General features: G+C 38.4%; 42 protein-coding genes, 1 tRNA gene and 3 pseudogenes (1 of these 46 running past the window's edge). 8 read left to right on the forward strand and 38 right to left on the reverse strand.

Features of this window, described 5'->3' with window-relative positions:
- Nucleotides 1–672: DUF4102 domain-containing protein (locus tag PVV64_RS02035; protein ID WP_273759447.1), on the reverse strand; the 672-nt coding region annotated here is incomplete at its 3' end.
- 161 nt (nt 673–833) lie between these two features.
- Nucleotides 834–916 (reverse strand) — tRNA-Leu (locus PVV64_RS02040).
- Between the two features lie 167 nt (nt 917–1,083).
- Here PVV64_RS02040 and trmFO point away from each other — a divergent pair.
- Entirely contained in the window at nt 1,084–2,496 is a 1,413-nt protein-coding gene (gene trmFO / locus PVV64_RS02045; protein ID WP_273759448.1) for a methylenetetrahydrofolate--tRNA-(uracil(54)-C(5))-methyltransferase (FADH(2)-oxidizing) TrmFO, read from the forward strand.
- A 914-nt stretch (nt 2,497–3,410) separates the two neighbouring features.
- Here trmFO and PVV64_RS02050 read toward each other — a convergent pair.
- The 8 genes from PVV64_RS02050 to PVV64_RS02085 form a co-directional block, all read right to left on the reverse strand.
- Nucleotides 3,411–3,689, reverse strand: a complete 279-nt coding sequence (locus PVV64_RS02050) for an HU family DNA-binding protein (protein WP_273759449.1) — start codon at nt 3,687–3,689, stop codon at nt 3,411–3,413.
- A 230-nt stretch (nt 3,690–3,919) separates the two neighbouring features.
- Nucleotides 3,920–6,343, reverse strand: a complete 2,424-nt coding sequence (gene lon / locus PVV64_RS02055; protein ID WP_273759451.1) for an endopeptidase La — start codon at nt 6,341–6,343, stop codon at nt 3,920–3,922.
- A 179-nt stretch (nt 6,344–6,522) separates the two neighbouring features.
- The gene (clpX, locus tag PVV64_RS02060; protein WP_273759452.1) at nt 6,523–7,797 is read right to left on the reverse strand and encodes an ATP-dependent Clp protease ATP-binding subunit ClpX; all 1,275 of its coding nucleotides are present in this window, start codon (nt 7,795–7,797) and stop codon (nt 6,523–6,525) included.
- A 182-nt stretch (nt 7,798–7,979) separates the two neighbouring features.
- On the reverse strand, nt 7,980–8,612 hold the full coding sequence (gene clpP, locus PVV64_RS02065) for an ATP-dependent Clp endopeptidase proteolytic subunit ClpP (protein WP_273759453.1): 633 nt from the start codon (nt 8,610–8,612) through the stop codon (nt 7,980–7,982).
- A gap of 144 nt (nt 8,613–8,756) precedes the next feature.
- Nucleotides 8,757–9,566 carry a hypothetical protein gene (locus tag PVV64_RS02070; protein ID WP_273759454.1) on the reverse strand — a complete coding sequence of 270 codons (810 nt, stop codon included), beginning with the start codon at nt 9,564–9,566 and terminating at the stop codon, nt 8,757–8,759.
- Nucleotides 9,567–9,576: 10 nt separating this feature from the next.
- Nucleotides 9,577–10,953: a Trk system potassium transporter TrkA gene (trkA, locus tag PVV64_RS02075; RefSeq protein ID WP_273759455.1), complete on the reverse strand. Its 1,377-nt coding sequence runs from the start codon at nt 10,951–10,953 to the stop codon at nt 9,577–9,579.
- 4 nt (nt 10,954–10,957) lie between these two features.
- Complete coding sequence (locus PVV64_RS02080; protein ID WP_273759456.1) at nt 10,958–12,316, reverse strand: sigma-54 dependent transcriptional regulator; 1,359 nt, start codon at nt 12,314–12,316, stop codon at nt 10,958–10,960.
- 1 nt (nt 12,317) lies between these two features.
- Nucleotides 12,318–14,582, reverse strand: a complete 2,265-nt coding sequence (locus PVV64_RS02085; protein WP_273759458.1) for a PAS domain-containing sensor histidine kinase — start codon at nt 14,580–14,582, stop codon at nt 12,318–12,320.
- 179 nt (nt 14,583–14,761) lie between these two features.
- Between PVV64_RS02085 and rirA the strand changes: the two genes are divergently transcribed.
- From rirA to PVV64_RS02100, 3 genes are read left to right on the forward strand one after another with little or no spacing between them, the layout of a single operon-like run.
- The gene (gene rirA, locus PVV64_RS02090; RefSeq protein ID WP_273759459.1) at nt 14,762–15,208 is read left to right on the forward strand and encodes an iron-responsive transcriptional regulator RirA; all 447 of its coding nucleotides are present in this window, start codon (nt 14,762–14,764) and stop codon (nt 15,206–15,208) included.
- A gap of 16 nt (nt 15,209–15,224) precedes the next feature.
- Entirely contained in the window at nt 15,225–16,424 is a 1,200-nt protein-coding gene (locus PVV64_RS02095) for a bifunctional 2-C-methyl-D-erythritol 4-phosphate cytidylyltransferase/2-C-methyl-D-erythritol 2,4-cyclodiphosphate synthase (RefSeq protein WP_273759460.1), read from the forward strand.
- Entirely contained in the window at nt 16,421–16,909 is a 489-nt protein-coding gene (locus PVV64_RS02100) for a CinA family protein (RefSeq protein ID WP_273759461.1), read from the forward strand. The genes PVV64_RS02095 and PVV64_RS02100 overlap by 4 nt, the downstream gene beginning before the upstream one ends.
- Before the next feature lie 92 nt (nt 16,910–17,001).
- Here PVV64_RS02100 and PVV64_RS02105 read toward each other — a convergent pair whose 3' ends face one another.
- From PVV64_RS02105 to tpiA, 14 genes and pseudogenes are all read right to left on the reverse strand, one after another.
- Complete coding sequence (locus tag PVV64_RS02105) at nt 17,002–17,463, reverse strand: type II toxin-antitoxin system RatA family toxin (RefSeq protein WP_273759462.1); 462 nt, start codon at nt 17,461–17,463, stop codon at nt 17,002–17,004.
- Nucleotides 17,464–17,465: 2 nt separating this feature from the next.
- Nucleotides 17,466–18,428, reverse strand: coding sequence for a lipoyl synthase (lipA, locus tag PVV64_RS02110; RefSeq protein ID WP_273759463.1), 963 nt, complete (start codon nt 18,426–18,428; stop codon nt 17,466–17,468).
- Nucleotides 18,429–18,501: 73 nt separating this feature from the next.
- The gene (gene lpdA, locus PVV64_RS02115) at nt 18,502–19,962 is read right to left on the reverse strand and encodes a dihydrolipoyl dehydrogenase (protein ID WP_273759464.1); all 1,461 of its coding nucleotides are present in this window, start codon (nt 19,960–19,962) and stop codon (nt 18,502–18,504) included.
- 203 nt (nt 19,963–20,165) lie between these two features.
- Complete coding sequence (locus tag PVV64_RS02120; RefSeq protein ID WP_273759465.1) at nt 20,166–21,491, reverse strand: pyruvate dehydrogenase complex dihydrolipoamide acetyltransferase; 1,326 nt, start codon at nt 21,489–21,491, stop codon at nt 20,166–20,168.
- Nucleotides 21,492–21,505: 14 nt separating this feature from the next.
- A complete protein-coding gene (locus PVV64_RS02125; RefSeq protein WP_273759466.1) occupies nt 21,506–22,873 on the reverse strand; it encodes a pyruvate dehydrogenase complex E1 component subunit beta in 1,368 nt (455 codons plus the stop codon).
- Between the two features lie 16 nt (nt 22,874–22,889).
- Nucleotides 22,890–23,930, reverse strand: a complete 1,041-nt coding sequence (gene pdhA / locus PVV64_RS02130; protein ID WP_273759467.1) for a pyruvate dehydrogenase (acetyl-transferring) E1 component subunit alpha — start codon at nt 23,928–23,930, stop codon at nt 22,890–22,892.
- A 147-nt stretch (nt 23,931–24,077) separates the two neighbouring features.
- Nucleotides 24,078–24,389, reverse strand: a complete 312-nt coding sequence (locus PVV64_RS02135) for a septum formation initiator family protein (RefSeq protein WP_273759468.1) — start codon at nt 24,387–24,389, stop codon at nt 24,078–24,080.
- A gap of 161 nt (nt 24,390–24,550) precedes the next feature.
- Nucleotides 24,551–24,946, reverse strand: a pseudogene (locus tag PVV64_RS02140) (TM2 domain-containing protein).
- 388 nt (nt 24,947–25,334) lie between these two features.
- Nucleotides 25,335–25,742, reverse strand: a complete 408-nt coding sequence (locus PVV64_RS02145) for a TM2 domain-containing protein (protein WP_273759469.1) — start codon at nt 25,740–25,742, stop codon at nt 25,335–25,337.
- 95 nt (nt 25,743–25,837) lie between these two features.
- Nucleotides 25,838–27,106, reverse strand: coding sequence for a phosphopyruvate hydratase (gene eno / locus PVV64_RS02150; RefSeq protein WP_273759470.1), 1,269 nt, complete (start codon nt 27,104–27,106; stop codon nt 25,838–25,840).
- Between the two features lie 77 nt (nt 27,107–27,183).
- Nucleotides 27,184–28,029, reverse strand: coding sequence for a 3-deoxy-8-phosphooctulonate synthase (gene kdsA / locus PVV64_RS02155; protein ID WP_273759472.1), 846 nt, complete (start codon nt 28,027–28,029; stop codon nt 27,184–27,186).
- Between the two features lie 36 nt (nt 28,030–28,065).
- Nucleotides 28,066–29,694, reverse strand: a complete 1,629-nt coding sequence (locus PVV64_RS02160; protein WP_273759473.1) for a CTP synthase — start codon at nt 29,692–29,694, stop codon at nt 28,066–28,068.
- A 129-nt stretch (nt 29,695–29,823) separates the two neighbouring features.
- Nucleotides 29,824–30,279 (reverse strand): preprotein translocase subunit SecG, encoded by a 456-nt coding sequence (gene secG, locus PVV64_RS02165; RefSeq protein WP_273759474.1) that lies wholly within the window; start codon nt 30,277–30,279, stop codon nt 29,824–29,826.
- Between the two features lie 81 nt (nt 30,280–30,360).
- The gene (tpiA, locus tag PVV64_RS02170; RefSeq protein ID WP_273759475.1) at nt 30,361–31,125 is read right to left on the reverse strand and encodes a triose-phosphate isomerase; all 765 of its coding nucleotides are present in this window, start codon (nt 31,123–31,125) and stop codon (nt 30,361–30,363) included.
- A 153-nt stretch (nt 31,126–31,278) separates the two neighbouring features.
- Here tpiA and PVV64_RS02175 point away from each other — a divergent pair, with 153 nt between their 5' ends.
- The gene (locus PVV64_RS02175) at nt 31,279–33,168 is read left to right on the forward strand and encodes a peptidyl-prolyl cis-trans isomerase (protein ID WP_273759476.1); all 1,890 of its coding nucleotides are present in this window, start codon (nt 31,279–31,281) and stop codon (nt 33,166–33,168) included.
- Nucleotides 33,169–33,902: 734 nt separating this feature from the next.
- Here PVV64_RS02175 and PVV64_RS02180 read toward each other — a convergent pair.
- The 10 genes and pseudogenes from PVV64_RS02180 to tatA all read right to left on the reverse strand — a co-directional run bounded on the left by PVV64_RS02180 (nt 33,903) and on the right by tatA (nt 43,193).
- A complete protein-coding gene (locus PVV64_RS02180) occupies nt 33,903–34,763 on the reverse strand; it encodes a phytoene/squalene synthase family protein (RefSeq protein WP_273759477.1) in 861 nt (286 codons plus the stop codon).
- 1,099 nt (nt 34,764–35,862) lie between these two features.
- Nucleotides 35,863–35,982: pseudogene (locus PVV64_RS02185) on the reverse strand (SMI1/KNR4 family protein); the annotation flags it as partial.
- A 465-nt stretch (nt 35,983–36,447) separates the two neighbouring features.
- Nucleotides 36,448–36,834: an Mth938-like domain-containing protein gene (locus PVV64_RS02190; protein ID WP_273759478.1), complete on the reverse strand. Its 387-nt coding sequence runs from the start codon at nt 36,832–36,834 to the stop codon at nt 36,448–36,450.
- Nucleotides 36,835–37,333: 499 nt separating this feature from the next.
- A complete protein-coding gene (gene yajC, locus PVV64_RS02195) occupies nt 37,334–37,780 on the reverse strand; it encodes a preprotein translocase subunit YajC (RefSeq protein WP_273759479.1) in 447 nt (148 codons plus the stop codon).
- A gap of 387 nt (nt 37,781–38,167) precedes the next feature.
- Nucleotides 38,168–39,340, reverse strand: coding sequence for a M23 family metallopeptidase (locus PVV64_RS02200; protein WP_273759480.1), 1,173 nt, complete (start codon nt 39,338–39,340; stop codon nt 38,168–38,170).
- 171 nt (nt 39,341–39,511) lie between these two features.
- Nucleotides 39,512–40,171 carry a protein-L-isoaspartate(D-aspartate) O-methyltransferase gene (locus PVV64_RS02205; protein ID WP_273759669.1) on the reverse strand — a complete coding sequence of 220 codons (660 nt, stop codon included), beginning with the start codon at nt 40,169–40,171 and terminating at the stop codon, nt 39,512–39,514.
- Between the two features lie 134 nt (nt 40,172–40,305).
- Entirely contained in the window at nt 40,306–41,583 is a 1,278-nt protein-coding gene (serS, locus tag PVV64_RS02210; protein WP_273759481.1) for a serine--tRNA ligase, read from the reverse strand.
- A 60-nt stretch (nt 41,584–41,643) separates the two neighbouring features.
- Nucleotides 41,644–42,426 (reverse strand): twin-arginine translocase subunit TatC, encoded by a 783-nt coding sequence (gene tatC / locus PVV64_RS02215; RefSeq protein WP_273759482.1) that lies wholly within the window; start codon nt 42,424–42,426, stop codon nt 41,644–41,646.
- Nucleotides 42,423–42,863 carry a Sec-independent protein translocase protein TatB gene (tatB, locus tag PVV64_RS02220; RefSeq protein WP_273759483.1) on the reverse strand — a complete coding sequence of 147 codons (441 nt, stop codon included), beginning with the start codon at nt 42,861–42,863 and terminating at the stop codon, nt 42,423–42,425. The genes tatC and tatB overlap by 4 nt, the downstream gene beginning before the upstream one ends.
- 18 nt (nt 42,864–42,881) lie before the next feature.
- A complete protein-coding gene (gene tatA, locus PVV64_RS02225) occupies nt 42,882–43,193 on the reverse strand; it encodes a twin-arginine translocase TatA/TatE family subunit (protein WP_273759484.1) in 312 nt (103 codons plus the stop codon).
- An 859-nt stretch (nt 43,194–44,052) separates the two neighbouring features.
- On the opposite strand from tatA, the gene PVV64_RS02230 reads away from it, so the two are divergent.
- The 3 genes from PVV64_RS02230 (at nt 44,053) to pgsA (ending at nt 47,933) form a co-directional block, all read left to right on the forward strand.
- Nucleotides 44,053–44,916: a 23S rRNA (adenine(2030)-N(6))-methyltransferase RlmJ gene (locus tag PVV64_RS02230; protein WP_273759486.1), complete on the forward strand. Its 864-nt coding sequence runs from the start codon at nt 44,053–44,055 to the stop codon at nt 44,914–44,916.
- A 376-nt stretch (nt 44,917–45,292) separates the two neighbouring features.
- Nucleotides 45,293–47,278, forward strand: coding sequence for an excinuclease ABC subunit UvrC (gene uvrC, locus PVV64_RS02235; RefSeq protein ID WP_273759488.1), 1,986 nt, complete (start codon nt 45,293–45,295; stop codon nt 47,276–47,278).
- A 73-nt stretch (nt 47,279–47,351) separates the two neighbouring features.
- Nucleotides 47,352–47,933: a CDP-diacylglycerol--glycerol-3-phosphate 3-phosphatidyltransferase gene (gene pgsA, locus PVV64_RS02240; RefSeq protein ID WP_273759490.1), complete on the forward strand. Its 582-nt coding sequence runs from the start codon at nt 47,352–47,354 to the stop codon at nt 47,931–47,933.
- Between the two features lie 96 nt (nt 47,934–48,029).
- Here pgsA and ndk read toward each other — a convergent pair whose 3' ends face one another.
- From ndk to bafA (PVV64_RS10490), 4 genes and pseudogenes are all read right to left on the reverse strand, one after another.
- A complete protein-coding gene (gene ndk / locus PVV64_RS02245; protein WP_273759493.1) occupies nt 48,030–48,452 on the reverse strand; it encodes a nucleoside-diphosphate kinase in 423 nt (140 codons plus the stop codon).
- 382 nt (nt 48,453–48,834) lie between these two features.
- On the reverse strand, nt 48,835–51,411 hold the full coding sequence (gene bafA / locus PVV64_RS02250) for a BafA family autotransporter (RefSeq protein WP_273759671.1): 2,577 nt from the start codon (nt 51,409–51,411) through the stop codon (nt 48,835–48,837).
- Nucleotides 51,412–51,807: 396 nt separating this feature from the next.
- A complete protein-coding gene (gene bafA / locus PVV64_RS02255; protein ID WP_273759494.1) occupies nt 51,808–54,372 on the reverse strand; it encodes a BafA family autotransporter in 2,565 nt (854 codons plus the stop codon).
- Nucleotides 54,373–54,692: 320 nt separating this feature from the next.
- A pseudogene (gene bafA / locus PVV64_RS10490) lies at nt 54,693–57,671 on the reverse strand (BafA family autotransporter); it runs 691 nt beyond the window's last position.

Here is a 57,671-nt window from a genome sequence, read left to right on the forward strand (position 1 = left end):
AGATTGATAAAAATGAGGAACTTCTTTCCAGGGCATAGCCGGAATATTTTGAACATTTTGAATAAATTTTCCCAATAAAGCTTTTGCTTTTGGTACCAATTGCATATCTACATCTATACCGCGTGCCGCTGCATGTTTTATAGCAATATTTAAACGCGATAAAGCCTTGCTCGCTGTTTCGTTTTTTGTTTTCCAAATAGGTGATAAACACTCTTTTATATCAATCTGCGTCAATTCAGTAATTGCTATATCTCCAAGCTTTGGAAAAACATGCAATGTAAGAGGTGTTAACCACCTTGCGGCTGTTCCTTCATTTTTCAATTCGCTTTTTTTGGCTTCAAAAGCGCTTAAAACAATTTCTCGTAAAGAAATACTATCAACAGCCTGTCGTAACTTTTCATTTTTCCTTTTACGAATCGGGTCAATCCCTTGGTTTAAAAGATCACGGCAAGAGGTAGCCTTAAGTCTTGCTTCTTTCAAAGATACAACACTACAAGAGCCTAACCCCATTTCACGACGTTTTTTATTGAAATCGAATCGAAAAACCCAACGTCCTTGATTCTGTGCTGTTTTAATAAGCCATAATCCAGCTCCATCTGCATATTTACCTTTAGGCAAATTTTTTACAGATAAAGCAGATAATCTATCACGTGTTCTTGTTTTCCTAGTCACTTTTCAAACCACCTTTTGAACCACCTTTTGAATTGCGCTTTCGGTGGATTCATCAGATATCAAAATCGTATGTAAAAAACAATTAAGGAAATAAAAACAATGACTTATAAATAAAATGAGATAAACAACGATATCAAGTGGTATTGTAGAGAATCTGTAAATGGTGCGGATGGAGGGACTCGAACCCCCACGGTCTCCCGCCAGAACCTAAATCTGGTGCGTCTACCAATTTCGCCACATCCGCTCAAACTTACAAGCCAGTAACCTTATATAAGCGGCGTTTCTATACCATTAATTTAAGAAAAAAAGCAAATAAATATATTTAAAAATCTCAATACGCATCATTCTTAATAAATTGCAAAAATAAAATCTACCCTTTTCAGACAGAATGACTTTCGCTAAAAGCAGGTTATGTTAAAGACATTCAATACTCCAATCCATGTTATCGGCGGTGGTCTTGCAGGCAGTGAAGCAAGTTGGCAAATTGCTCAATCAGGAATCCCCATTATTTTGCATGAAATGCGGCCGCAAAAAAAATCTGCTGCCCATAAAACCGATCAGCTTGCCGAACTGGTCTGCTCAAACTCATTTCGTTCTGATGATTCCTCAACTAATGCCGTCGGTCTTCTTCATAGCGAAATGCGATTAGCAAAATCGCTGATTATGAAGGCTGCTGATGCCAATAAAGTACCAGCAGGAAGTGCTCTTGCCGTTGACCGTGATGGATTTTCAAAAACCGTCACAACAGCACTCGAAAATCATCCTCTTATAACAATAAACCGTGAGGAAATTAAAAACTTTCCTGAGGATTGGCAGCATATTATTATTGCAACTGGCCCCCTTACCTCACCAGCATTGGCGCGTGCAATACAAACCATAACCGGAGTAGAAGCGCTTTCTTTTTTTGACGCCATCGCACCCATTATCTATACTGATAGTATCGATTTAGACATTTGTTGGTATCAGTCTCGCTATGATAAAATCGGACCTGAAGGAACAGGGAGGGACTACCTTAATTGCCCCCTTAATAAAGAGCAATATGAAGTATTCGTTAAAGAATTAAATAATGCCGAAAAAACAGAATTCCGCGACTTTGAAAAAACACCCTATTTTGATGGATGTTTGCCCATCGAAGTTATGGCTGAACGTGGATTTGAAACTCTTAGACATGGCCCCATGAAGCCTATGGGATTAACCAATGCCCACAACCCCACAGTTAAACCTTATGCTGTCGTCCAATTACGCCAAGATAACAAGCTTGGAACCCTTTATAATATGGTCGGCTTTCAAACAAAACTGAAATATGGTGAACAAATTCGCATTTTTAGAATGATCCCCGGTCTTGAAAAAGCAGAGTTTGCACGACTTGGTGGACTTCACCGTAATACTTATCTTAATTCACCTACCATTCTTGATCAAACCCTTCGCTTAAAACAAAAACCACAGCTGCGTTTTGCAGGGCAAATCACCGGATGTGAAGGTTATGTAGAATCATCTGCTATAGGGCTTCTTGCTGGGCGTTTTGCCGCTGCTGAATATCACCATAACAGCCCTTGTCTGCCGCCATTAACCACAGCATTGGGAGCTCTTTTGAATCATATTACCGGTGGGCACATTGTAGCAGAAGAAATAGAAAGGCAATCCTTTCAACCTATGAATATCAATTTTGGACTTTTCCCCCCTATCAACTCTCTTAAGCACTTAGGAAAACGTTTGATAGGCAAAGAAAAAAAATTAGCGAAGAAACAAGCACTCACTGCTAGAGCCTTAAATGATTGTACTCAATGGTTAGCAGAAAAAAATAATTCCTTGTTATGGAAATAGACCCTTATGCTTCCAGCCTGTTCACAAGAATCTTTCATCCCTCGGATTCTCGTAGGCAAATTATCCTAAACTGCTTTTTATGATACCCCTCTAATGCAGCGCATAAGCAACATGCTCTCTTTATTTAAACTATGTAAGAGTTTTTAAAGATGTTTTTATATAAATGAAACCCTTTCCTACCGTAAAAAACACAAATCTTTCAACCTGTTGAAGTTGCTAATAACATAAAATACGCTATAGTCACAAACCATACGAACATATATCAGATACTACGCAATAATGGCGTTTTAATCACTTTTGCTATACGGACACACTGTAACATGCTTGCATAACAAACCGAAAACAATCCTTACAGTGCACACGAATCTCCACAGCAAAACATTTTCCAAATATTTTATTGAAAGCATGTAAAGAAAGATATTTTACGCACATCATACTTTATGCCAAACCTAAAAAAGCTTTCAAAAAGCAACCTATTGATTTATAGGAATAATTCGTTGTTCTAGATCTGAATGAGAAAGCTAGATATCGTAAGACTCTCTCATTTGAGTTCTGCTTATATTCAATCAATCAAAACTCTTCACTTGCACATCACAAGCGAGGTGAGCGTGTCAATAAAAGTTTTTCAAAGATAAGGAATAAAATGCCTTTTATAAACACTCTCAAAAAGGCTCTCTGAGTGCAACAAATACAATGATGGTGCCCATAAACATAAAGACACTCCTCCGCAAGGGAACTTCACATTATACCATTTACAAACGTCGTAAATAAACGCAGATAGCTTAAAAGATATCTCTTTAAACACGCTCCTTACAACGGGCACATGCTGTAATTCTTATGTAAAAAGAAAGCACAGAAAATTCTAAAGAAAACCTGCTTATAAATAAATCAGGCTCTCTTTAGTGTCATTCGAATTATTTTTTATTAACAGCTTCTTTTAGGCTTTTTCCTGCAGAAAACTTAGGCACAGAACGCGCTGGAATATTAATTTCAGCACCAGTGGAAGGATTACGCCCCTTTGTAGCTGCACGATGAGAAACTTCAAAAGAACCAAAGCCCGGAATACGAACATCTCCCCCTGAAGCCAAAGCTTCGGTTACAGAAGTGATAAAAGCATCGATAACAGAACCTGCTTGTGCTTTTGAAACTCCTGCTTTTTCAGCAACTGAGCTAACCAATTCACTTTTATTCATAAAATATTTCCTTTCCCTATATTACCGGATAACACAACTTAACCGTGTCATTGATCAGTTTATTGAAAAGTACAGCAAACAGAAGCCTTATTTTTATCCAAAATATTGTTTTTTTAGCAATAATCACAGTTATTCACGGAATTTTTTACTTTTTTTCAAAATAAAGAGACAAATACCCCCAAAATTCCTTCTTCTGCTTTGAAAATACCGTTGCAAATGAGGTAAATGAATCAGTGTGCAATCTGTATTCCTTCACTCTCGCTCTCTGATCTAACGGGAACAGGTACCGTGGAAGGTTCTGTCCATTCAATAGGTTCAGGAAAACGAACTAAAGCATATTTCAGAACTTCGCTCACATGATTTACTGGAATAATCTCCATATTGTTTTTGACATCATCAGGAATATCAATCAAATCTTTGGCATTTTCTTCAGGAATAAGTACTTTTTTTATACCTCCTCGAAGAGCTGCGAGTAATTTTTCTTTCAATCCGCCAATCGGTAAAACACGCCCACGCAAAGTAATTTCACCAGTCATTGCAATATCTTTATGGACCGCTATCCCTGTGAGGACTGAAACAATTGCCGTCACCATTGCAATCCCTGCTGATGGACCATCCTTTGGTGTAGCACCCTCTGGAACATGAACATGGATATCGCGTTTATCAAAAAGTGGAGGTTCTATACCAAAATCAACTGCACGAAAACGCACATAAGATGCTGCTGCCGAAATTGATTCTTTCATAATATCGCGCAAATTCCCTGTTACAGTCATCTTGCCTTTACCAGACATCATCACCCCTTCAATGGTTAATAGCTCTCCACCAACCTCTGTCCAAGCAAGCCCAGTAACTATACCAATCTGATTTTCACCTTCAATCTGATTATAGTGATAACGCTTAACACCCAAGAAATCATCAATATTATCTTCTGTAATCTTTACAGACTTTTGATGCGTTTTAAGAATTTTTGTAACGGATTTACGTGCTACCTTCATTAATTCACGCTCAAGATTACGAACCCCTGCTTCACGTGTATAAAACTGAATAATCGACTTTATTGCACCATCTGATACACTAAACTCTTTTTTAGATAAACAGTGATCTTTTAATGCTTTTGGTAAAAGATGCTGCTTGACAATTTCCATTTTTTCACATTCCGTATAACCTGCAATACGGATAATTTCCATGCGATCCATCAACGGCCCTGGAATATTAAGTGTATTGGCCGTTGTTATAAACATCACGTCAGAAAGATCATATTCAACTTCCAAATAGTGATCAATAAATGTACCATTTTGTTCAGGATCAAGCACTTCTAACAAAGCGGACGAAGGATCTCCACGAAAATCCTGTCCCATTTTATCAATTTCATCAAGCAAGAAGAGTGGATTAGATTTTTTCGCTTTTTTCATAGACTGAATAATTTTTCCAGGCATAGAGCCAATATATGTCCGGCGATGTCCACGAATTTCTGCTTCATCCCGCACTCCTCCTAATGAAATACGAACATATTCACGCCCTGTTGCTTTTGCAATAGAACGTGCTAATGACGTTTTCCCTACACCAGGAGGACCTAGTAAGCAAATGATGGGACCTTTTATTTTTGATGCTCGACTTTGCACTGCTAAATATTCAACAATGCGTTCTTTCACTTTTTCAAGACCAAAATGTTCATTATTCATGACCTTTTCAGCAAAGTCTAAATTATTCTTAATCTTCGACTTTTTTCCCCAAGGCATTGCTAATAACCAATCAAGATAATTCCGTACAACTGTTGCCTCCGCAGACATCGGAGACATATTGCGTAATTTTCTGAGTTCAGCCCCAGCTTTTTCGTGCGCTTCCTTAGAAAGTTTAGTCTTTTTGATGCGTTCTTCTAATTCAGAGAGTTCATCTCGACTATCATCACCTGCTCCTAACTCTTTCTGAATAGCTTTCATCTGCTCATTGAGATAATACTCCCGTTGGTTTTTTTCCATTTGCCGTTTCACATGCGAACGAATACGCTTTTCAACCTGCAAAACAGAAATTTCCCCTTCCATAAAAGAAAGAACACGTTCAAGGCGATCGCGTACAGGTAATAATTCTAATATTTTTTGCTTTTCTGAAAGTTTAATCATCAAATGAGAGGCAATCGTATCGGCAAGCTTAGAAGGATTATCAATCTGGCCAATTGCATTGACAACTTCAGGAGAAATTTTTTTATTCAGTTTTACATAATTTTCAAAATAAGAAATCACTGATCTTGAAAGAGCTTCTATCTCAACATTATTCTCTCTTGGCTCCTCTGTAACAGTTGCAAAGGCCTGATGATAATCTTCACTCAAAGCAAACTGACTAATTTTTGCACGTGCTGTGCCTTCAACTAAAACTTTTACCGTTCCATCAGGAAGCTTTAAAAGTTGAAGAATATTAGCAAAGGTACCAATATCATAAATATCTTCTGATTTTGGATCGTCATCAGAAGCATTTTTTTGTGTAACCAACAGTATCGGTTTATCAACCGCCATTGTTTCTTCAAGAGCACGAATTGATTTTTCTCGGCCCACAAAAAGCGGAACAATCATATGTGGGAAGACAACAATATCGCGAAGAGGCAAAACAGCGTAAAACCCTTCTGTTATTTCATCTGTCTTTTCATCAATATATTGCATAATTCTCCTTTCTGGAGCCTATGATCTATCCACTACACAAGCCCATCCTTTGCAAAACTTTAGCTTTCCACAATACATGAAATGGTAACTGGGAACATATAAATCAAGCATTATCGCTATAATATCTAGAAACATCATCCTCAAATTGTGTTGATGACCACTTCTCATATCACACAATGTCATGCCGATACATTTTCTTTATCTTCTGCACACTCTGAATAAATATAAAGAGGACGTGCTTTCCCATCAACTACATCACTCGAAATAAGCACTTTTTGAACACCCTCAAGAGCTGGCAACTCAAACATTGTCTCAAGAAGTATCTTCTCCATGATAGAACGTAAACCACGTGCACCGGTTTTACGCTCAATTGCCTTCTTAGCAATCATCCGTAACGCATCTTCATGAAAAGCTAATTCAACATTTTCCATCTCAAAAAGACGTTGATATTGCTTCACCAACGCATTTTTGGGCTGTGATAAAATTTGAACAAGAGCATTTACATCTAAATCCTCTAAGGTAGCAACTATAGGAAGACGACCAATAAATTCTGGTATTAAACCAAACTTTATAAGATCTTCAGGCTCTAAATCACGAAAAATTTCACCAACACAGCGCTCGTCAGGCGCTTTAACAGTAGCAGAAAATCCAATCGAAGTTTTTTCACCGCGTCCTGAAATAATTCGTTCTAGACCAGCAAAAGCCCCTCCACAAATGAATAAAATATTTGTTGTATCCACTTGAAGAAATTCTTGTTGCGGATGCTTACGCCCTCCTTGAGGAGGAACTGAAGCAATCGTTCCTTCCATAATTTTTAACAACGCCTGTTGAACACCTTCCCCAGAAACATCTCTTGTAATAGAAGGATTCTCAGCTTTACGAGAAATTTTGTCAACTTCATCGATATAAACAATGCCACGCTGCGCACGCTCAACATTATAGTCTGCAGCTTGAAGAAGCTTGAGAATAATATTTTCAACATCTTCACCTACATAGCCTGCTTCAGTCAAAGTGGTTGCATCTGCCATGGTAAAAGGCACATCGATAATACGCGCCAAGGTTTGTGCGAGATAAGTCTTACCACACCCTGTTGGACCAACGAGGAGAATATTCGATTTTGCTAACTCAATATCATTGCTCTTAGACTGATGCGCAAGTCGCTTATAATGATTATGAACAGCAACAGAAAGAACCCGTTTTGCATGTTGCTGACCAATAACGTAGTCATCAAGAACCGTTATAATTTCCTGTGGAGTAGGGACACCATCACGTGCCTTAATCCCAGAAGATTTATTTTCTTCACGAATGATATCCATACAAAGCTCTACACATTCATCACAAATGAATACTGTAGGCCCTGCGATGAGCTTACGCACCTCATGCTGACTTTTGCCGCAGAACGAGCAATAGAGAGTGTTCTTTGATTCGTTCCCACTATTGCCAATCTTGCTCATTTCTCTTTCCTTTCACCACGATATATGAATACTTCGTTTTTTCAAAGGAAGTTTTTCATAAAGAAAACTATAAGATATTTAAAAACCTGCGTGTCACAATCTCTTTAGATGTTTTTTCTTCTTTTTCGCGATACTTTTACAAAGCTCTCTTTTTAAAGTAGTTCTTTTTTCTATAAAAACTCTTAATCTGTTTCATCTTTTTCGGTTTCAGCACGATATTGTATAACATCGTCCACTAAGCCAAATTGTTTGGCTTCTTCTGCAGTCATAAAATGATCACGATCAAGAGTTCTCTCAATAACCTCATAATCTTGTCCTGTATGTTGAACATAAATTTCATTTAGACGCCGTTTCATCTTTATAATATCTTGCGCATGTCGTTCAATATCTGAAGCCTGACCTTGAAAACCACCAGAGGGTTGATGCACCATAATCCGTGCATTGGGTAAGGCAAAACGGTGACCTTTTGCTCCTGCAGTTAAAAGTAATGACCCCATAGAGGCGGCCTGCCCCATGCAAAGCGTGGAAACAGGAGGACGAATAAACTGCATCGTATCATAAATTGCCATTCCAGATGTCACAACACCACCAGGCGAATTGATATAAAGACTAATTTCCTTCTTAGGATTTTCCGCTTCCAAAAAAAGTAATTGTGCACAAACAAGCATCGCCATACCATCTTCAACGGGACCATTAATAAAAATAATCCGCTCTTTTAAAAGACGGGAAAAAATATCATAGGCCCGCTCACCACGATTAGTTTGTTCAATAACCATAGGCACAAGGCTTAATACTGTTTTCATTGGATCACTCATATTTTCACTTTCCGTTCATATAACAAGCGCTCTTTACGCATTCAATATTTTTTCCATAGGCTAACATTACTCTGTTAGGCAAGCCATAATCAATGCTCTTTAAGAAAGATTAAAACCCCAGTGGTTAAAATAGCAATAATAACTCTACCTAAAGAAATCATTTGCAGCAGGAATACGAGACACTGCCCAATGATAAAAACTCCCTTCTTGAGGTTTTTGAATAGTCCTCATCTTTCTGTGAATATGAAACCCTATCAAACGTGGATCTGTAAGAGGTTCAACACCAAAAGCTGAATCAAAGATATATTCAGCTTTTCGTCCTGTCCAATAATAAAAAGTTTCCTTTTCCTTTGCTTCATGAAAAAAACCATATCGTTTGGCTAATCGTGAAATCCCATCATTCCCAAATATTGTAACTCCAAGATTTCCTGGCAAAATCGGCATTTTTTTCCTCTTCAACCAAAATGGTTTCCAAACACGACGTTTAAACCCAAGCCAATGAGGAACCATTTCTGTGCCTGCCCAATAATCTTCAAACACTTTTATAATAGGGTTATAGGGAGGAAAATAAAGTGCAGAAACACCTACCCTCACAGCATTTTCTCTGGCAAGCCAAACTTTATCTGCATCTGGATGAAATTGTTTCACGAGGTAAACGTCCGTATCTAACCAAACACCTTGCTGATATTTCATCAACATAACACGAAAAAAATCCGAAAACTGAACAATTGTACACCCTGGTTTGTCATCAGAAAAATTGGGATCAAGGCGGTAAATTGCTGAGCGTGGTAGAATTGATTCTGCTGCACATAATTCAACACCAGCAGGGAGATTATCTATTTTTTTATCATAACTGAAAAGCTTAACGCGTTGCCCAGTTTTAACCATTGAAGACAAACAAAGTCTATCAACCAATCTCAATTGTCCCCTATACCAAAAAGTGCAAATATCCATAGGCAATCAATTAAAAATATTCTAAACTGACACGAAAGAGCTGTTCCACATCGCGAACACACTCAACAAGAGCAAATATCACTATCCGATCGCCAGATAAAATACGTGTATCCGCCGAAAGCTGTATAATTGTCTTATTGCGATAAATTGCGCCAATTCTTAAACCACTTGATAAACCTAGCTCCGACAATGACTTCCCAACTAATGAGGAAGTTTGCATCACTTCAGCCTCAATAATTTCTGCCTGCCCATTAAAAACTGAATGTACCGCACGAATACGACCACGACGCATTTGTTGCAAAATTCTCGATATGGTAACACTATGTGGATTCAGATAAGCATCCACACCAACTGCACGACTAAACTCTTGGTAAGCAACATTATTGATTAATACCATATTGGCTTTGCATCCCAATCTTTTAGCAATAATAGCACTCAAAAGATTGACCTGATCCTGATTGGTCAATGTAATCATTAAATCGGCTTGATCAATTCTAGCATCTTGAAGAATCACCGGATCCAATACGTTACCATATAAAACCGTTGTTTTTTCAAGTTGATCCGCAATTGTGAGCGCTCTTTCTCTATCTGATTCTATAATTTTCAATCTTAATTTATGGAGGCGCTTTTCAATCGCCTGAGCGACATAAAGACCAATATGCCCACCTCCTGCAATAATCATGCGATGCGCATCTTGTTCCTTATGACCAAAAAGACCAACAGCACGGCGCATTTGATCACGAGCAACAACAAGATAGGTTATATCGCCAACGTGCAATTGCGTCTCTGAATGCGCAATGAATAATTCTGAACCACGCTTAATAGCAGTCACTGTCGTGCGAAGATCTGGAAAAAGCTCTGTTAATTGACGCAACGGTGTATTAATAACTGGACAATCTTCCATACATTCCAAAGCTAACGCAACAATATCATCATTACAAAAATAAAGAACATCTATTGCACCAGGGAGAGCAATACGGCGCAGAACCATTTCTCCAACTTCAACTTCTGGCGAAATAACCACATCAATGGGAATATTCTCTCTAGAAAAAAGTGTTTTATAGCGTGGTTCTAAATAAGATTGCGCACGAATACGCGCTATTTTTGTTGGGACATTAAATAAAGAATGTGCCACTTGGCAACTCACCATATTGACTTCATCAAATAAAGTTACGGCAATCAACATGTCTGCTTTATCTGCACCGGCAGCTAAAAGGACTTCAGGCCGAGAACCATGACCAACAAAACCTCTTACATCCAACGTATCACGAATCTTTTCAATCAATCTTGTTTCAATATCAATAACAGTGACATCGTGGTTTTCGGCAGCAAGACGCTCTGCTATTCCATAACCAACCTGTCCTGCTCCACAAATAATAACACGCATAACCTTACGAAACTCCAAGCGCTTTAAGTTTGCGGTGCAAAGCTGAACGTTCCATACCTATGAATTCAGCTGTACGCGATATATTTCCACCCAACCGCCCAATTTGTGCCACTAAATACCTCTTTTCAAACAATTCTCGTGCTTCACGCAACGGTAAATCCATGATGTTCTCATCTGTATCCATTTGAATACGTGGCAAAGAATCGCTGACTTCACTAGGAAGAAAATCCGCTGTTATTGGACCATCACCATCACGCACAAGAATGAGAAGACGCTCAATATTATTGCGTAATTGCCGTACATTCCCTGGCCAAGCATGCGCTTGTAAAATAGCTATCACATCATCACTAATCTCACGCGGCTTAATACCAACCTGCTGCGATATTGTTTTAACAAAATGGTGTACAAGCTCTGGAATGTCTTCACGACGCGCTGACAGCGGTGGAACGGTAATAGGAACAACCGAAAGACGATGGAATAGATCCTCTCTAAAACGCCCATCAGAAATGAGATTTTCAAGATTTTGCGCCGTAGAAGAAATGATACGAACATCCACTTTCACACGTTTTGTACCACCAACTCTCTCAAATGTCTGTCCTGTTAAAACCCGAAGAATCTTTCCCTGAGTTTCACGGGGCATATCGGCAATTTCATCAAGATAGAGTATTCCACCATGCGCTTCTTCTAAGGCACCAATTTTACGCTCTCCCCCTTCCATTTCACTGCCAAACAATTCTATTTCCATTCTTTCAGGAGTAATTGTTGCTGCATTTATGGTAACAAATGGCCCATTCGAACGCGTTGAAAGTGCGTGTATAGAACGTGCAACCATCTCTTTTCCTGCACCTGAGGGACCCGTAATCATGATACGACTATTGGTTGGGGCTACTTTTTCTATGATTTGGCGCAAATTTTTTATAACAGTCGATTTTCCAAGAAGTTCCAAGGTCTCATTCGAGCGTTTTCGTAATTCTAAAAGCTCACGTTTTAAACTTGAATTTTCAAGAGTTCGTTCCGCAACCAAAACAAGTCGATCTGCTTTAAAAGGTTTTTCAATGAAATCATACGCTCCCCGTTTTATAGCAGAAACAGCCGTCTCAATATTCCCATGACCTGAAATCATAACCACTGGAAGCGCAGGGTAGCGCGTTTTAATTTCATCAAGCAGTGCTAAACCATCAAGACGACTCCCTTGCAACCAAATATCTAAAAAAATAAGTTTTGGAATACGCTCACTAATTTGTGCTAAGGCTTCATCAGAGTTACAAGCAACACGTGTTTCATAACCTTCATCATCTAAAATACCAGCAACAAGCTCACGAATATCTGCTTCATCATCCACAATTAAGATATCTGATACCATTCTATTCCCCTATTTTATTACTTGTAGCTTGTGCAAGACTACTATGCTTAGCTCTATATGAGGGAAACATCAAACGGATCATTGCACCACGCCCCTCATAAAAACCTTTCGGCGCATCATGCAACTCCATAGAACCACCATGATCTTCAATAACTTTGCGCACAATAGCTAACCCAAGTCCTGTTCCTTTTTCCCGCGTTGTGATATAAGGCTCTAGTAACTTTTGCCTTTGTTCTTTAGGAAGCCCTTTACCGTTATCAATAACATCCACAATAACACATCCCTTCTTACAATAAGAACGGACAAGAATATGACCGTGGATAGTTTCCTCTCGCATAACCGAATCTATAGATTCGCTCGCGTTTTTGATAACATTACAAAAAGCCTGCACAATGAGACGATTATCAAACGCACCTACAAGTGGTGTACTTCCTAAATCTTGCTCAAAATGAATATCATGTCGCGTAACTTCTATCAAGAAACATGCTTCACGCAGCAATTCGCGTATATCTAAAGCATTCATCTGCGGTTTGGGCATACGGGCAAAAGAAGAAAATTCATCAACCATACGCCCAATATCTCCAACTTGGCGAATAATTGTATCAATACATCGCTCAAAGACCTCTTTATCTTGTGTAATCACTTTATTGTAACGTTTACGAATACGTTCCGCCGATAATTGAATGGGGGTAAGTGGATTTTTGATTTCGTGTGCAATACGACGTGCAATATCTGCCCATGCCGATGTCCGTTGTGCTGCAACAAGATCTGTAATATCATCAATGGTGAGAACCCAAGATTGCCCCTGTCCGTCATCTTCTTCCATGGTAATTTGCACATTATAAACGCGTTCTTGTCCTGCCACACTTAAAGTGACTTGTTCGCGATGATTTTTACGTTCTAGCGAACGTGCAAGTTGAAAAACCTGCCAAATTTCGGAACTTAATGATAAGAGACTGTGGCCAATAACTTGTTCAGAACGAATGTCGAACATTGTTTCCATAGACCGATTAATAATGGTAATATCGCCATTATCGTCAATACCAGCTACCCCTGCTGTTACACCAGACAAAACAGCTTCAGAAAAACGCCGTCTCTCATCAATTTGATCGCGAACTGCAATCAACTCATTGCGCCGACTTTTCAATTCACTCACCATGTAATTAAACGTTTTTGATAACTGCCCAATATCCCCATCCCTTGCACGTACTGGTACAAAAACTTCCATATTCCCAGAAGCCACATCATCAGCAGCACCAATAAGAAGGCGTATAGGACGTACCAGACGATCTGCGACAGCAATACCCGCCCAAATAGCTGATAAGAATAAACTAAAAAAAAGACACAGATAAAGCATACCAAATGCAATTTGTGTGAGCAGGCGATTTTCATTTAAATCACGATAACGATCTGTATTGACTTCCGTCAAACGTAAAGCAGATAAAACTTCTTTATCAACATCACGCACCAAATATAAAAATGTGTTTGGAATATTGGTAAATTTTAAAATAATCCCAAAGTAATCATGAACTCCTGGTTGAAAAGAAAAAGGTCTCGCACTCGTTGCACGCTCAATAAGATGAGAGGGGGGAATTGGGAGTTTATTCTCATCACCAAGATTGCTCGATATAAAAACAGTGCCGCTTGAACTTAATAAAAATGCACCACGTAGATTGCGTCCTATTGCATGACGCGTCAATTGCATTCTATATTCAGCTGGATTACGCTCTAAAAGCTTCTTATTATCAAGAGCAAAAGCCATAGCATAGGATAAATTTTTTAAATTTTGTAGCATTTCATCCGCATATGCATTGGCTAAATCGATGGAAGAACCAACAATTTGCCGCGTTGTCGTATCAAACCATCGATCAAGCCCTAGATTTAGCGCAGGTCCCGATACAAGAGCCACAGCAACAGCTGGCATGGTTGCAACAAGTGCAAATAACGAAATAAGACGCACATGAAGACGAGAACCTGCACGCCTCGAGCGCCACGCACGAATGATAGGGATCATCTCATAAAAAACAATGATCACAAGTCCTAAAACCCAGACACTATTAATTCCTATAAGAATGAGCGTTACAGATCTACTGGGAACAACAGGCGTTAATCCAATAAGAATGATAAATGAAACAGACGCTGTGAGCAAAGCCAAGACAATAATTGTGATCCCTAAAAAGACATACACCTTACTTAAGCGATACAACTCATCGTTATAAGTATTGTGATCTACCTCTTGGAGTTTCGTTACAGATGTTGTATTCATAGTTAGCTTATATACCCTTATCCCATTGTCCTCATATAACCTCTTGTAACAAAAATTGACAAGTCCAGTAGCGCATTTAAAATGGAGACCTCATTTATCAAAAAAAGAAAAGATTTCTCCTTTTTGCAAAATATCTTAAAATAAAATGCGTCAGGTGATAATTTACATAAGGAAATGAAATGCGGTTAACCAAACAGACAAATTATGCGCTGCGAATGCTCATGTATTGTGCAGATAATCAAGGATCTCTCAGTCGTATTCCAGAAATTGCGAAAGCCTATGCTGTTTCCGAGCTTTTTTTATTTAAGATCCTTCAACCACTTGTTGAAGCAGGTTTTGTACAAACAGTGCGTGGACGCAATGGTGGTGTTAAATTGGCTAAACCCGCAGCAGAAATTTCAGTGGCTGATGTTGTGAAAGTAACAGAAGATAATTTTTCTATGGCAGAATGTTTCGATACGACAGAATCTCATTGTCCATTGATCGATTTTTGTGGTTTAAATACTGCCCTTCAAAAAGCATTAAGCGCTTTTTTTGATGTCTTGTCAGTTATATCTCTTGCGGATCTAAAACGCCCAACTTTGCAAAAACAATTGAAAACCGATGTCCATAAAACCATAAACTAAAATCATAAAAAGGAGTTTGAATATTTCTATCGCAGCAGTCATATTAGCCGCTGGACGCGGTAAAAGAGCAGGATCTCCACAAAAAATTCCAAAACAATACTGGATTCTCGGACAAGAGCCAGTTATTTGTCATACTGTACGTTGTTTTTTGCAACATCCAGCTATTACAACACTTGTCCTCGTTATTCATCCTGAAGATCACCAAATCTGTGCACAAGCTATTGCTGATTTTAAAGAACAGCTCATCGTCGTTGAAGGAGGTGCTACACGTCAAATATCTACCTTACATGGGCTTCATGTACTTAAAAAGTTTAAACCCCAATATGTGCATATTCATGATGGTGCACGCCCCTTTATCGAAAAACAACTCCTCGATAAAATCCATACCAATCTCACCCATCAAGAAGGGGTTCTTCCCGTTCTTGCTGTCTCTGATACCCTCAAACGTGTAAATAACGCACATCATGTTGTAGAAACAATTCCACGCAGCCACATTTATAGTGCACAAACGCCCCAATGTTTTCCCTTCAAAGACATCTTAACGGCCCATGAAAAAGCAAGACAAGCTGGAAAAAAAGAATTCACTGATGATTCTGCAATCGCCGAATGGTTTGGGATTCCTATACGTATCGTTCCTGGTGATCCTCACAACATAAAAATTACATGGCACGAAGATTTTGATACTGCACATTTCTATCTCGAGAAAAGAATGCAATTCTTTCCTGATATCCGTACTGGCAATGGCTATGATGTTCACGCATTCGAAGAAGGTACTTCTCTTGTATTATGTGGTGTAAAAATTCCTTTTCATAAAAAATTAAATGGCCACTCCGATGCTGATGTCGCTCTTCATGCATTAACAGATGCTCTTCTTGCAACGCAAGGAGCAGGAGATATCGGTACCTATTTTCCCCCCTCTGATCCTCAATGGAAAGGTGCATCTTCAGAAATTTTTCTCTGTCATGCTCTTGATATTGTTAAAAAAGCAAGTGGTCGTATTGCTAACGTTGATATCACCTTGATCGCCGAAGAACCTAAAATTGGCCCCTATCGTCATGCAATGGTAAAAAATCTTATGAATATGCTCACAATTTCACCAAATCGAATCTCCATCAAAGCAACAACAAATGAAAAGCTCGGATTTATTGGTCGTGGTGAAGGCATCGCCGCTTTTGTAACAGTGAGTGTCCTTTATCCGGGAGAAGTTCCAAAATGACATATTTTTGTGAAAAACAAGCACATGAAATCCTTGCAGCTTGTCGCCAAAAAGGTTTGCGTTTAGCCACTGTCGAGTCTTGCACAGGAGGGCTCATTGCTGCAAATCTCACTAATATTCCAGGATCATCCGATGTACTCGATTGTGGATTCATTGTTTATTCAAATGAAGCTAAAACACGCCTTGTTGGCGTATGTGCTGAACTTATAAAAACCTATGGTGCCGTTTCAAAAGAAGTTGCTCTTGCAATGGCAGAGGGGGGATTAAAACATTCATACGCTGAAATTGCCGTTGCTGTAACAGGGATTGCAGGACCAGGAGGAGCATCTCTCGATAAACCTGTGGGGCTTGTGCATTTGGCTGTTGCTTACAAAAATCACAAAATCTTACACAGAGAAATGCGCTTTGGTCAGCTGGATCGCAAGGCTATTCGTTATGCTACCGTTGAAAATGCTTTGAAAATGCTTTTAAAATCTCTCCAATGACGCTTTCTCTATCTGATTTCCAGATTTTATATCACCACGAAGACAATTCATAATTTATAATAGTGGTCATAGAAAAATGCCAACTCAATACATTATTTGACAGGAGGTCCATAGATTTGATGTGCACGCATTTCAAAAGCATCAGTAAATTTGTGAAAAGCAATATCAAACATTGAGCCCATTACTAATTTAAGCATTTTACTTTTAAATTCATAATCAATAAAAAATTCTACATTACACGAATTGCTATTCTCAATATCATGAAAAGCCCAACGATTTTCAAGATATTTAAATGGACCATCAATATATTTAACCTCTATGAGATTTTTCTTCGGCTGTAGAAATACTTGAGTCGTGAAAATTTCTCGAATAACTTTATAACCAACGATCATATCAGCAAGAAGTAATGTCTTTTCTTCACATTCTTTGCGAGAACGAATTCTTAAAGCCTCACACATCGGTAAAAATTCAGGATAACGTTCAATATCTGAAACAAGATCAAACATCTCACTCGCACTATGGGCAATCTGCCGGTGTGTTGTAAAAGTTGGCATAACTATCTCTGTAAGGCAAATTTTTCATCACGCGCCTTTTGCAAAATCGCAAAATCATCGCCCGCATGATGCGATGAACGGGTCAGAGGATTGGAAGCCATATGTAAAAAACCCTTCACTTTACCAATTTTGGCAAAAGACTCAAACTCTTCAGGAGTCACAAAACGAATAACCGGGTGATGCTTTCGTGTAGGTTGCAAATATTGCCCAATTGTCATAAAGTCAACATCTGCAGAGCGTAAATCATCCATCAATTGAAGAATTTCATTGCGCTCCTCCCCAAGTCCAACCATAATTCCTGATTTTGTGAAGATTGTCGGGTCAAGTTCTTTTACGCGTTGTAAAAGACGAATCGAATGAAAATAACGCGCCCCTGGGCGAACCTTTAAATATTTAGAAGGAACCGTTTCTAAATTATGATTAAAAACATCAGGTTTAGCAGCAACAACAATTTCCAAAGCTCCATCCTTATGGCGAAAATCAGGTGTGAGGACTTCAATTGTTGTCTTAGGGACTTTTCGACGAATCGCATAAATTACTTTTGCAAAATGCTCCGCACCACCATCAGCAAGATCATCACGATCAACCGATGTAATAACGACGTGTTTTAATTCCATCCGTGCAACAGCATCTGCCACACGTTCTGGCTCATTCTCATCAACAGCAAGAGGAATACCTGTTGCAACGTTGCAAAATGCACATGCCCGTGTACATATCTCACCCAAAATCATAAAGCTGGCATGACGCTGGCTCCAACATTCCCCAATATTTGGACAACCTGCTTCTTCACATACAGTTACGAGTTTATGAGCACGGACAATACCATGCGTCTCCTTATAGACTTGTGATGTTGGTGCTTTTACACGAATCCAATCCGGTTTTTTTTGAATGTTTGTATCCGGACGATGTGCCTTCTCAGGATGACGCAAACGTCTATTCGTAACTCTATCAACAACCGTAACCATTTAAGCCTTTGCCTTATCAATATGGAGTGCCAATAAAAAATTAAACCTAAATTTTTCATTGGCATTCCAGTCATCAAGCATTTAAAACTTGACCATAAGCATCCAATACACTTTCTTTCATCATTTCCGATAATGTCGGATGCGGAAAGACAGTATGCATCAATTCTTCCTCGGTTGTTTCCAAATTCATGGCAATGACAAAACCTTGTATCAGTTCTGTTACCTCTGCCCCTACCATATGGGCACCAAGAAGCTGTCCCGTTTTTTTATCAAAAATAGTTTTCACTAAGCCTTGATCTTCACCCAAAGCAATCGCTTTACCATTGGCTGAAAAGAAATAACGACCAACTCGTATATCATAACCTGCTTCTTTTGCTGCTGCCTCCGAAAGCCCTACGGAGGCAACTTGAGGTGTACAATATGTACAGCCTGGAATTTTTCTCTTATCAAGCGGATGAACGTTCTCCAAACCTGCAAGACGTTCAATGCAAATCACACCTTCTTCTTCTGCTTTATGTGCTAACATAGGTGGACCAGCGACATCACCAATGGCATAGATCCCCTCTACACCTGTCCAACTCCATTCATCGGTTACAATGCATCCACGATCCGTTTTTATGCCTAATGTTTCCAGCCCCAAGTTTTCAATATTACCCTGAACTCCAACAGCTGAAATCAATCGATTCGCTGTGACCATTTCTGTCTTACCTTTCACATCAATATGTGCAGTAAGAGAATCGGCAGCTTTTTCAACTTTTATTACTTTTGCTTGGCTCAGAATATGGATACCTTTTCTCTCTAATTGTTTACGAGCAAACGTGGAGATTTCAATATCTTCAGCCGGCATGATGTGAGGCATCATTTCAACAACAGTGACCTTTGCTCCCATATCATGATAAAAAGAAGCAAATTCAATGCCAATTGCCCCAGACCCCATCACCAAAAGTGATTTCGGTATTGCATGGGGAATCATCGCTTCAAAATAAGTCCAAATGCGCTTTCCATCTGGTTCAATACTAGGAAGCACACGAGGACGTGCGCCCGTCGCAATAATGATGTGTTTTGCTTGATAAGTTCCTTCTCCTAATGTTCCTTTAGGTACTGGATTTTGCGGTTGCATAATCGGTTTGGATGATGCAGAAACCATGATTTCTGCAAGCTGGCTTGCCTTTGCGGCCTTTGTAAGTTTTGCTTCACCCCAAATAATATCGATTTTGTTTTTCTTCATCAAAAAACCAACACCAGCATTTAAACGCCCTGAAACGGCACGCGAACGCGCTACAACATCTTTTATATTTGCTTCAATGGAACCGTTAAGCTTTAAGCCATAATTATTTGCCTGCTCAGCAAAATGTTTTACTTCTGCTGAACGCAAAAGCGCCTTTGTTGGAATACATCCCCAATTTAAGCAAATTCCACCGAGATGTTCACGTTCAACAATCGCAGTCTTGAAGCCACATTGTGCCGCACGAATTGCGGTTACATACCCACCAGGTCCAGATCCAATCACAATTACATCATAAAGATTCGCCACAGTAATCCCTCCATGGATATATATTCTTTGTGCTTAAAACTAAAAAAACAATATGACAAAATTTTCTTGTATCTTTCACTCTCAGCTTCACATAAAATGCCTTTGCTAAATTAGCAGCAATACCTCTATTTAAACTCATCAAATCCGCTTCTACTACACACATCACGCATACAAATATTTTACGTGAAGCATTTTTAAACACCTCAAATGAGCATTGCTAATGGATTTTCAATCATCTTCTTAAAAGTCCGTGCAAGTTCTGCTGCCAGTGCACCATCAACAGCACGATGATCAACGGAAAGTGTAACAGACATGATGCTGGCAATCCCTAATACACCATTTTTAACAACGGCACGTTGTTCACCTACACCAACAGCAAAAATTGTCGCATGCGGTGGGTTAAGAATAGCAGAAAAACTTTTCACACCATACATCCCCATATTTGATACAGCTGTTGTGCCCCCTTGATATTCTTCCATTTTTAACTTGCGCTCACGTGCACGCTTTGCAAAATCTTTCATCTCATTAGAAATAATCGATAAAGACTTTTCCTCTGCATGGCGGACAATTGGAGTAATTAATCCTTCCGGAACTGAAACAGCGACCCCAACATCACAGTGTTTGTGATGTAGTATTCCACCTTCCAGCCAAGAAACATTCGCATCCGGCACAGCTTTTAAAGAAAGTGCAACAGCTTTAATAACCATATCATTAACGGACAGCTTATAAGCGGGCTTTACCCCCTCTTGCGTCTTCACTATTGGTGCAGCAGCATTTAATTGTGCACGCAGCTCCAATAACGCATCGAGCTCACAATCCACCGTCACATAGAAATGTGGTACCGTCTGCTTTGATTCGACCAAACGTTTAGCGATTGTTTTACGCATATTATTATGAGATGTGAAAGTATATTCATCCTCTTTGAAGAGTTTCAATATCTGTTCGTCAGAAGAGCCTACCATGGACAAGGCGCCAGTTTGTGATAAAGGCGTCGTTAAAATACCACCACTCATTGCTTTTTCTACATCGCGCTTGATAATACGCCCGTGGGGACCGCTGCCAGAAACAACTGATAAATCGAGCCCTACTTGAGCTGCTAACCGCCGCGCCAAGGGAGAAGCAAAAAGACGTCTATCCTTTTTATCCTGCTGTATGACTTGCTGAACCGATGACACATGAGAAGCTTGTGTTGTCTTTGAAGCTATCTGTTTTGCATCCTCTGTTTCTCTTACAGTAAAAGAAGGAGAATTTTCTTCTGCAATCTTTGCTGCTTCGGCTAAGTCTTCACCTTCTTCTGCTAAAATAATAATTAAACTATTTACTTTAACGCCTTGCGTTCCAGCAGGAACAACAATTTTGGCAACCGTCCCCTCATCAACGGCCTCTACTTCCATTGTTGCCTTATCTGTCTCAATTTCAGCAATAACATCACCAGAAGAAACTTTATCGCCTACCTTAACATTCCATTTTGATAAATTTCCTTCTTCCATTGTTGGAGAAAGCGCAGGCATGGTAATTTTAATGGGCATAGTGCTTTCCTCCGTTATGCTCTATAAGTTACAGCCTTAACGGCTTCAACAATTTCAGAAGTGCTCGGTAAAGCCAATTTTTCAAGATTGGCAGCATAGGGCATCGGAACATCTTTGCCAGAAATGGTAGCAATTGGCGCGTCAAGGTAATCAAAAGCCTGCTGCATAACACGCGTTGCTATTTCCGTTCCAATAGATGATTGAGGATATCCCTCCTCAATGGTTACCAAGCGACCTGTCTTTTTGACTGACGAAATAATTGTTGGAAGATCCATCGGACGAATGGTTCGTAAATCAATTAATTCAACATCAATACCAAGTTTTTCAATTTCTGGCAACGCTTGAACCGCATAATGCATACCAATCCCACAGGCAACAATCGTAACATCTTGACCCAATTTATGAATGCGTGCTTTCCCAATAGGTAGAACAAAATCATCTATTTGAGGAACATCAAATTGATGACCATATAAAATCTCATTTTCAAGGAAAATAACGGGATTGTCATCCCGAATAGCAGCTTTTAGCAAACCTTTTGCATCGGCAGCACTATAAGGCATGACAACTTTAAGACCTGGCACATGACTATACCAAGCAGCATAACACTGAGAATGCTGAGCACCAACACGTGCAGCCGCCCCATTGGGACCTCGAAAAACCATAGGAGCCGTCATTTGTCCACCAGACATATAACGGGTTTTCGCTGCAGAGTTAATAATTTGATCAATGGCCTGCATGGCAAAATTAAATGTCATAAATTCAACAATGGGACGTAATCCCCCAAAAGCAGCACCAACAGCCAATCCTGCAAAACCATGTTCTGTAATTGGTGTATCAATAACGCGACGTGCACCAAACTCTTCCAATAAACCTTGGCTAACTTTATAAGCACCTTGATATTCTGCGACCTCTTCTCCCATAAGGAAAACCTTTTCATCACGCCGCATTTCTTCAGCCATAGCTTGATTAAGCGCTTCACGCACCGTCATTGTAACCATTTGTGTCCCCGCTGGAATATCAAAATCAGGCAGTGTCTTCAAAATAGGAGGTTGTGGCACTGATGAAGGAAAAGGATCGTTCCCAGTTTTTTGATGCATACTTAGAGAATCGGTCGTTTGTGAAATATCCTCAACCGTTTCACCTTCTTCTAATAACACCGCAATAACGGTATTAACCTTCACACCTTCAGAACCTTCAGGCACACAAATTTTACCAAGAATACCTTCATCAACAGCCTCTACTTCCATCATGGCTTTATCTGTTTCAATTTCAGCAATGATGTCACCAGAGCTCACTTTATCGCCCTCTTTCTTGAGCCATTTAGACAATTTACCCTCTTCCATCGTTGGTGAAAGCGCTGGCATCAAAATATCAATAGACATATTCGCTTCCCTCGCATCAAACTAAAACATCCGTATAGAGCTCAGAAGCATCTGGCTCTTGATCATGCTGTGCAAAATCTGCTGCATCCGCAACAATTGCACGGACCTCTTTATCAATAGATTTTAAATTGTCTTCACTTGCAAAGCCTTGTTCAAGAATCCGATTCTTTACTTGATCAATGGGATCGTGTTCCTCTTTTATTTTTTGAACCTCTTCTTTTGAGCGATATTTTGCTGGATCAGACATGGAGTGACCACGATAACGATAAGTCTGCATATCGAGAATGATTGGCCCCTTGCCTGAGCGTGCCCAAGAAATTGCTTCATCAGCAGCTCCTTTTACCGCTCGAACATCCATACCATCAACAACAAGACCTGGAATTTCAAAGGAAAGACCACGACGAGAAAAATCAGTCTCTGCCGATGCTCGTGCAACAGATGTTCCCATAGCATACTGATTATTTTCAATAATATAAACAACAGGAAGCTTCCAAAGCGAAGCCATATTAAAACTTTCGTAAACCTGTCCCTGATTGGCAGCACCATCACCAAAATATACCAATGTCACATTGTCTTTACCAAGGTACTGATTCGAAAATGCCAACCCAGAGCCAATTGGAACTTGTGCACCAACAATGCCATGCCCACCATAAAAATTCTTTTCTTTTGAAAACATATGCATCGATCCCCCTTTTCCCTTAGAAAAGCCACCTCGACGCCCTGTTAATTCTGCCATGACACCACGTGGGCTCATACCAACCGCCAACATATGGCCATGATCTCGGTAAGAGGTAATAACCTGATCCCCTTCTTTTGCTGCCTGCAATGTTCCAATAACAACAGCTTCTTGCCCAATATAGAGATGACAAAATCCACCAATAAAACCCATCCCATAAAGCTGCCCCGCCTTTTCTTCAAAGCGACGAATTAAAAGCATCTCACGATAAGCATCAATTTCTTCTTTTTTTGTAAACTGCGCTATTGGTGCTCTCTTTGTGGTGTTTGATAATGCAGTGCGCACCACCGATGCAGAACCTTTTTTAGATTTTTCTGCCATACTAAACTCCCTTTTATGATTATTTAGGAATAACCGTTACGAACAAAAGTTACAAGCATTATCAATCAGCTTAAATGCTCTCACCGGCAGTTGTTTTTAAATATTTTTAAAAATTGAGTGATCTTTCATCGACTTTTAATATCATTTTCAAGGTGTTAGGATTGTTAGCTCATTTGCCTTAGAAAAATTCAAATTCTTCCGAATATACTCATCCAACATATCTCTCTCAATGTGCCCATTGCGTAAAAGAGCAATACGCTTTTCAATAGATAACCGTTCAGATTCTACCTGATGAAGTTCCTCTTCTAATTCAACAATACGCTGATTAACCTCACTGCGTGAATACAGCCCATATTCACCATGATAAATGTGATAACTGAAATAGCTTAAAACACCTACCGTCATAATTGGCAGTACAAAGCGTACTTTGATTGATCTGCGTTTTTGCTTTGTCCACATATAATAATACAGTCTTTACAACATAATCCTCTTAATATTTGCTCAACTATGCATAATTTTGATTAATACCTCATTACCAAATCTACACATGCAAATAATTTGTTATTACATGCTAATAGCCATGCCATATTATCTATTTTTATATTCATATTCGCTCTTTACTAATTTGTGACTCTATTTCCATCTTTGTCAGTAAATTTCCCTGCCAAAATAAATACAAGATCAATAACCCGCCAAATCAAAGTCACAATCAACCCAATAACTGATAAAGACAGGATAAGTATTAAAACACCCGTTCCAACTTTACCAACCATAAAACGGTAAATACCTAATCCCCCTAGAAACCAACAAACGATCGCTACTATCGCTTGTGGTTGTTCTGACGGTCGTTGACCCAAAAGAGGAACAACAGATTTAATGCTATCCCCTTCACATACAAAATCAACGGCATCACTCACCTTGGGTGGATTTTTTCCTAACCAATCCCAACTCGAGAATTAAGAGCGTTTACCATCATCAGCCAAAACCAGATAAACACTTTGATCTTGGTCAATTATCTCCCTCTCTTTCGCCCCCTCTAAAATTGTTACATACTGTTATTTATAAAACAAGTTTTTGCTCTGTTGATAAGCTTTACGGCATGAATACAAGCCGTACTCACCAGAATAAATAAATAGTGAAATAGCTTAAAATTCTCCCCAATGATCTTAGATTTCCCACCGCTAAAACGAGTAATACAAAACACACGAACGATTTGTATGCCTATTTTTTCATAATAAAATAGGTACAGCCTTTCTTTATACTGTTAAATCAATTGTGTATAATTTCCTTAATATCTTCACAAAGATACACACTAGAGCAATTTTTACTAGGCATTTAATACATTTACTGTAAAAAAGTAAATAATATTATTTATTTTTTTGTTTTATTTGTAATGCAAAATTTCTACCAACGTGTAATTTGCTTCCCATCTTTGTCAGTAAACTTTCCTGCGATAATGACTATAAAGTCAACAATTGTCCAAATTCCTGTAACCATCAAGCCAAAAAGTGTTAAAGAGAGAATAAGCATTAAAGCACCAGTTTTCACTTTACCAACCATAAAACGGTGAACACCAAATACACCAGAGAACCAACAAATGAGTGCTAACATTGGCTTTGAAGGCTCTGAATCTTGTTGTAACAATGGAAAAACAGAATTAACACTATCCCCTTCACACACAAAATCAATGTTATCACCTACCCTTGGTGGATTTTTTCCTAGCCAATCCCAAGTCGCAAATTGATAACGCTTACCATCATCCCCAGAAACGAGATAAGTTCCCTGATCTTGACTGATAATTATACCTCTCATCTTTTAACACCTATAAAATCTTTGCCCCCCTCTCTCCTACAATTAAACTTACAATCGCAATGATATCATAATTTACAATTTTATGTTCATCACGATCAACGACGCAAACGACCAGCATAACATGCCTGATTGCCTAGCATTTCTTCAATACGAATGAGCTGATTATATTTTGCTAATCTATCTGAGCGTGCAAGCGAACCCGTTTTAATCTGCCCACAATTCGTTGCAACGGCGAGATCTGCAATAAAAGAATCTTCCGTTTCACCTGAACGATGCGATATAATGGCGCGGTAACCTGCTTTATGCGCTGTTTCTACAGCATCAAGCGTTTCACTCAACGTACCAATCTGATTCACTTTGATAAGAATGGCATTGGCTGCTCCCATTTTGATCCCATCGCGCAAACGTGCGGAATTTGTTACAAACAAATCATCACCAACAAGCTGGCATTTTTGACCAATCGAATTTGTAAGTAACTTCCACCCCTCCCAATCATCCTCAGCCATCCCATCCTCAATCGTAATAATGGGATAAGTTTCAACAAGTCGCGATAAATAATCGACTTGTTCTGCCACATCACGACATTTATCCTCACCTTTATAAAAATAGGAACCATCTTTATAAAATTCGGTTGCAGCACAATCTAAACCAAGAGCAATCTGCTCACCTGGCTGATATCCACATGCTATAATAGATTCCATAATGAAATCAATTGCCTGTTCTGCATCTTTAAATTGCGGTGCAAAACCACCTTCATCACCAACATTGGTATTATGACCTGCATCTTTTAAACGTTTTTTTAACGTATGGAAAATTTCAGCGCCATATCGGACAGCTTCTTTTACTGTCGGCGCTCCTACAGGAATAATCATAAACTCTTGAAAATCAATTGGGTTATCAGCATGAACACCACCATTAATAATATTCATCATAGGTGTGGGAAGAACATGCGCTTGTACACCACCAATATAACGATATAAAGGCAAACTTAGTGAATTCGCTGCTGCTTTTGCAACAGCCAGCGAGACACCCAGAAGGGCATTCGCACCAAGATGTGCTTTATTGGGTGTGCCATCCAAGGCAATCATTGCTTGGTCAATGGCAATTTGATCTCTTGCATCTCGCCCGCCAAGCTCTTCAAGAATTTCGCCGTTTATTGCAGAAACTGCTTTTTCAACACCCTTTCCTTGATAACGCGCACCACCATCACGAAGCTCAATAGCTTCATGGGCTCCTGTTGATGCACCAGAGGGAACTAGAGCACGGCCGAAAGCTCCATCTTCCAAATGAACATCAACTTCTACCGTTGGATTACCTCGGCTATCAAGTACTTCACGTCCAATAATATCAACAATTATAGCCATGTGTGTCTCCTCATCCAACAAAACCCTCGATCTATCTTTAACACCATAATGATGCAATATCCCCTATAATTGTATATTCAATTAATCCTTTTGGATAAATAATCAAATTCCATTAAAGTCTCAAGCAATCTTTGCAAATGATCAATTTTAACCATATTAGGTCCATCAGAAGGGGCATTATCGGGATCTTGATGCGTTTCTAAAAAAAGGCCTGCTACTCCAACCGAAACAGCAGCACGCGCCAAAACTTCAACAAATTGACGCTGTCCACCAGATGAATCGCCTTGACCACCTGGCTCTTGAACAGAATGCGTTGCATCAAAGATAACAGGAGCACCAAATGAACGTAAAATAGGTAATGAACGCATATCAGAAATAAGCCTGTTATAACCAAATGAAGTTCCTCTCTCACAAAGCATAACATTCGGATTACCGCTTTGTGTGACCTTTCTTAAAACATTCTTCATATCCCACGGCGCTAAAAACTGACCTTTTTTAATATTGATAACACGTCCCGTTTTGGCTGCTGCTACCAAAAGATCTGTTTGACGACATAAAAAAGCAGGGATTTGCAAAATATCTACTGTGGAAGCAATCATCGTGCATTGCTCTTCTGTATGCACATCCGTCAAGATCGGACAACCAAATTCCTTCTTCAAATCAGTAAAAATAGCCATTGCCTTTTCAAGACCAATACCACGTGCCGCCTCTAAAGATGTCCTGTTGGCTTTATCGTAACTTGATTTATAAACAAATCTCATACCAACTTGATCGGTAATTGTCTTGATCCGACCAGCCATTTCAAAAGCGTGATCTCTACTTTCTATCTGACATGGTCCCGCAATTAATGAAAAAGGTGTTTCATTGGAAAAAACAACATTCCCAACTTTCACAAGAGCATTTGGGGCATTTTGTTCAGACATTTTATCCCTCAAAAAGCAAATAACTTCATTTATTCACTAAACCAATCGACTTTGTTCTACAGCCGCTTCAATAAAAGAAGAAAAAAGTGGATGTGGATCAAATGGACGTGATTTTAATTCTGGATGATATTGAACACCAATAAACCATGGATGATCTGTATATTCTACCGCTTCTGGCAAAATACCATCGGGAGACATCCCAGAAAAAATTAAACCACACTGTTCGAGCTTGTCTTTATAATCAATATTAACCTCATAACGATGACGATGTCGCTCATAAACCCTTGTCATCCCGTAAATTTGAGCAATATGGCTCTCTTCTTTTAATTCAGCGGCAAAAGCACCAAGACGCATTGTCCCACCAAGATTTCCACATTGTGTACGTTTCTCAAGAACATCCCCTTTGAGCCATTCGCGCATCAAACCAACAACCGGATTTTTGGTTTCACACAATTCACTTGATGAAGCATTCTCAATCTGTGCAATATTGCGTGCAGCTTCTATACAAGCCAATTGCATGCCAAAACAAATGCCAAAAAACGGAACTTTATGCTCCCGCGCAAATTGAATTGCTCGCATTTTTCCTTCTGCCCCACGTGCTCCAAAAGCACCAGGAACCAAAATCCCATGCACTTTGTATAAAGTAGATGTAGGATCTTCCTCTTCAAAACGCTCCGCATCAATCCATTCAATATTAACTTTTACTTTATTGGCTAAACCACCATGGGCAATCGCTTCGGTCAGAGATTTATAAGCATCCTTCAATCCGATATATTTGCCAACAACAGCAATTGTCACTTCCCCTTCGGGATGGTGAATGCGATGTGTAATATCTTCCCAGTACTCCATTTTTGGCTTAGGTGCCGGCTCTATTCCAAAAGCAGAAAGAACTTCCGAATCTAACCCTTCCTTATGATATGCTATGGGAACATCATAAATCGTTGGCATATCCAATGCTTGAATAACAGCGTTTTGGCGAACATTACAAAAAAGTGATAATTTACTTCGCTCTGTTTCTGGAATAGGCCGGTCTGCACGCACCAACAAAATATTGGGGGCAATACCAATTGATTGTAATTCTTTGACAGAATGTTGTGTTGGCTTGGTTTTTAATTCACCGGCCGACGAAATATAAGGCATTAAGGTAAGATGCACATAAACAACATTATGGCGTGGCAATTCATTGTGAAGTTGACGAATCGCTTCTAGAAAAGGCATCGCTTCAATGTCACCAACCGTTCCACCTATTTCACACAAAACAAAGTCAAATTCTTCGTTTCCAGTCGTAATAAACTTCTTAATTTCATCGGTAACATGAGGAATAACCTGAACGGTTGCCCCTAAATAATCACCACGTCGCTCTCGTTCAATAATATTGCGATAAATACGTCCTGTCGTGATATTATCTTGGCTATTTGCAGAACGCCCAGTAAAACGCTCATAATGACCAAGATCAAGATCCGTTTCTGCACCATCATCAGTCACAAACACCTCACCATGTTGATAAGGCGACATCGTCCCTGGATCAACATTCAGATAAGGATCAAGTTTGCGAAGCCGCACACGGTACCCACGCGCTTGTAATAGTGCAGCTAATGCTGCTGCTGCGATGCCTTTTCCAAGAGAAGAAACCACACCACCAGTAATAAAAATATAACGTGCCATGGGCTTATGGTGATAAGCAGTTTAGAATGATTTTTCCAGCAAAAAATGCAAAAATAAACTGTTTTCTTCTCTAAAATAAAAAAGGTGCAAAAACACCTTTTTTAAAATCTATCCTCTTTTTTAAAAAAACTATTTTGTATCATTATCCGGAATTGGCGTTTCAAGAGCCGGTGGTAACGGATTTTCTGTTGTAGGATTTGCCGGTTGTTTTTGCTCTTGAGGCGGAGCCGAAACACCTCCTAATTGTTCAAGAATAGAAGGTTGAGGCTTACTATCTGATGATGGTGCTGCTTCTGGCGTTCCTTTATTTGTAGAGTTTTGTTCTAAATTCGCCGGAATACGCTTGAGAATGTCAGAACTAGAATTCGACATATTCCCCACTACGGTAAGCCCAATAGACACCACAAAAAAACAACATGCTAAAATAGCAGTCAAACGCGTTAACGGATTCTTAGAGCCTCGTGTTCTCATTAACCCAGAACCACTATTTGCAGTAAGCCCACCTCCTTCTGAAGGTTGAATTAATATAACACCAACCAAAAGTATAACGACCAAAAAATGGATAATAATAAGTACTGTTTGCATAAACCTTGCTCTTCAAATAACTCTTCATGGCTCTTTACACGTAAATAACGCATAATCCAAGGGGGAACCAAGATTCCTCTCTTATAATTTACGATAAATATCGCAAATAGTTAAAAAATCAGTTGCTTTTAAGCTTGCTCCCCCTATCAGAGCGCCATTAACATCACCAATACTCAAAAGCTCAAAGGCATTGGAGGACTTTACTGATCCCCCATAAAGCAATCGCATCTTGTTTCCTTCATCAGAAAAACGAGAACACATCTTATCACGAATAAATTTATGTACTTGTGCCACATCAGCTGAAGTAGGCGTATTGCCTGTTCCTATAGCCCATATAGGCTCATAAGCGATAATCGTATTCTCTGCTGTTGCATCGTCTGGTAAAGATCCTGCAAGCTGGTGCGCTAGTACATCGTACACTTTATTGCTTTTACGCTCTTCCAATGTTTCACCAATACAAACAAGAGCAACAAGACCTGCTCGCCACGCCGCTTGCACTTTCGCACAAACAATCGCATCACTTTCTTGATAAACTGTGCGGCGTTCTGAATGCCCAATAATGACATGACTTGCTCCTGCTTCCTTAAGCATAAAAGCTGAAATATCTCCAGTATAAGGGCCATGATCATCAAAGTGACAATTTTGCCCCCCTAGAAGAAGATTTTCACCGTCCAATGTATCAGAGGCACGTGATAAAAGTGTTGCTGGAACACAAATAAGCGCTTCAAATAAACGGCCTAAATCAGAGCTTACGCCCGCAGCAATGGCACGTAATTCTCCAAGGGCTTCGCCCGTTCCATTCATTTTCCAATTTCCAGCGATAAAAGGCCGAATATTTGGAGACATATTTTTACCTCAAAAACTATTACAATATATTGTTTGTCTTTAGGTACCAAATTATAAAACGAAAGCAAGTCTTTAAGCTTGCATCTTTTATTTCTTTATTGCAAATTCCATCACTGCTTTGATAATCATTCATGCTAAAAATGGAATTGAACAATGCTTGACGTCTTAAGAAGTGCTGCAAATTCTTGGGTTTTTAAAATTTTCCTTGCTATTTTGCTCTTATGTTTCATCCTTTTATGGGGAATCCCACAGTTGCACACAAAGAGTGAAAGAGACCTTATTACTTCTGGAAAATCCATAATAACTGTTGATGAGTATCGTCTTGCACTGGTCGATCAAAGTGCACGTTTAGCGTTTGCATCTCATCTTGGGCGTATGTTTACACCAAATGAAATGCAGCAATATAAAATTCCAGCCTTTGTTTTCAATCAGTTACAACATGATGTACTGTTTGATGAACAGGCGCGTAAAATGAAAATTAGTCTTTCAAAAGATACAATAGCTCGTATTCTTGGTGCTGATAATATGTTTCAAACAAATGGTGTTTTTGATCAAAATTTGTTTCGTAACTATCTTCAACATTTACATATCAGCGAAAGCAATTTCCTTGACTATTACACCCAAAAAGAAAAGCGTAACCAACTCATTGCAGCTTCGCTATCAGGAATGAAGGCACCCAACCTCTTTTACAAAGCCCTTGCTCTTTATCAAGGAGAAAGCCGTATTGCTGATTATCTCGTTATCGATTTAAAAGAAAAGGAAAAAATTTCTGACCCCGATCAGGAAACATTGCAAAGCTGGTTTGAAACACATAAAAATGAATTTCGTGCTCCTGAATACCGTACTGTTTCTTTGTTATCTATGACATCTACTGATATTGTAAAACCTGAAGATATTTCCGTAGATGAAACTAAAGCCTATTATGCTCAAAATGTCTCACGTTTTATGATTCCTGAAAAACGCACCATTGAAGAGTTGCGATTCTCTACACGCGAGGCAGCCGATAATGCGGCAAAAAAAATAGCCAATGGATTGAGTTTTGAGGCGTTGGTTAAAGAGGAAAACAAAACTCTTGGTGACATACAAAAAGGGTCTCTTACCGAAAATGAACTTCCTAATCATCTCGCAGCTGAAATTTTTGAACTCAAACAAGGGCAAATTAGTGCTGTAATCAATGATTTACAAGGTCCTGTTATCGTTCGCGTTACACATATTGAACCTTCGGCCTCTCTTCCTTTTGAAAAGGTAGAAGAAAATATCCGGCAAACACTTGCACAAAGTCGTGCTGTGGATATCATGCGTAATAATTATACAGCAATCGAAAATGCCCGTTTTGAAGGCGCTTCTCTTCAAGAACTGGCTGACCAATATAAATTATCTCTTCGTACCATCACTCTTGATAAAACAGGAAAAACAATTGAAGGTACTGTAATTACGGATTTACCGCAAAAAGACATTGTAATGAATGCCATTTATCAAGCGAATGAAGGAGTCGATCTTGATCCTCTTTCTCTGCAAACAGATGGCTATCTCTGGTATAAGGTAGACAAAGTTATCCCTGCTCGCGATAGAACATTTGAAGAAGCTAAACAAGATGTTCTCTCTCAATGGAAAAGTGAAGAAATTCAACGCCTTCTTGATGAAAAAGCTCAAAATGCTCTCAAACAACTCACGGAAGGAAAAAGTCTTATTTCTCTCGCTCATACACTTGGTGTCACAACACAAACAACACAAGCTCTCCGACGTCAAGATTCATCTGAAATTTTTGGAGTTGAAGGTATTAAAGCATTATTTTCTGCTCCAAAAGGTCATTATGGCATCGTAAAAGGTCCGGTTATAACAAATCGTATTGTGTATCAAATAAAGACCGTAACTATGCCTCAAAATACGTCTCCTGATACTCTCTCACCCCATATTCGTAACAATATAGATATGATGATGAGAGAAGATCTAAAGCTGGGAATGCTACAAATTGCCAATAAAGAACACCCTTTGGAAATTAATAACAATAATTATCAGCAAATCTTCAATACTCTCCAATAAAATGGAGTGAATCATTGGTGCTTTTAAGTAATAAAAATGTAATCAGAGATTCTTCTATATGGAAGAAAACAAGATAGCCTTCTTTCTCTGTAGTGTCAGAATGAATAGCATCTGTAAAAATATAAGCTTTTCTGTGAACTTGCGCGTTTACAGAAAGTGGTGGGGGTGATTTTGAGTGTGGTGTTTTTCATCTTAAGAAAGAATGCAACCCATATAAACCTGCCCTCTGAATGTCTTCATAACAAACGATAATGGTTTACAGCCTTATAGTTTGTATATGCGATATTTCTCTGCAAGCACAATTTTTTTACAGAGCTTATAATATTCTCTCATCCCCAAAATTACACTTCATTGGCAAAGAAGACATCCGCTATAGATTTTACTGTTGAGTAGCAAAATCCTCCTCTCTAATGTCTATTTTGAAGGCGATTTTCTCAAACAGCTAGAAAATCAGCTAACGCATTTTATAAATTTCAGCTTATACTTTATGTTTTTTATATCATCTACCGATAGAAAACACTCAACAAAATGAATAAATAACAAAAGAAACAGACAATATCGTCAACTTCATAAATCCCATTTTTCATCGTTTGAAGAAAATCCTTATCAACGCACGAATAATATTTTCCAGATTATAAATCCGGATAATAAAGAAGGATTTGCATTCATACTATACAGTAATCTTGAATCAATTTATTGTTTTTCTTGGTTTTGAATAATACCCCTTTTCCCCTTTATGATATTTTTGGAAAATTACCGCTTATCGCTGCCCATGTTATCATCCAATAGCGCCGAATTAACGGCAAAGTTGCGCTTTCTTGAAAAACTGCTGCTCCCAACTGCTGCGCTCTTTGAAGAGATGCTGGTATAATTGCCAATGGAAGAAATGCTGGTTTAAGCATTCTAGGCAAAGCATGAGAACGTTCATAAAACTTTGTATAATGATCTCGCGATAACGCTACCATAGCTTCAATAATATGATATTTCTGTTCGTTACTGACACGATGAGACTCTAAATCTCTCCTCTCCACTCCTACAGTCTTTAGCACATCAGCAGGTAAATAATAATGATATCGTGATTGCATAAATGATAAAAGACGCAACACACCACTTAATCCTTGTGCGATTCCTCCATGTTCACAGGCATCTGTAAAATCTTGTGTTCCATTAGGAGCTAATATCTGACAAGAAAGCTGTAAAATGATGCTCGCAGTTTCACCCCAGTAGAATTCAAGATCATGAAGAGTTTCTATCGGATTGTGATAAAGATCCAAAATTTGCGCATTGCAGTACCGTAAAAAAGCTGTTTTGGGTAAATCAAAAAGAGCCATTGCAGCAAGCAAATCAGCCAAAATTGGATTATTGTTACTTTTTTGTATTTCACCATGAGCAATCGAATCATACCACCAACGTAACCGTATCTCACCGATAAGCGGATCGTGTACGATTTCACGAATACGAGAAACTTCTACATTAAAAGCGTAAAGAGCAGCTAATGCTCTGCGCTTTTTTTTAGGCGCAAACAAAACCGATATATAGCGATCACGATCTGTGGCACGTAAAATATCAAGATAATAAGGAAGAGAATCTATCATTCTATGACACCTCTTAACTTCCTTTTTAAACAATGAATACCCTATTTTTATTCATATTTAAAAACGATAGATGAGAAAACACAACGAGAAGAATAAATTCTTCAAATATACTTCTATGAATCTATAGGAATTAAGATTCCTTTTCTGGATATTTTTTGCTTACCCAAACATACAAACTCTTTTTATCTTTTAAAAGTTGACTTACTCTACAATACCGCCACTTGAGAATGAATATTCATAAATGGAAAAACAATCATGCAAGTTTATTCCTTTATGCCCATATTTCTACTGAAATGAGCGCGCAAATAAAAATCACTTTAGAGAGCATGCGTTCATCGCCTCAAGATCTCATTCCTATGATATCTTTACATGTAATGAATGAAGAATTTTGGTCTTTCAATGTCCAAATATCTCATCACATTACATGTAAAACTATAAAGGAGCTAAATGAAATATTTGAAAACACCAGTGCACTCTTTAAGAAAGAGTGTATCTGTGAAGTAACGCTATTCGTTACAGGAAATTCAAGCATGATACACGTACATAAGGTATAAACTGCTAAGAATATGAAAAAACAGAATATGTTATGAAATCTCATTGATTGAAGAAAAGCTACACCGCCTCCCCTAAACTCACCAGCTCAATGGTCATTGAGCAAATTTCACTATAGGTAAATTAAAAAACAAAACTTTTCAAAGCTTCTTTTCTATTGGTTATTTTTCCTCTTTTCATCAACCAAAGCGCATGCCTTTCCCTAGCTTTCACTCCCATATATTCCATTCCATGTTACTAATATCATCTTCTATACCAATTCCTTCCAATAGATTCCTCTTTTTGATGATACCCTTTATTCCCTCCAATATTTCTGTCTCACCATAGGGTATTTGTCTTTGATCAATATCAAATCTTATCATATTGGGTTTTTTGTGTATAACAGAGGTATAATTTTGACATAATACTTTGTTAATTTTTGCTCTAAAGCCATAATGCTTCTTCTTTATTTGTTTTTAACCATAGCAATGTTAGCATTTTTAAAAATGAGGAAAAATAACCGGCTAAGCACTTACACTTTGAAACTAAAAACACCATACAAAGAAAATCACCCCACATAAACCTTCATTCTTTTACAGAGGAATTTATGAAAATTGCTTGCATAATACTGCGGAGTTTTTGATGGAAACCTGAAATAGAGTGGACATTCACCATCCCAAAATTGAGATACAATAACTGCATTACTCGTTTTTTCTCGTGATTGAGCAATTGTCTTCTCTACATAAAAGGCATGAACTGTATCATTGAACTTGCTCAATATTCAGCAATTTATAATGATAGATATTTCGCTTGAAAGTTATGATTATATTCTAAAAGGAAAAAATAATCTTGAGTTTAGGTATTTATATCAGATGTTGTTATACCACACACTCATTCTTTCAAGAAAAGGCATAATAGCGGCTTAACGATGTTGTTGAGCGCTGTCTACCCTTACACTATCAAGCCAAAACGCTTTTTTAGCTATACATCAGGAAAGTATTGAAGTTCCATACATAAAGAGAGCTCATCGGAAAAAACGCTATAAAAGAGATAAAAATATCTTCCTCTAAAGAGAAAATAAATAAAAAATTAAGAGAATCAATAATGACAAAATTTTCTATTTTAACCTATCTTTCTTTTCTTAAATAAAATATCATTCTACTGCAAACAATAACGCAGCAACCGCACGATCTTCAGCCAACAAAACATTAAATGTACGCACAGCAGCCCCTGTACTCATTGTATCCGATGATATTCGCTTTTCCCATAAAAGCATTCGTAATTCCTCAGGCAACCGCAATAATTCAACTCCAGTACCTATGAGCAAAACCTCAATCTCAGATGCCTCTTCTAAAATTCGAGATATATCCTCTTTAGTGGGAATTGGCCCTTCCATGTCAATACCATAAATACCTGATGGTACACAAATAATAGATCCTTTATGGGACATATCAGCAAAACGAAATCCACCATTTCCATAAGCATCAATAGGTGCGCGTCTTGGAAAATGTGCTTCACGGATTTGAATGGCATGAGACATCAAAAGTACCCTTTATGTTTGATAACTAATTGCATTTTTACTCTCTCTTCTCAAAATCAGTAAAGGGTCTGTAATAAATAGTGCTAGAATAATCATACCTCGCATAGCAATATTGATGCATCCCTCATACAAAATACCCTTCTAACCATACAGTAAGCATTCAATTGAAAATCTGTTTATCGATTTTATAAAAGCTTATAATAAGATGCTATTAAATATCATATTCATTTCAATATATTGAGCTAAAACACTCTTTCAGACTATTCACTAAAAACAGATAACCTCTGTTCTCTTAAACAATAAACTTATTCAAAAAATAGGAAAATTGACTACAACACTTAGCAAATGAAATATTACTTTTTAGTAGTCTTTCAATAATTCAGGGATTATGTTCATTTATCGACTACGAAACTGCCCATAAGCTGAATATTTTTTATACAGAAGTTATCCATTTTTATAAAAATACATTGTCAAATAACGTCATAAGCTGCAATTATATTTAAGATTCACTTTCTTCTGATCCAGCTTTTTTCTCTTCAGTTACACTTACATTTTTCTTTGTTTTAGTCTTAGATTTTTGTGGTGTTTTTGGTTTAGTATTCAATTTTGATTTTTTTTCCGCAATGGGTTCTCCTTTAACACGTACATCAGTTAATGTGGAACGGATAACGCGAACACGCGTGTCATCACCAATCTCAACCTCTAATTCACCACTCTCATGGTAAACTTTTGTAACCTTGCCGATAATACCACCGCCTGTTATAACGGTATCACCACGGCGCACAGCATCAAGCATTTCCTGACGCTTTTTCATTTGTAGACGCTGTGGGCGAATCATAAAAAAATACATAATTACAAAAATTAAAATGAATGGAACAAAGCTAACAAGTGAGGTCCCATTGGAAACACCGCCTGCAACTTGAGCATAAGCGTTACTAATAAACATTTTGATCTCCTATAGATAAACTTCAGGTAATTCCCACTCCATTAAAATAGACTTTTGACTCAGAAAAAAAGCTCTCCCAGAGGAATTGTCATACAAAGCGATAACGACACAATGTAACCATAGCTTTATAGAAAGGAAATAAAACCTTAAAAGACAGAAGGCAACGAGAAAAAACTCTTCAGAAACAGATTTATTTTCTTCCTTTATATATCATACGCATCCTCATTAACGGAAGAATTAACGATATAAATCAATTGTATTATCTTTTAACAAACTAAACTAACGACTCTTTTTTAGTACATGACTTTCCTATCGAAATACTCTTTCGTTTCAGAAAAAGGATTATTCTGTTTTCAATCTATCTAAACTATAGATTTTCAAAATGAATTAGTTTTCTAAATATTTGCTAGGATCGACAGGTAATGAATTCTTACGCACCTCAAAATAAACGCGTGGCGTTTTAACATTGCCAGAAACACCAGATTTAGCAATCTCATCTCCACGCCGTACCCTTTGGCCCTTGCTCACAACAAGCTTACTGTTACATCCATAAATAGTAATAATATTGTTCTCATGTCGAATCATAACAACATTGCCTAGTTCTTTTAACCCATCACTTGCATAGATAACGACACCATTTTCTGCCGCCTTTACCGATGAACCTTCAGGCACAGCAATATCTATCCCTCTATTCGTTGCCGTTCCTTTTTTCTGACCAAACTGACTTAATAAACGTCCTCTTACAGGCCAACGCATCTTAGAAATTCCTGTGGCTTGCGGAGTCACAATATTATCTGTATTCGTAACACCATTTGACAAACCCGTCTCAGGACTGAATTGTGTCATCTGTTTAGAAGAATTTTTCTCAATACTTGAATTGTTCACCCTAGCAGAAGGAAGAGTTGTAACCGGCGCTTTATCAGTAGGTGAAACCTTCTTCTGTCTTGTAGAAGACGTGACTTGAGACTGATATGAGGATTCTGCTGCTGATGTTCCCCTATCATGATTATAGGTGTTTGAAGTTGCTAGTGTGCGCTTTCTTGGAACCACGAGTACTTGACCAATATAAATAGAATTATTGTTTATACCATTTGCTGATTTCAATGCTTCAACACTCACTCCTATTTGCCGTGCAATGCTTAACAGTGTATCGCCACTTTGAACAATATAAGAGTTTCGCCGAAAGATCGGAGAATTATCTATTTGTGAACGGGAAAGAGTTCCAAGATTGCGTGGCGGTGTCCCCATAATCCGGCTATCAGGAGAGGTCCCTCCTTGTTGTGGAGAATCATACCCAATATCATCGCCTGTCCATGAATCACCACTCTGATCTACTGGAGGCAAATCAGTGCTTTGTATCATGCTACCATAGGGCGATGCTTGCGGATCTGCAGGCATAGGTGTGAATATATTCGGGTGTGATGATCCTGCGCGATGAGAGAAAATATTCGTGAAGCGCTGCGTGCCAGAACTACACCCCGCAAAAATCATTATCATCACTAAAAAAGCTATTGTTTGAAAATAACCCCGAAAAATACTACCCAAAACCTTTAACCACATAGTTTTGCCCACTCGTCAATACTCAACTCATTCTATTAAAGCTTTTTAATATTACCTAAGAGTTAAAATTCGCTATTTTATTCATAAATATCTTTATAATAAGATCAAAATGAATTTATCGTAAAATAAAAAGGGAAAAGAGTCTGTACAGTATCTTAAAGCTAAAAAAATTTACAGTATTTCTGCAAGGCCTTTAATAAAAGGCTGATAACGCACTTGAAACATTTCTAAACACTCAAATTGGCTACCAATTTTCCTATAACGTGTCATCTTTTGTACCCCTTCATCAGGTCCTATAGCTTGAATAAGAATCCCATTTTCAGCTAAAAGATTGAGAAATTCTTGAGGTTCATCTGAACGTGATGGCCAAATGAGAATACGATCAAATGATCCTAAACCTGTCACTGTGTAGCTTCCGTCCATCTGCCGTATAACAATATTTTCAAGCCCTAAACTTTGAAATCTCTGACCTGCCAAATCAACCAATGTTTTATAACGATCAATAGTTGTCACGCGGTCACTCAGACATGCCATAAGAGCTGTACAAAAACCAGACCCTGTACCAATTTCCAAAACACGATGTTTTTTCTTCAATGATAAAGCAAAAAGAATTAAAAGCTGTTCTTCTAAACGCTCAATATATTCACCACACTCAATCGGAATAATTTTATTATCATAAGCACTGTTGAACCAAGAAGACGCAACAAATTGTTGACGCGGAATTTTCTCAAATGCCGAAAAAAAGCGAACATCATCAATTCCTTTGCTACGCATTTTCAGCACAAGGCTGGCCAATTCCTCACGAAATCGTAAAATACCCTTTTGCTCCATAGTGTCATTCGTTCTCCAATGAAGTGGTACCCTTGCCATACCTACAACTCATTTTTTAAAATGGCAAAGCCTTGTCTTTACACGTCACCATCTCTTAGCAAGAAACATGGAGTGCTTCTTTTTTGTTATAAAATTTAAGCGGTAATACAACGTACGCCTTTCATATAGGGCTGTAAAACATCTGGAACAATAATTGATCCATCAGCTTGCTGATAATTCTCCAAAACAGCGATAAGACAACGTCCAATAGCTGTACCAGAACCATTAAGACTATGCACAAAGTGCAATGTTTTATCGCCTTCTCTACGGTAGCGCGCATTCATACGTCGCCCTTGAAAATCTCCACAAACTGAACAACTGGAAATTTCACGATAACATCCTTGCCCTGGAAGCCAAACTTCAATGTCATAAGTTTTACGTGCAGCAAAGCCCATATCACCTGTAGAAAGAACTACCGTGCGAAAAGGCAAACCGAGACGTTTCAGCACATCTTCTGCACACTCTGTCATACGTTCTAGTTCCATTAAAGACTGCTCTTCAGTGGTAATTGATACCATTTCTACCTTCCAAAACTGGTGCTGACGTAACATCCCACGCGTATCACGCCCTGCTGCACCTGCCTCCGAACGAAAACAGGGCGTTAAAGAAGAAAACCGCAGTGGTAAATCTGACATTTCAAGAATTTCATTGTTCACCAAATTGGTTAACGGCACTTCTGCTGTAGAAATAAGCCATCGACCGTCTGTTGTCCGAAACAGATCATCCGCAAATTTTGGTAGCTGGGCTGCTCCGTAAACAATCTCATCACGAACAAGGAGAGGTGTTGAAACTTCTGTATAACCATGCTCCTCAACATGCACATCAAGCATAAATTGACCTAATGCGCGTTCAAGCCGCGCCAAAGCTCCCGAAAGGACTGTAAAGCGCGCCCCTGATAAACGGCTTGCTCGTTCAAAGTCCATCTGTTTGAGATTTTGACCAAGATCAAAATGCTCCTTTGGTGTAAAGTCAAATGTTGGAGGTGTAGAAAAATGTCGAATAACAACATTATCGCTTTCATCTTTACCTTTTGGAACATCATCCAATGGAATATTCGGAAGTGCTGAAAGAACCTCCTCAATACTTTCCGTCAAACGCCTTTCTTCCACTGTAGCGGAAGAAAGAAAAGCTTTAATCTCTTCAACCTCCGCTCTCAAACGTTCAGCCATTTCTTGATTACATGCCGCTAAAGCTTGTCCTATTTCTTTTGAAGCTGCATTGCGACGCTCCTGTGCAGACTGCACTTTGGCAACATGTAATCGGCGTTCAAGATCAAGTTTTATTAATCTTTCTGCTTGCGGTTCAATGCCTCTATTTTCCAGTGCTTTATCTAATTTTTCAGGGTGTTCACGAATCCACTTAATATCAAGCATCAAAATTCCTCATTTACATCATTTCTATTCGTTCGCTATCACACGGGATATAAACTTCTCTTAAGAGATTTTTTTTCTCTTTTCTATACAGTAAGCAATTAAAATTGAAATCTCGTAAAGAGCTATCGTTGGTAAAGCTACTGCAAACATAGTAAAAAAATCCGACGGCGTTACTATCGCTGCAATTATAAAAGAGATAAGGATAGCCCACTTGCGTTTAGATATTAAACCATGAGAAGTTAAAAGTCCAACTTTCGTTAAAAGACTTGTCACAAGAGGTAATTGAAAAATCAAACCAAAAATGAGGATAAATGAGATTATAAAGCTCAAATAATCGGAAATACGGACGATAAACTCTATTCTTAAATGAACATCTGGAAGAAATTGCTGAGAAAGGCTAAACCAAAGCATTATTGGTGCTAACAGAGCATAAACAAATGCCCCTCCAATACAAAATAAAATCGGTCCACCAAAGAGAAATGGCAAAAAAGCCATACGTTCATTTTTATAAAGTCCTGGTGCGATAAAGCTATAAAACTGAAAAGCTGTATAGGGAAAAGATAAAATAACTGCCCCAAAAGCCGAAAGTTTCATCTTTGCTAAAAAAGTTTCCCATACTTGTGTTGATTGCAGACGAATATTCTCAGGATTACCACCTGATATTTTCATTGCCCATTGATAAGGCCATATGAGAAAATTTAAAATGTAATCTTTGACAAGAAAACACAAAATAAAAGCTATAAAAAATGCAATAAGTGCAGCAATAATTCGCTGACGCAGTTCAATCAAATGCTCCAAAAGTGGAGCCATATTGGCATCAACCTCATCCTTCTTAATATTCATGACGCACCCTCTTTCTCTTTGGAAATTAAAGAAATATTTCCAGAACTATGAGAATCAACGGATGCGATTAAATTTTCATTGGCTTTGTTTTGATCACATCTCAAAACTCCTTTCTCTTTTTTCAATTTATAGTGTGTCGTTTTTCCATCATAATTATTGCGGATATCCTCTACTGCATCATGAAAAGGATTAAAAGTCTCTGTCAGCTTCCTGTTTAGATCAAGATCATTCATATCCGACAACGTCTTTTGCAACTCATTAAGTTCGGCCTGTTTCATTGCATCATCAAACTGGTGACGAAATTCTTTTGCTGTTGAACGGACATAAGCTATTGCTCTTGCCATTGTTTTTAACATTTTAGGTAAATCTTTTGGTCCAACAACAACAATGAGAACAAGTAAGATCACGAGAAACTCTGGCCCATCAATCCCAAACATTGTTTATACTCGACTTTCTCATTCTATATGCTGCTTTTTAGCGACAGATGTCTTTCCTCTTTGAGAGGAAGAAGAAGCTTTTTTACGTACTGCTGCACGCTTTATCGTTAATGGTTCAGATTGTTGAAACTCAACATCAATTGTTTTGGACGTATCTGCTACTTCATGCGTCTCTTCTATAGCGTCCTCTTCTTCCCTCATATTTTTTTTGAAAACTTTAATCCCCTTAGCAACATCACCCATTAATTCAGAAACCTTGCCACGCCCAAAAAGTACAAGGATAATTAACAAAATTACAATTAAGTGCGTTGGTGAAAAAATATTACCCATCACTTTCTCTCACTGCTTTTGAATTTGCGTTCATTTGTTTGTGTTTACTCTGGAGCAATATATCAAATATAACCCTCTCTTACTTGTATATTTTCTTTTCCAGTTAAAGGCAATCGTACGCTCTTTATTGTAAACTCACTTTTTAGCTTCTCGTCCATTTTTCTTAATGTCTTATCATGAACCTAAATAAAATTTAAATAATAAGCTGTTTTTAAAAAAAACTCAAAAGGCTTGAAAACTCTTCTCTTAAAGCAACTTCATCCGATTTATCGGAGTGAAAAATCTTCTTGGAAACATTCTATGCACCCTCCAATGCTTTACCTTTTAAAATGGTGTCATCTGTACAAGCATGCTCATTTCTTGCAAACTACTATTACAATGAAAGACCCCATCACAACCTTCTGCAAAAATTTTATGTATTCAATCTGAAAATTTTTCCGAAAATGTGATCTCTGAAGAAACTTTCATTGATACATCATCTAATATTAAAAGTCCGGTAAAACCTATCTTCTTACGAAGAATATTCGTATGGCTTTTTAGACAACAAGACAGCAGTAATAAAAAATTTCTTCACAAAGATAAAAAACCAAATATTTGAAGTCTTCTCTTTCTGTGTTCTGATAAAAGATTCGAAATCTTGGTGATTAATTCCTCTTCATACAAATTGTATGAATTACCAAAATAGAAAACATAATTGTAAAGCTATAACATCTGTATTTCTCATATCTGTATTTTTCATAGATGCATATACGACTTTTCTATTTTGGGGCCTCTACAAAAGGATTTTTGTTGATATAAAACCATTATTTTATGTTAATAGAGAAATTGAGTAAGCAGTCATATACGGTAGAATTTATTCATGAATTATCGGCATATTTATCATGCTGGCAATTTTGCTGATGTCTTTAAACACATTATTGTCACCCGCATTGTAGAATATCTCAAACGCAAAGAAAAAGCTTTTCGCGTTATAGATACCCATGCTGGAATTGGCATATATGATCTTTCTTCTGTACAAGCATACAAAACTGGAGAGTGGCGTGAAGGTGTCTGGCGGCTTTTATCAGCTCCTATTCCAGAAGATTTAAAAACACTTCTTTCTCCATGGTATAATATTATTCATTTACTTAATGAAGGAGAAAAAGAACTCCTCTTCTATCCTGGATCTCCTTTTATTATTCGCCAATTATTGCGTAAACAAGACCGGCTTACCGCAATTGAACTCCATGATGAAGATTATCGTATTTTAGCAAAAAATTTTGCAGGTGATTACCAAACAAAAATCTTGCATTTAGATGGTTGGCTTTCTTTAAATGCGCACTTGCCACCAAAGGAAAAACGTGGATTTATCCTTGTTGATCCTCCCTTTGAAAAAACTGGTGAATTTTCTCGTCTTATTGACGGATTAATAAAAGCTTATCGTCGTTTTCCTGGAGGAATTTATGCTCTATGGTATCCTGTTAAATACAACAAAGAAATTGAAAATTTTCTTTATGCACTCTATCAAACAGGGATTCCAAAAATTTTACAACTCGAAATGCGTGTTCGAAAAAGTTCAATCCCACCCACAATGAATGGAAGTGGGATCATTCTTATCAATCCTCCCTATCTTTTAGAAGAAGAAATGAAAAAACTAAGCCCGCTTCTTATTCATCGTCTTGGACAAGATAAACATGCAAGGATAATTCATCAATGGATCCAAAAAGAACATTCATTATATTAGGTTTTTCATCTAAATTGCATTTTAAGTTAAATTTTTCTTGGTCAAAATCAAAGTTTTTGCCCTGCTTAAAAATCTTGCAATACCAAGGATCTTGGTTTTCTTGACCTTTTGAACTATATTATCTCTCAATATACATCATGGTTAGCAGTGGAAATTTCATTTTTTCAAGAAAACCTACTTTCATTACCCATAAATCTTGTAAAATTGTTTTTAGAAATTGCCCTTCTTTTTGTTTAAACGTAATAACTCTCAAATTGAATGAACTTATGTCATAATACGTTATTATAGGAAAAATGAGCATCATTACATAAATAATAGTTTCTTATGAAGAAAAACATTTCATAAAATAAATAGAAAATGTTTCCGGAGAAACTGAATGGTTCTGAAAAACAACACTGCTTGTCCTCAAAATGAAAGAGAAAATCTCTCTTTTCTCTCACCGATTATATGGGACAATAGCAACCAAGAAAATGATATAAATCAATTGAAAGGTGCCAAACTCATACAAGAGTTTGTCAAACATCTTCCGCATAAGCCAGGGGTTTATCGAATGGTTGATGACAATGGTGATGTCCTTTATGTTGGCAAAGCACGTAATCTCAAAAAACGCGTTTCAAACTATACGCGTGAACAAGGGCACAATAATCGTATTACCAAAATGATTCGTGCAACATCCCATATGGAATTTGTCGTTACCCATACGGAAACAGAAGCTCTCCTTCTAGAAGCTAATCTTATTAAAAGATTACATCCACGTTTTAATGTGTTACTGCGTGACGATAAAAGTTTTCCTTATATTATTATCACTGACGATCATCGCGCACCTGCACTTTACAAACATCGTGGCGCCCGAACAAAGAAAGCCCATTATTTTGGTCCTTTTGCCTCGTCAGGTGCCGTAACACAAACAATCAATGTTTTACAACGCGCTTTTTTACTACGAACCTGTAGCGATTCAGTTTTTGAAAACCGTACACGCCCCTGTTTACTCTACCAGATTAAGCGATGTTCTGCTCCCTGTACAGATGAAATTCCTATTAGTGATTATACGCAGCTGGTGAGAGAAGCAAAAGCTTTTCTTTCAGGAAAAAGCCAATCTGTTAAAAGTCATATGGTTCAAGCTATGCATCAAGCTGCAGAAAACCTTGATTTTGAACAAGCTGCTACCTATCGTGACCGCTTATCCGCTCTCTCTTACATACAAAGCCATCAAGGCATTAATCCTCAAACAATACAAGAAGCAGATGTCTTTGCAATTGCACAACGAGAAGGAGTGACCTGCATCCAAGTATTCTTTTTCCGCATGGGACAAAATTGGGGAAACAGAGCCTATTTTCCTAAAGCAGATTCCTCTTTTTCTCGTCCCGAAATCTTAGAGAGTTTTCTTGCCCAATTTTACGATGATAAACCACTTCCCAAACTGATCCTTTTATCTGAAGAAATCGAAGAACAAGCACTTCTTATGGAAGCATTCAGTCTCAAAGCAAATCGTAAAGTAATACTCTCTTTACCCAAAAAAGGTGAACGAAAAACTCTTATTCACCACGCTTCTATCAATGCTCAAGAAGCACTTGGACGCAAACTTGCTGAAACAGCGACACAGACAAAATTGCTTCAGGGACTTGCTGAAATATTCCAAATGTCTCATACTCCACGCCGTATAGAAGTCTACGACAACTCCCATATGATGGGAACAAATGCAATAGGTGCGATGATTGTTGCAGATCACAAAGGATTTATGAAAAATCAATATCGCAAATTTAATATTCGCTCGACCAATATCACACCTGGTGATGATTTTGCTATGATGAAAGAAGTCATTAAACGAAGATTTTCACGTCTTATCAAAGAGCATGATCTGCCTCATACAAGCAGTGACATAAAAGAGCAAAGCGATGATTCTTCTCCTCTTTGGCCTGATCTTATCCTCATTGATGGTGGTGAGGGACAAATTAACAGTGTGCATACAATACTCTCTGAATTAAAAATAAGCGACCTCATCACAGTTGTTGGAATAGCCAAAGGTGTAGACCGTAACGCTGGACGTGAGCGTTTTTTTATCAAGGGCAAAACACCCTTTACACTTCCCCCACGTGACCCTATCCTTTATTTTTTGCAACGTCTACGCGACGAAGCGCACCGTTTTGCAATTGGAACGCACAGGGAAAAACGAAAAAGAGCGGCCTTCAAAAACCCGCTTGATGAAATTGAAAATATTGGTCCAACAAGAAAGCGTGCATTGCTGCATCATTTTGGAAGTGCCAAAGCTGTAGCCGATGCTTCACTCGAAGACTTAACAAAAGTGATGGGTATCTCTGCCACTATTGCAAAAAAAATTCATAACTATTTTAATGAAAAATAAGCTTGTTTCATCATATTCGCCTTGTTACCTTTATAAAATAAACCATATCTTACAAAGAATTGAAAATTGCTCTATGAAAAATCATACTTTTTCTTTTCCAAATATTCTCACTTATGCACGGATCATCGCGGTGCCAATGGTTGTTGCTTGCTTTTTTTTAGAAGGAAGGTTGCAATCAAGCGATATTGCACGTTGGACTGCTGTTTCTATTTTTGTTATTGCCTCTATTACTGACTTTCTTGATGGCTATCTTGCTCGGATTTGGGAGCAGACATCCAATATTGGTCGCATGTTAGATCCCATTGCAGATAAGCTTCTCGTTTCTGCCTGTTTACTCTTGCTCGCCGCAGATAGCACGATTGCTGGATGGACATTATGGGCAGCGATTATTATTCTTTGTCGAGAAATTCTTGTATCAGGTTTACGTGAATATTTAGCGGAATTGAAAGTGAGTGTTCCTGTTTCTCGTCTTGCCAAATGGAAAACTTTTGTACAAATGATAGCTATCATTCTTCTCTTAGCAGGACCAGCTGGTAATAAAATTCTCCCCTACACAGTAGAATTTGGCATTACTATGCTATGGATTTCTGCTCTTCTCACATTGTGGACAGGGTGGGATTATTTTCGTGCAGGCTTAAAACACGTTATCACATAAAAAACAGTCCGTACCACATACCACAAAAAATCTACAAGATTTATAAAAAGAATCCCGAAACAATATATTTCGGGATTTTCTATTTTTATGCTTTGATTAACCCACAATTTCCAATTCTGAGAACCAAAAGGCAATTTCTACTTTCGCGGTTTCAGGACTATCTGAACCATGAACAGAATTTTCGCCAATGGACAAAGCATGGACTTTACGAATTGTTCCTTCTTGTGCATCCGCAGGATTTGTAGCACCCATTATTTCACGGTTTTTAGTTATTGCATTTTCACCTTCTAAAACTTGCACAACTGTTGGACCAGAAGACATAAACTCAACCAATTCACTAAAAAATGGGCGTTCCTTATGAACTGCATAAAATCCTTCCGCTTCACGCCGACTCATCCACACACGTTTAGATGCAACAACGCGCAGTCCCGCATCTTCAAGCATTTTTGTAATTGCTCCTGTCAAATTACGACGCGTTGCATCTGGTTTAATCATCGAAAAAGTACGTTCTACAGCCATTTGACCACCTTTATATAACATTATTTGGCTGTTCTATAACGAGCAATAAGCTCTTTGCCAAGGGACTGTAGAAAAATCTCCATAGCAAAGTTCAAAAAACTGTATTGGCTTGTGTGAATTTTAGTCAAGAATAGAAACATTTGTAGTACCTAACCTTTTTATCACACGACCACTGCTCTCCTTATCATTTTGGATTTTTTGCATAATTTTAAATACTTCTCTTAAAAATGATTATTTAATAGTAGATAAATAGAAGAAAAAACAATACACAGAAAAAATATATGGACTTTATAAAAAGATTAATCTCTTTGAAAAACGATACCTCAACATTGTACATCTCCCCCCATTACATACAAAGAAAAATCTAAAAAATAGCAGAAATTTAGAAGCTATAACGTACACCTAAAATGCCCTGAAGGGATTGGTTTGTCTTACGTCCTTTGACATAATGGGCCTCGGCATAAAGCTTTAAGTGATCACTTAATAAACTACTTAAACCAATTCCTAATTTCCCTGCATTCCCCGACAAATCTGTGGTAAATTGGTGCCGTTGATTAATCGTCGTATGGTTGTCATCTTTATACTCGCGCAACCAAACAGCCGTAATGTAAGCGAGAGAGGAACCAGCTGTCGTAGTTCCAAATTCATATCCCAAGGATAGACCAACCTCACTGCGCAGTGATGTGAATGGCTTGATATCACCCATCATGTCATTCGATAGTTTGATTTCTTGACCTTTAACTTGCAACCATGTGAGTTGCCCATAAGGCTGTAGCCAACTGCTCGGAGAGGTTCTAACACGATATCCCGTTTCAAATGATGTCCCCACTGCCCACTGATCATAATTTCCTTCAATCGCTATACCATTCGTTGAAACAGCTTTTAGACTATTTTGATAACGATTATATTTGAAAAGACCGTCTATATACCATCCACTATGATCAGAATAAGTGACATACGCTCCAACGCCATAAGTATTGATACCACTCACACCACCTCGTGCATGCTCTACACGTGCTCTATCATAACTGCCGAAACCACCAATATAAATATCCCCATTCTCCCATTCGCTTAAACCATTGAGGCCTAGCACTATACCAGTTTGCTCAAGTTTAAAATCTATATGCTTTGCTGCAATGTTTTCTTTACTCTTGATGGCATATGTCCAGAAGCCCGCATTTTTTTGACTTCTGTCTAAATCGCCTCTTCCTGCACGTATCGTTTGCAACTCATTATGAAAAATAACTGCTGGAGCCACAGACATGGACAACACAGCATCCGTAGAGGGGGAGGTTAAGAAACGAGGCTTTGATATTTCCTCACGCTTTTGGGCAGAAGCTTGACCATCATCACTTGGACGTAAAACCCTTTGATCCGTTGTCAATGAAGCATCTGCTGAAACAGTAGCCTGTTGTTGTTCCGATGCAAGATGAGAATGACCTACCGGAGGTAATGCCACTCTAGACGGATTTTCTGAAGATGAGGATACTGCAAGCCCTGAAGCACTCTGCGCATCTTTTAAATGGCGAGGAGGACGTGACTTTGGTGGCTGTTTATTACTAGGCTTTTTCCCCCGAGAAGAAGATCCTCGGTGAGATCCTTTCCCCGTATCAGTAGATAAAGAACTTGAAAAAGTCGTAACCTTTGGTTTCTGTTTTGCGCACTGGCCCCCAGTACTCGAGCTTTCTGTATTTTCAGTACTCATACCCAAATACCAAATTGTGAAACCACCACTAGAATCAGCACATCTTTCTCTCTTATATAAACCATACATATAAGCCCCACCATCAACAGCTTGAGTTGATATACCAGAACTATTTACCAGAGTGAAATTAGCGTCTCCGGATCTCTCAGTAATTAACGGAATCTCAGTCCTCAAACTATTCCTTTGTGAGAGAGGACCCGTAATTTCACGACCTGTATCAGCAACACTTATTTTGTGATTACCAGTACTTTCTTCAATCGACAAGTAATCGCTACCACCCATCGTGTCTATATTGAACTGGAAATGTAAACTCCCTGAAAGCCTTTCAACACGAAGTGAAATATGTCTTGGATCATATGGAATAGAAGTAAAAATCACAGTCCCGTTATTACCGCCTAAATCCTCAATTTCCATTTGGGGCTTTTCTCCTATAGTCCGCTCCCCAACCTTAAATATTGTTTCACTACTTCTTCCCTGTATAGGAATTGTTTTTTTAGTGGTATGATTTGTCCTATCACCAGCAAACAAATAAAGTTTTCCGCTACCATTGACCCTTACTTCTCCAACCACTTTTTGAAGACCAGAGTGAAACCATGAACGAGCTGAATCCATAATTGTTAAACTATCTACAAAACCACTAGGATATACGACTTGAGTTGCATTCTCACTTAAAGTGGTATCATAAGATTCTCCTAACGCTAGAACGTGCTGTCTACCATTTCCTGAGATCTTAGCATTCATTGACACACCACCCTTATGTTTGTTAGCCGCATAAAGATTTTGCTCTCCTCCACTCTTAACTTTTGTTTCCCAAGCCCATGCGCCATCATATATGTTCTGCTGTCCTATTGATCCATCACCACCAGTAACTGTAGCATCATAAGCACCACTTTTTTTCTCTAAGCTTATAAGATTAAGACCTGCCTCTTCATGAACAAACTGCTGACCACCCTCAATTTTAGTTTGTATCGCAGTTCCCCCACGTGTAACTATTTGCATCCCCCCTTTTTCAATAGTAGCATCAATTGAATATCCTCCATTATCAACAACCTCTACACCACCATCTTCGATCTTAATATTATTACTGGGAAGCACATTTGTAATCAGTGCAGAACCGTTTGGTACTGCCCCTCCATTTCCCATACTTGCTATACTCGTTAGCTCTTCATTCCTTCTCTCAGCTACACTTGTAGATTGTACAAGACAAGTACTGATCAATAATATCCAAAAACTCAATTTGTGTTTATTTTTCATCATCCACACTCCATTCTCAATCATTCAAAAATACCCTGCTACCAAGCAGGTAATTCATTTTAGAATGTATCATAATGTGTTTTATTTATGTCTAAATGCAATTTATTGGAGTATATTTTATATGTATGCAACCTATAGTTGCATACATATAAACCACAAGAAACCCTTTGCATCTAAAGCTGTATAGCTTTCATACAATGCAAATTATGCCCTCAATACAAGGGCATAATTTGTAACACTTCTCATCATTGATGATAAGCAAACGATATTACTTTTGAATAAAAGGCAAGATCATTATTATCTCTACATTCGCAGAGATCTCGCTGAACACTGAATTGTTTAACTCACAAAACAATTCCCTTTCTCAAGCGAATTGATAGCGGTAAAACACATATTTTAGAAACTATAGCGTAACCCTAAAATACCTTGAAGTGACTGCTTGATCTTATGTCCTTTCAAATAATGTGCCTCTGCATAAAGCGTGAGTTTATCATTAACCAAACTGTTCACACCAATTCCAAGCTTACCCGCATTTCCTGACAAGTCTGTGATAAATTTATGCTGGTTATTAATTATCGTATGGTTATTGTTTATATTCTCACGTAACCAAGCGGCTGTAATATAAGCCGTTAATGAAGTTTCTGCATTTACAATAAATTTATGCCCTGCTGTTAATCCAACTTCACTACGCAAGGAAGTCGATGGGCTTATATCAGCTGTCATTCCATTGGAAAGCGTGATTTTTTTGCCTTCAACCTGCAAACCTGTTAGTTTAATATAAGGTTGCATCCAAGTATTTTGCGCCGGCTCAAAACGACAACCTATTTCAAAGGATCCTCCTATTGCCCATTGATTATAATCGCTTTGAATAGCTAAACCATTTGTTGAAATGGCTTTTAGATTATCTCGGTAATAATTATATTTCAAAACAGCATCTAAATACCATCTATGATGATCAAAATAAGTTGCGTAAGCACCAATGCTATAAGTGTTTAAATTGCTATCACCGCCCCGTTTATGTGCGACACTTGCTCGATCATAACTACCAAAACCACCAACATACAAATCTCCATGTGTGAGTTCGTTCAACTGATCAACACCAAACATGAGACCTGTCTGCTCAAGCTTAAAATTTGTATGGCCGCTAGCAATACGTTCTCTGCTCTTGATCGCATAAGCCCATAAATCTGTATTTTTTCTGTTTTGGTCTAAAAGTCCTCTTGCCGTACGCGCAATTTCCAGCTCATTGTTAAAAATCAGTCCAGGAGCTACCGCTGTAGAAAGTGCTGCATCAACTGAAGGCGTTGTTGATGCGCCTGGAGATGATGGATCTGTTGGATCAGGAAAGGAAGGTTCTGGTCCACTTAGTCGGTTGGCAGACAAAAACCAAGTTTTGCCCTTTTCATCTTTTCTCTGTTTCAAATCATACATATAGGTCCCCCCATCGACAGCATGAATTTCTTCACCAGAGAGATCTGTCAGAGAAAAATGTGCTCCACCGCTTTGATCCATAATTAAATCACGCTTATTTGAAAAAGGATCCGTGATTTCTACTCCGGAATCCGCAACACTTATTGTGTGATTTCCTTTACCATTCTCAATAAGGAGATAATCACCTCGATTATGTGCAATTGTCGTATTAAATGTGAAATGTAAGCTACCAGAAAGATTATTGACATGAAGCTGAGAGTAATAGGGATCAGAGCCAGTAAAGGCAAAAATAACACTCCCCTCACCGGTTAATTTTTCAATCCGAGAGCTTTTGCCATCAAACTCATCCGTGATAGCGTATAGCTTTGTATCTTGTCCATTTAAAATAATATCTTCTACTGTGGTATGGTGCTGATCATTTCCAGCATAAAGGTGGAGCTGTCCAGAATGGTTTACCAAGGTTTTACCTTCTAGTGTTGCCCCAGCATGTACAAACGATTTTGCTGCATCGTTTATTGTTAGATTTTTTACAGATCCATCAGCATATATTTCTTGAAGAGCAGTCTCATTTAAAGTGACATCAATAGCTTTTCCCCCTTCTAAGATACGCTGTTTACCACCACCAAGAATTTGTATATCAAACGCAGTACCACCCTTTTTTGCACTTGATGATTTTTTTGCAATCTCTTGTATGCCGCCTCTCATAACTTTGGTATTCCAAGTTATCCCCCCATCATAGACTTTTTGTTGCCCAAATGTCTCGCCTTGACCATAAATGACCGTATGAGATGCGCTACTCTCCTTCATTTGTCCCCCAACATCTCCCTCCCCAAAAACAAGCTGTTCACCTCCATAAATTTTAGTCCCCTCTACTTTTCCTCCACTGCCAACGCTTTGCTGCCCTCCTTCTTTAACGACAGCATTTTTTGAAAAGCCTTGTTTTCCCTTTAAAGCCTGAACATTTTCCGTTCCACCACGCTCAATATTGCTATTCTCACTAAGTCCTCCGGCATAAACATAAATCTCTGCACCATTTTTTACTGTGTTATTGATAGAGCGCCCTGGATCATCTCTCTCACCATCATTCGAAATATAGGCTTTGCCATCATTATCGAGTACAAAATTTTCTAGAAGAGCTCCATCCCTAATAAAAATAAGTTCAGGCTTTTTAAACGTCGCAATATTGCTTCCTTGCATATTCTGTGCAGCGTTGATACCAGTATTGCTATTAAGCCCCTGCAGTTTGCTAAGCACTATTTCAGTACTTTTACCCGTGGTAATGCCACCCCGTTTTTCAAAAAATCCTGATTTATCGAACGCCTCTACAACAACAGTGCTCCCAGATGTCCTGACTTTTATACACTCTTCTCTTTTCACACCTTCATTATGGTGGAGGTGTGAGATTTTTTCATTTTTATAGCTTGAAGATTGACAAAAAAGTTGTTCTCCCCCCTCACTTGCAGCAGCTATTTGCACAAAACAACTGCATAGTATGAGCCCCCAACAACTTCCTTTCCACTTATTTTGCATAGTTATATCCTCCCCCCTTCACACCTGAGCAGACATCAAGTGTAATTAGCTCTGCAAAATATATTTTCAACCTAAGATTGTAACAGTTCTCCTGAATATTCCCTTTGCACCCATAAGAAACGACTCTTGAATGGCTTTTTTTAATTGATGGCACAGAAAGTCTCTTCTTGTGTTTTTTCAGAGGTTCCCGACAAAAGAGAAAAAGAGTCCCTACACCATTAAAGGGCATAACTGATGCGAAAATATATTAATATTTTCCCCCAAATTATTCTCTAATAACGCATCAGATATTTCATGTTAAAAACGCAAATTTAGAAGCTCTAACGCACACCTAAAATACCCTGAGTCTTACGCCCTTTGACATAATGAGCCTCTGCATAAAGCTTTAATTGATCACTGACTAAACTGCTTAACCCCATTCCTAACTTGCCTGCATTGCCTGATAAATCTGTGGTAAATTGGTGCCGTTGATTAATTGTCGTGTGGTTGTCATCTTTATACTCGCGCAACCAAGCAGCCGTAATGTAAGCGAGAGAGGAACCAGCTGTCGCTGTTCCAAATTCATATCCCAAGGATACACCAACCTCACTGCGCAATGATGTGAATGGCTTGATATCACCCATCATGTCATACGAAAGCTTGATTTCTTGACCTTTAACTTGCAACCATGTGAGTTGCCCATAAGGCTGTAGCCAACTGCTTGGAAAGATTTTTAAACGATATCCCGTTTCAAATGACGTCCCAACTGCCCACTGATCATAATTTCCTTCAATCGCTATACCATTCGTTGAAACAGCTTTGAGACTATTTTGATAACGATTATATTTGACAAGACCGTCTAGATACCATCCACTATGATCAGAATAAGTGATACAAGCTCCAACGCCATAAGTATTGATACCACTCACACCACCTCGTGCATGCTCTACACGTGCTCGATCATAACTGCCGAAACCACCAATATAAACATCTCCATTCTCCCATTCATTTAAACCATTGAGACCGAGCACTATCCCTGTTTGCTCAAGTTTAAAATCTATATGCTTTGCTGCAATATTTTCTTTGCTTTTAATGGCATATGTCCAGAGAGCTGCATTTTTTTGATTTCTGTCTAAATCGCCTCTTCCCGCACGTATCGTTTGCAACTCGTTATGAAAAATAACTGCTGGAGCTACAGACATGGACAACACGGCATCCGTAGAGGGGGAGGTTAAGAAACGAGGCTTTGATCTTTCTTCACGCTTTTGGGCTGCAGCTTGACCATGGTCACTTGGACGTAAAACCATTTGATCCGTTGTCAACGAAGCATCTGCTGAAACAGCAGCCTGTTGTTGTTCCGATGAAGGATGCGGGTGACTTGCTGGAGATAATGCCACACTAGCTCGGTTTTCTGAAGATGGGATCGTGAAAGGTATGGAATGTGGATGATTTTGGTTAAAATCTCGACGAGTTCTGTTCCTACGTGGCAAATTATCAATGTAGGCTGCTGACAAATACCAAATTTTACCACTTCCATCCTCATTGTTTTTCTCTTTTAAACCATACATATAAGTTCCACCATCAACAGTGCTTATTTTTGCACCAGAAAATTTTTTCAGAGTAAAATGTGCTTCTCCACTTTGATCAAAAATTAAATCAAGATCTGTTGAAGAAGGATCAACAATGTCAACACCAGAATCGACAACGCTGATTGTGTGATAACCTGAACCATTTTTGATAGAGAGATAATCACCCTCTCCTTCTGCAAGGCTCACATGAAACCTAAAATGTAAACTTCCTGAAAGTTCATCAACATAAAGTCGAGAGTAAGATAAATCAGACCTTGCTGACTTTAAAATAACCCTTCCCGCATTACCTAACTTCTGAATATGCGTACTCGCGTCTTCATATCCACCAGCAATAAAATATAATTTAGCCTTTTCACCCTCTCAATTAATATTTTCTACTGTCATCTCATTCTCATCATCTCTAGAATAAAGATGGAGATACCCAGAATCTTTAACCGTTATTTGTCCTCCTAACATCGCACCAGAAGAGACCCACGAATTTGCTCCACCTTCAATCGTTAGATCTTTCATAGTTCCACCAGCATAAACTTCTTGAAAACTACCAGCGCGTAAAATCACTGTATGGCTGCAAAACCACCGCTTTTTTCTGTAAAGCTATCATCGTCTGGAAACCATTTGGCAAAAATTTGTATCCCTCCTTCCATAATTTTTGTGCCCACAGCCATCCCATCATCATACACTTTCTGGTATCCTGGTATTTTTCCTTGTCCGTGGATGGTCGTGTTATAAGCACTGCTTCCTACGATCCCACCATTCATATAACCATCTCCGAAAACAAGCTGCTCACCACCATAGATTTCAGCTTTCAATGCAGATCCTCCTCCCTCTACACTTTGTTTTCCACCTTCATAGACAATAGTAGATTCCGAAATGCCTTGTTCTGCCACAATCTCAGAACCACCATCCAGAAGTGTCGTATTCTTGCTGAACCCACCTGCCTCAACATTAAAGTGTTCCAGATTTCTCAACCGTAGTGTTAAGAGACCATTTACCAGCATATGAATCTCCAACATCAGAAATACAGACTGTTCTGTCATAACTAATGACAGAGCTTTGCAGAACTTCTTCTTCCTTTCCATAATGAAATCATCTGCATAAAAACTGAAATCACTTACATACGAACTGACTATAGAATCTTGAAAAACTATTATATCCTCTTCTTTCCCAAGAGATCCCGTTATAGGCAACTCCGTCTTAGACGAAGAGGTTAAAGAAGCAGAAACCTTTTCTGCAGCAGCCAAATATCAAATCTTTTCTTCTCCCTTCCCGCTATTTTTTGATTTCAAATCATATAAATATGTTCCACCATCAACGGCACCCATTTTTTTATCTGAATGATCTGTTAAAGAAAAATGTGCATTGCCACTTTTATCAGTAATTAAATCAAATGTTTTGAAAGAAGAATTTGAAATTTCACTACCAGAATCGTAACACTTACTGTGTGGTTCCCTTCTCCTTTCTCAATGATAAGATGATCACCGTATCTCTCTGCAAAATTAGCATTCAAACTGAAATGTATACTGCCCGAAAGTTCACCAATATAAAGCAAAGAATAATATGGGTGAGACTTCTGAGAATCATGAGAATCAGAAGTGAAAATAACAGTCCCTTCACCACTTAACTTCTCAATGAGAGAGCTTGAACCATCAATTTTAGTAGTAATAGAATGTAATTGGGACTCTTTTCCCTTTAAAATAATCTCTTCTACCTTCGTTTACTGCCCATTATCTC

The organism is Bartonella sp. ML70XJBT.G (genome assembly GCF_028618575.1).
Taxonomy (GTDB): Bacteria; Pseudomonadota; Alphaproteobacteria; order Rhizobiales; family Rhizobiaceae; genus Bartonella.

Bases quoted from the DNA above. Each gene is read 5' to 3' on its own strand.
- trmFO (WP_273759448.1), top strand. From the start codon at position 1,084: ATGTTAAAGACATTCAATACTCCAATCCATGTTATCGGCGGTGGTCTT.
- PVV64_RS02050 (WP_273759449.1), bottom strand. From the start codon at position 3,689: ATGAATAAAAGTGAATTGGTTAGCTCAGTTGCTGAAAAAGCAGGAGTT.
- lon (WP_273759451.1), bottom strand. From the start codon at position 6,343: ATGCAATATATTGATGAAAAGACAGATGAAATAACAGAAGGGTTTTAC.
- clpX (WP_273759452.1), bottom strand. From the start codon at position 7,797: ATGAGCAAGATTGGCAATAGTGGGAACGAATCAAAGAACACTCTCTAT.
- clpP (WP_273759453.1), bottom strand. From the start codon at position 8,612: ATGAGTGATCCAATGAAAACAGTATTAAGCCTTGTGCCTATGGTTATT.
- PVV64_RS02070 (WP_273759454.1), bottom strand. From the start codon at position 9,566: ATGGATATTTGCACTTTTTGGTATAGGGGACAATTGAGATTGGTTGAT.
- trkA (WP_273759455.1), bottom strand. From the start codon at position 10,953: ATGCGTGTTATTATTTGTGGAGCAGGACAGGTTGGTTATGGAATAGCA.
- PVV64_RS02080 (WP_273759456.1), bottom strand. From the start codon at position 12,316: ATGGTATCAGATATCTTAATTGTGGATGATGAAGCAGATATTCGTGAG.
- PVV64_RS02085 (WP_273759458.1), bottom strand. From the start codon at position 14,582: ATGAATACAACATCTGTAACGAAACTCCAAGAGGTAGATCACAATACT.
- rirA (WP_273759459.1), top strand. From the start codon at position 14,762: ATGCGGTTAACCAAACAGACAAATTATGCGCTGCGAATGCTCATGTAT.
- PVV64_RS02100 (WP_273759461.1), top strand. From the start codon at position 16,421: ATGACATATTTTTGTGAAAAACAAGCACATGAAATCCTTGCAGCTTGT.
- PVV64_RS02105 (WP_273759462.1), bottom strand. From the start codon at position 17,463: ATGCCAACTTTTACAACACACCGGCAGATTGCCCATAGTGCGAGTGAG.
- lipA (WP_273759463.1), bottom strand. From the start codon at position 18,428: ATGGTTACGGTTGTTGATAGAGTTACGAATAGACGTTTGCGTCATCCT.
- PVV64_RS02120 (WP_273759465.1), bottom strand. From the start codon at position 21,491: ATGCCCATTAAAATTACCATGCCTGCGCTTTCTCCAACAATGGAAGAA.
- PVV64_RS02125 (WP_273759466.1), bottom strand. From the start codon at position 22,873: ATGTCTATTGATATTTTGATGCCAGCGCTTTCACCAACGATGGAAGAG.
- pdhA (WP_273759467.1), bottom strand. From the start codon at position 23,930: ATGGCAGAAAAATCTAAAAAAGGTTCTGCATCGGTGGTGCGCACTGCA.
- PVV64_RS02135 (WP_273759468.1), bottom strand. From the start codon at position 24,389: ATGTGGACAAAGCAAAAACGCAGATCAATCAAAGTACGCTTTGTACTG.
- PVV64_RS02145 (WP_273759469.1), bottom strand. From the start codon at position 25,742: ATGAGAGGTATAATTATCAGTCAAGATCAGGGAACTTATCTCGTTTCT.
- eno (WP_273759470.1), bottom strand. From the start codon at position 27,106: ATGGCTATAATTGTTGATATTATTGGACGTGAAGTACTTGATAGCCGA.
- kdsA (WP_273759472.1), bottom strand. From the start codon at position 28,029: ATGTCTGAACAAAATGCCCCAAATGCTCTTGTGAAAGTTGGGAATGTT.
- PVV64_RS02160 (WP_273759473.1), bottom strand. From the start codon at position 29,694: ATGGCACGTTATATTTTTATTACTGGTGGTGTGGTTTCTTCTCTTGGA.
- secG (WP_273759474.1), bottom strand. From the start codon at position 30,279: ATGCAAACAGTACTTATTATTATCCATTTTTTGGTCGTTATACTTTTG.
- tpiA (WP_273759475.1), bottom strand. From the start codon at position 31,125: ATGTCTCCAAATATTCGGCCTTTTATCGCTGGAAATTGGAAAATGAAT.
- PVV64_RS02175 (WP_273759476.1), top strand. From the start codon at position 31,279: ATGCTTGACGTCTTAAGAAGTGCTGCAAATTCTTGGGTTTTTAAAATT.
- PVV64_RS02180 (WP_273759477.1), bottom strand. From the start codon at position 34,763: ATGATAGATTCTCTTCCTTATTATCTTGATATTTTACGTGCCACAGAT.
- PVV64_RS02190 (WP_273759478.1), bottom strand. From the start codon at position 36,834: ATGTCTCATGCCATTCAAATCCGTGAAGCACATTTTCCAAGACGCGCA.
- yajC (WP_273759479.1), bottom strand. From the start codon at position 37,780: ATGTTTATTAGTAACGCTTATGCTCAAGTTGCAGGCGGTGTTTCCAAT.
- PVV64_RS02200 (WP_273759480.1), bottom strand. From the start codon at position 39,340: ATGTGGTTAAAGGTTTTGGGTAGTATTTTTCGGGGTTATTTTCAAACA.
- PVV64_RS02205 (WP_273759669.1), bottom strand. From the start codon at position 40,171: ATGGAGCAAAAGGGTATTTTACGATTTCGTGAGGAATTGGCCAGCCTT.
- serS (WP_273759481.1), bottom strand. From the start codon at position 41,583: ATGCTTGATATTAAGTGGATTCGTGAACACCCTGAAAAATTAGATAAA.
- tatC (WP_273759482.1), bottom strand. From the start codon at position 42,426: ATGAATATTAAGAAGGATGAGGTTGATGCCAATATGGCTCCACTTTTG.
- tatB (WP_273759483.1), bottom strand. From the start codon at position 42,863: ATGTTTGGGATTGATGGGCCAGAGTTTCTCGTGATCTTACTTGTTCTC.
- tatA (WP_273759484.1), bottom strand. From the start codon at position 43,193: ATGGGTAATATTTTTTCACCAACGCACTTAATTGTAATTTTGTTAATT.
- PVV64_RS02230 (WP_273759486.1), top strand. From the start codon at position 44,053: ATGAATTATCGGCATATTTATCATGCTGGCAATTTTGCTGATGTCTTT.
- uvrC (WP_273759488.1), top strand. From the start codon at position 45,293: ATGGTTCTGAAAAACAACACTGCTTGTCCTCAAAATGAAAGAGAAAAT.
- pgsA (WP_273759490.1), top strand. From the start codon at position 47,352: ATGAAAAATCATACTTTTTCTTTTCCAAATATTCTCACTTATGCACGG.
- ndk (WP_273759493.1), bottom strand. From the start codon at position 48,452: ATGGCTGTAGAACGTACTTTTTCGATGATTAAACCAGATGCAACGCGT.
- bafA (WP_273759671.1), bottom strand. From the start codon at position 51,411: ATGAAAAATAAACACAAATTGAGTTTTTGGATATTATTGATCAGTACT.
- bafA (WP_273759494.1), bottom strand. From the start codon at position 54,372: ATGCAAAATAAGTGGAAAGGAAGTTGTTGGGGGCTCATACTATGCAGT.